At 67.3% G+C, this 57,671-nt stretch carries 46 protein-coding genes (2 of these 46 cut by a window edge); 22 read left to right on the top strand and 24 right to left on the bottom strand.

Going from position 1 to position 57,671, the window contains the following annotated elements; all coding sequences use genetic code 11:
- The 5 genes in view from brxC to AB6732_RS08455 are tightly spaced (at most 51 nt apart) and all read left to right on the top strand, a layout consistent with a single transcriptional unit that may run on beyond the window.
- On the top strand, window positions 1–2,070 hold the 3' portion of the coding sequence (gene brxC / locus AB6732_RS08475) for a BREX system P-loop protein BrxC (RefSeq protein ID WP_370959510.1). The gene continues 1,401 nt to the left of window position 1, outside the view; 2,070 of the gene's 3,471 nt are visible here — the last part of the coding sequence; its start codon lies off the left edge, out of view; it ends in the stop codon at window positions 2,068–2,070.
- Complete coding sequence (gene pglX / locus AB6732_RS08470) at window positions 2,070–5,573, top strand: BREX-1 system adenine-specific DNA-methyltransferase PglX (protein ID WP_370959509.1); 3,504 nt, start codon at window positions 2,070–2,072, stop codon at window positions 5,571–5,573. Before brxC ends, pglX begins: the two co-directional genes overlap by 1 nt.
- On the top strand, window positions 5,566–8,061 hold the full coding sequence (gene pglZ / locus AB6732_RS08465) for a BREX-1 system phosphatase PglZ type A (protein WP_370959508.1): 2,496 nt from the start codon (window positions 5,566–5,568) through the stop codon (window positions 8,059–8,061). The genes pglX and pglZ overlap by 8 nt, the downstream gene beginning before the upstream one ends.
- Before the next feature lie 7 nt (window positions 8,062–8,068).
- Complete coding sequence (gene brxL, locus AB6732_RS08460) at window positions 8,069–10,195, top strand: BREX system Lon protease-like protein BrxL (protein ID WP_370959507.1); 2,127 nt, start codon at window positions 8,069–8,071, stop codon at window positions 10,193–10,195.
- A 51-nt stretch (window positions 10,196–10,246) separates the two neighbouring features.
- Window positions 10,247–11,968 (top strand): ATP-dependent endonuclease, encoded by a 1,722-nt coding sequence (locus AB6732_RS08455; protein ID WP_370959506.1) that lies wholly within the window; start codon window positions 10,247–10,249, stop codon window positions 11,966–11,968.
- Between the two features lie 490 nt (window positions 11,969–12,458).
- Here AB6732_RS08455 and AB6732_RS08450 read toward each other — a convergent pair whose 3' ends face one another.
- Window positions 12,459–12,911, bottom strand: coding sequence for an Lrp/AsnC family transcriptional regulator (locus AB6732_RS08450; RefSeq protein ID WP_370959505.1), 453 nt, complete (start codon window positions 12,909–12,911; stop codon window positions 12,459–12,461).
- Window positions 12,912–13,049: 138 nt separating this feature from the next.
- Here AB6732_RS08450 and pdhA point away from each other — a divergent pair, with 138 nt between their 5' ends.
- The 3 genes from pdhA to AB6732_RS08435 are packed head-to-tail and all read left to right on the top strand — an operon-like array spanning window position 13,050 to window position 16,919.
- A complete protein-coding gene (gene pdhA, locus AB6732_RS08445; protein WP_370959504.1) occupies window positions 13,050–14,399 on the top strand; it encodes a pyruvate dehydrogenase (acetyl-transferring) E1 component subunit alpha in 1,350 nt (449 codons plus the stop codon).
- Between the two features lies 1 nt (window position 14,400).
- Window positions 14,401–15,495, top strand: coding sequence for an alpha-ketoacid dehydrogenase subunit beta (locus tag AB6732_RS08440; RefSeq protein ID WP_370959503.1), 1,095 nt, complete (start codon window positions 14,401–14,403; stop codon window positions 15,493–15,495).
- Complete coding sequence (locus AB6732_RS08435; protein WP_370959502.1) at window positions 15,495–16,919, top strand: dihydrolipoamide acetyltransferase family protein; 1,425 nt, start codon at window positions 15,495–15,497, stop codon at window positions 16,917–16,919. The genes AB6732_RS08440 and AB6732_RS08435 overlap by 1 nt, the downstream gene beginning before the upstream one ends.
- A gap of 101 nt (window positions 16,920–17,020) precedes the next feature.
- On the opposite strand, the gene AB6732_RS08430 is transcribed toward AB6732_RS08435, so the two are convergent.
- The gene (locus AB6732_RS08430) at window positions 17,021–17,506 is read right to left on the bottom strand and encodes a peptidoglycan-binding protein (RefSeq protein ID WP_370959501.1); all 486 of its coding nucleotides are present in this window, start codon (window positions 17,504–17,506) and stop codon (window positions 17,021–17,023) included.
- A 214-nt stretch (window positions 17,507–17,720) separates the two neighbouring features.
- Between AB6732_RS08430 and metH the strand changes: the two genes are divergently transcribed.
- On the top strand, window positions 17,721–21,344 hold the full coding sequence (gene metH / locus AB6732_RS08425; protein WP_370959500.1) for a methionine synthase: 3,624 nt from the start codon (window positions 17,721–17,723) through the stop codon (window positions 21,342–21,344).
- Here metH and AB6732_RS08420 read toward each other — a convergent pair.
- The 3 genes from AB6732_RS08420 to AB6732_RS08410 form a co-directional block, all read right to left on the bottom strand.
- Window positions 21,334–24,261: an ATP-binding cassette domain-containing protein gene (locus AB6732_RS08420; protein ID WP_370959499.1), complete on the bottom strand. Its 2,928-nt coding sequence runs from the start codon at window positions 24,259–24,261 to the stop codon at window positions 21,334–21,336. The genes metH and AB6732_RS08420 overlap by 11 nt on opposite strands.
- Window positions 24,258–24,827, bottom strand: a complete 570-nt coding sequence (locus AB6732_RS08415; protein ID WP_370959498.1) for a hypothetical protein — start codon at window positions 24,825–24,827, stop codon at window positions 24,258–24,260. Before AB6732_RS08415 ends, AB6732_RS08420 begins: the two co-directional genes overlap by 4 nt.
- Window positions 24,828–25,081: 254 nt before the next feature.
- On the bottom strand, window positions 25,082–25,969 hold the full coding sequence (locus AB6732_RS08410) for a LysR family transcriptional regulator (RefSeq protein WP_370959497.1): 888 nt from the start codon (window positions 25,967–25,969) through the stop codon (window positions 25,082–25,084).
- Window positions 25,970–26,033: 64 nt separating this feature from the next.
- Here AB6732_RS08410 and AB6732_RS08405 point away from each other — a divergent pair, with 64 nt between their 5' ends.
- Complete coding sequence (locus tag AB6732_RS08405; protein WP_370959496.1) at window positions 26,034–27,362, top strand: MFS transporter; 1,329 nt, start codon at window positions 26,034–26,036, stop codon at window positions 27,360–27,362.
- Here the strand turns inward: AB6732_RS08405 and AB6732_RS08400 are convergent.
- A complete protein-coding gene (locus AB6732_RS08400) occupies window positions 27,322–27,906 on the bottom strand; it encodes a hypothetical protein (protein ID WP_370959495.1) in 585 nt (194 codons plus the stop codon). The genes AB6732_RS08405 and AB6732_RS08400 overlap by 41 nt on opposite strands.
- Window positions 27,907–27,976: 70 nt before the next feature.
- Between AB6732_RS08400 and AB6732_RS08395 the strand changes: the two genes are divergently transcribed.
- On the top strand, window positions 27,977–28,387 hold the full coding sequence (locus AB6732_RS08395) for a type II toxin-antitoxin system VapC family toxin (protein WP_370959494.1): 411 nt from the start codon (window positions 27,977–27,979) through the stop codon (window positions 28,385–28,387).
- A gap of 21 nt (window positions 28,388–28,408) precedes the next feature.
- Here AB6732_RS08395 and AB6732_RS08390 read toward each other — a convergent pair whose 3' ends face one another.
- Together AB6732_RS08390 and AB6732_RS08385 are read right to left on the bottom strand one after the other, a co-directional pair.
- The gene (locus AB6732_RS08390; protein WP_370959493.1) at window positions 28,409–30,010 is read right to left on the bottom strand and encodes an ABC-F family ATP-binding cassette domain-containing protein; all 1,602 of its coding nucleotides are present in this window, start codon (window positions 30,008–30,010) and stop codon (window positions 28,409–28,411) included.
- 333 nt (window positions 30,011–30,343) lie between these two features.
- Window positions 30,344–30,775: a pyrimidine dimer DNA glycosylase/endonuclease V gene (locus AB6732_RS08385; RefSeq protein WP_370959492.1), complete on the bottom strand. Its 432-nt coding sequence runs from the start codon at window positions 30,773–30,775 to the stop codon at window positions 30,344–30,346.
- A gap of 212 nt (window positions 30,776–30,987) precedes the next feature.
- On the opposite strand from AB6732_RS08385, the gene AB6732_RS08380 reads away from it, so the two are divergent.
- Window positions 30,988–31,440: a hypothetical protein gene (locus AB6732_RS08380; RefSeq protein ID WP_370959491.1), complete on the top strand. Its 453-nt coding sequence runs from the start codon at window positions 30,988–30,990 to the stop codon at window positions 31,438–31,440.
- 82 nt (window positions 31,441–31,522) lie between these two features.
- Here AB6732_RS08380 and AB6732_RS08375 read toward each other — a convergent pair whose 3' ends face one another.
- Both AB6732_RS08375 and AB6732_RS08370 read right to left on the bottom strand, forming a co-directional pair.
- Window positions 31,523–32,803: an RNA polymerase sigma factor gene (locus AB6732_RS08375; protein WP_370959490.1), complete on the bottom strand. Its 1,281-nt coding sequence runs from the start codon at window positions 32,801–32,803 to the stop codon at window positions 31,523–31,525.
- Window positions 32,804–32,814: 11 nt separating this feature from the next.
- A complete protein-coding gene (locus AB6732_RS08370) occupies window positions 32,815–33,192 on the bottom strand; it encodes a YciI family protein (RefSeq protein ID WP_370959489.1) in 378 nt (125 codons plus the stop codon).
- Window positions 33,193–33,484: 292 nt separating this feature from the next.
- On the opposite strand from AB6732_RS08370, the gene AB6732_RS08365 reads away from it, so the two are divergent.
- Window positions 33,485–33,724: a hypothetical protein gene (locus AB6732_RS08365; protein WP_370959488.1), complete on the top strand. Its 240-nt coding sequence runs from the start codon at window positions 33,485–33,487 to the stop codon at window positions 33,722–33,724.
- 59 nt (window positions 33,725–33,783) lie between these two features.
- On the opposite strand, the gene AB6732_RS08360 is transcribed toward AB6732_RS08365, so the two are convergent.
- Complete coding sequence (locus tag AB6732_RS08360) at window positions 33,784–34,896, bottom strand: mandelate racemase/muconate lactonizing enzyme family protein (protein WP_370959487.1); 1,113 nt, start codon at window positions 34,894–34,896, stop codon at window positions 33,784–33,786.
- Entirely contained in the window at window positions 34,893–35,792 is a 900-nt protein-coding gene (locus AB6732_RS08355; RefSeq protein ID WP_370959486.1) for a hypothetical protein, read from the bottom strand. Before AB6732_RS08355 ends, AB6732_RS08360 begins: the two co-directional genes overlap by 4 nt.
- 144 nt (window positions 35,793–35,936) lie before the next feature.
- On the opposite strand from AB6732_RS08355, the gene AB6732_RS08350 reads away from it, so the two are divergent.
- Entirely contained in the window at window positions 35,937–37,559 is a 1,623-nt protein-coding gene (locus AB6732_RS08350; RefSeq protein ID WP_370959485.1) for a PucR family transcriptional regulator, read from the top strand.
- Between the two features lie 138 nt (window positions 37,560–37,697).
- On the top strand, window positions 37,698–37,901 hold the full coding sequence (locus tag AB6732_RS08345) for a cold-shock protein (RefSeq protein WP_278268797.1): 204 nt from the start codon (window positions 37,698–37,700) through the stop codon (window positions 37,899–37,901).
- A gap of 49 nt (window positions 37,902–37,950) precedes the next feature.
- Here AB6732_RS08345 and AB6732_RS08340 read toward each other — a convergent pair whose 3' ends face one another.
- From AB6732_RS08340 to AB6732_RS08315, 6 genes are all read right to left on the bottom strand, one after another.
- Complete coding sequence (locus AB6732_RS08340; RefSeq protein ID WP_370959484.1) at window positions 37,951–38,943, bottom strand: NADP-dependent oxidoreductase; 993 nt, start codon at window positions 38,941–38,943, stop codon at window positions 37,951–37,953.
- 221 nt (window positions 38,944–39,164) lie between these two features.
- A complete protein-coding gene (locus tag AB6732_RS08335) occupies window positions 39,165–39,614 on the bottom strand; it encodes an iron chaperone (protein WP_370959483.1) in 450 nt (149 codons plus the stop codon).
- A gap of 104 nt (window positions 39,615–39,718) precedes the next feature.
- Window positions 39,719–40,285, bottom strand: a complete 567-nt coding sequence (locus tag AB6732_RS08330) for a GNAT family N-acetyltransferase (protein WP_370959482.1) — start codon at window positions 40,283–40,285, stop codon at window positions 39,719–39,721.
- Window positions 40,286–40,338: 53 nt separating this feature from the next.
- Window positions 40,339–41,031 (bottom strand): response regulator, encoded by a 693-nt coding sequence (locus tag AB6732_RS08325; RefSeq protein WP_370959481.1) that lies wholly within the window; start codon window positions 41,029–41,031, stop codon window positions 40,339–40,341.
- Complete coding sequence (locus AB6732_RS08320; protein ID WP_370959480.1) at window positions 41,028–42,176, bottom strand: sensor histidine kinase; 1,149 nt, start codon at window positions 42,174–42,176, stop codon at window positions 41,028–41,030. The genes AB6732_RS08325 and AB6732_RS08320 overlap by 4 nt, the downstream gene beginning before the upstream one ends.
- Before the next feature lie 7 nt (window positions 42,177–42,183).
- The gene (locus AB6732_RS08315; RefSeq protein WP_370959479.1) at window positions 42,184–42,729 is read right to left on the bottom strand and encodes a hypothetical protein; all 546 of its coding nucleotides are present in this window, start codon (window positions 42,727–42,729) and stop codon (window positions 42,184–42,186) included.
- Between the two features lie 171 nt (window positions 42,730–42,900).
- On the opposite strand from AB6732_RS08315, the gene AB6732_RS08310 reads away from it, so the two are divergent.
- From AB6732_RS08310 to AB6732_RS08300, 3 genes are read left to right on the top strand one after another with little or no spacing between them, the layout of a single operon-like run.
- Window positions 42,901–43,656, top strand: a complete 756-nt coding sequence (locus AB6732_RS08310; RefSeq protein ID WP_370959478.1) for a class I SAM-dependent methyltransferase — start codon at window positions 42,901–42,903, stop codon at window positions 43,654–43,656.
- Between the two features lie 52 nt (window positions 43,657–43,708).
- Window positions 43,709–44,317 carry a DUF1349 domain-containing protein gene (locus AB6732_RS08305; protein ID WP_370959477.1) on the top strand — a complete coding sequence of 203 codons (609 nt, stop codon included), beginning with the start codon at window positions 43,709–43,711 and terminating at the stop codon, window positions 44,315–44,317.
- A 22-nt stretch (window positions 44,318–44,339) separates the two neighbouring features.
- The gene (locus AB6732_RS08300; protein WP_370959476.1) at window positions 44,340–45,950 is read left to right on the top strand and encodes an FAD-dependent monooxygenase; all 1,611 of its coding nucleotides are present in this window, start codon (window positions 44,340–44,342) and stop codon (window positions 45,948–45,950) included.
- Here the strand turns inward: AB6732_RS08300 and AB6732_RS08295 are convergent.
- The 4 genes from AB6732_RS08295 to glp form a co-directional block, all read right to left on the bottom strand.
- Complete coding sequence (locus AB6732_RS08295; RefSeq protein WP_370959475.1) at window positions 45,922–46,752, bottom strand: class I SAM-dependent methyltransferase; 831 nt, start codon at window positions 46,750–46,752, stop codon at window positions 45,922–45,924. The genes AB6732_RS08300 and AB6732_RS08295 overlap by 29 nt on opposite strands.
- A gap of 67 nt (window positions 46,753–46,819) precedes the next feature.
- Window positions 46,820–47,062, bottom strand: coding sequence for a DUF6457 domain-containing protein (locus AB6732_RS08290; protein ID WP_370959474.1), 243 nt, complete (start codon window positions 47,060–47,062; stop codon window positions 46,820–46,822).
- 1 nt (window position 47,063) lies between these two features.
- Window positions 47,064–47,684 carry a molybdenum cofactor guanylyltransferase gene (locus AB6732_RS08285; protein WP_370959473.1) on the bottom strand — a complete coding sequence of 207 codons (621 nt, stop codon included), beginning with the start codon at window positions 47,682–47,684 and terminating at the stop codon, window positions 47,064–47,066.
- A complete protein-coding gene (gene glp, locus AB6732_RS08280) occupies window positions 47,681–48,895 on the bottom strand; it encodes a gephyrin-like molybdotransferase Glp (RefSeq protein ID WP_370959472.1) in 1,215 nt (404 codons plus the stop codon). Before glp ends, AB6732_RS08285 begins: the two co-directional genes overlap by 4 nt.
- 169 nt (window positions 48,896–49,064) lie before the next feature.
- Here glp and fdhD point away from each other — a divergent pair, with 169 nt between their 5' ends.
- The 4 genes from fdhD to AB6732_RS08260 all read left to right on the top strand — a co-directional run bounded on the left by fdhD (window position 49,065) and on the right by AB6732_RS08260 (window position 56,557).
- Window positions 49,065–49,934: a formate dehydrogenase accessory sulfurtransferase FdhD gene (gene fdhD / locus AB6732_RS08275; RefSeq protein ID WP_370959471.1), complete on the top strand. Its 870-nt coding sequence runs from the start codon at window positions 49,065–49,067 to the stop codon at window positions 49,932–49,934.
- A 121-nt stretch (window positions 49,935–50,055) separates the two neighbouring features.
- Complete coding sequence (locus AB6732_RS08270; RefSeq protein WP_370959470.1) at window positions 50,056–51,558, top strand: OFA family MFS transporter; 1,503 nt, start codon at window positions 50,056–50,058, stop codon at window positions 51,556–51,558.
- 81 nt (window positions 51,559–51,639) lie between these two features.
- Window positions 51,640–54,069, top strand: a complete 2,430-nt coding sequence (locus tag AB6732_RS08265) for an FdhF/YdeP family oxidoreductase (RefSeq protein WP_370959469.1) — start codon at window positions 51,640–51,642, stop codon at window positions 54,067–54,069.
- A gap of 136 nt (window positions 54,070–54,205) precedes the next feature.
- A complete protein-coding gene (locus AB6732_RS08260; protein ID WP_370959468.1) occupies window positions 54,206–56,557 on the top strand; it encodes an FdhF/YdeP family oxidoreductase in 2,352 nt (783 codons plus the stop codon).
- Window positions 56,558–56,648: 91 nt separating this feature from the next.
- On the opposite strand, the gene AB6732_RS08255 is transcribed toward AB6732_RS08260, so the two are convergent.
- Together AB6732_RS08255 and AB6732_RS08250 are read right to left on the bottom strand one after the other, a co-directional pair.
- Window positions 56,649–57,263 (bottom strand): GNAT family N-acetyltransferase, encoded by a 615-nt coding sequence (locus tag AB6732_RS08255; RefSeq protein ID WP_370959467.1) that lies wholly within the window; start codon window positions 57,261–57,263, stop codon window positions 56,649–56,651.
- Window positions 57,263–57,671, bottom strand: partial view of a penicillin acylase family protein gene (locus AB6732_RS08250; RefSeq protein WP_370959466.1) — the 3' portion only. The gene runs 1,724 nt beyond the window's last position; only the last 409 of its 2,133 coding nucleotides appear in the window; the start codon falls outside the window, past its right edge; it ends in the stop codon at window positions 57,263–57,265. Before AB6732_RS08250 ends, AB6732_RS08255 begins: the two co-directional genes overlap by 1 nt.

The following is a 57,671-nucleotide window of genomic DNA, read 5'->3' as shown; positions in this document are numbered from 1 at the left end:
CACCTTCCCGACCCGGGATCCGATGTCACAATCCTGGCCAACCGACTGCTGAAGGCACTTTTCCTGGTCAAATACGTCGACACCTTCAAGGCCACACCCCGAAACCTGACCGTGCTCGTCTACGACCGCTTCGGTCTCGACCTCAATTTGCTGGGCAAGCAGGTGCAGGAGGCGCTCAACCTGCTGGAGGCGCAGTCGTACGTGCAGCGCAACGGCAACGTATACGAATACCTGACCAACGAGGAGCAGGAGATCGAGAAGGAGATCAAGTCAGTAGACGTTGACTCCTCTGAAGTCTCCAGCAAGTTGTTCAAGTACCTCTCATCCGACATCCTCAAGACGAACAAGCTCAAGTACGCCAGGAACGGCCAGGACTTCCACTTCGGCTACAAGCTCGACGACATCGTCCACGGCAACCAGCGCGAGCTGACGGTTCACTTCATCACGCCAGAGACGAACTACACCGACACAGAGATCGCCGCCCAGAGCATGGGCAAGGATGAACTGCGCGTCTTTCTCGGCCGCGACAAGCGGCTGTTGGCGGACCTGCGTCTGCTTCTCAAGACCGAGAAGTACACCAAACAGCACACCAATTCGGGCGCTACACCCTCGATGCAGGCGATCCTGCAGTCGAAGCAGATGCTCAACACTGACCGCGAAAAGGAGCTCATCGAGCGCCTCCGCCAAGCTGTCGGCAAGGCGCAACTGATCATCAACGCTGCAGAGATCACGTCCAGCGCCCAGGACGCAGTAACTCGGGTGTCCGAAGGGTTCCAAGAACTCGTCAACCGGACCTATACGAGCCTCGGCGTGCTGGACGGGAAAGTCTACGCAGAGCAGCAGGTCGCTGCCGCGGTCCAGAACGACCAGGGCCTCTTCAACGCGGGCGAACTGAGCGCTCTCAGTTCGCCCGGCCAAGAGATGGAGTCCTGGATTCTCACTCAGGCGAAGCTCGGCGAGCACGTGACGATCAAGAAGATCGTCGACCGTTTCGAGTCCAAACCTTATGGCTGGGGTCTTGGCTCGATTGAGGTTGTGCTGGGCTGGCTGGTCGGCAACGGCAAGATCGCCCTCACCGTCGATGCCAATCAGGTAACGCGCACCGAAGCGGCGGCCCTCATCCGCAACACGGCTAAGCACCAGTACACCGTCGTCGCGCCGCAGAAGGCATACGACGCCACGAAGGTTGCAGCATTCAAGAAGTTCTGTAGGGACTTCTTCGACGACGGCGCCGTACCGAGCGACTCAACCGAGCTGGCCCAATTCGGCAAGGAGAAGCTCGCCGCCAAGCGCGATGAGCTTAACGTGCTCGTCAGCAGCAGCCGATATCCGTTCGTGAGCCAGCTCTCAGGCGTCGTCACCCTGCTTGAGCAAGTCGTCGGCAAGCCTATCGACTGGTACCTCAGCGACTTCGATAGTGCTGATGAACTGATTGAGGCCAAGGAGGACCTGGTCGATCCGATCAAGTCCTTCCTCAATGGGCAGCAGGCCAAGATCTTCAATGAGGCGGATGCCCTCCTGAAGGCCAACAGCGGAAACCTCAACTATCTCCCGGCCGGAAGCACCGGCACAGTGGAGGCGCTCCTTGCGGACCCGAATGCGTTCCGCGGCAACAAGATGAACCAGCTCAAGATCGCGGTGGACACGCTCCGAGGCCTGATCGAGAGCAAAGTCAGCGAGAGCCGTTCCGCGGTGCGAAGCGGGATTGAGAACAAGCTGGCGAGCCTGCTGGAGGACTCGATCTACACCAAAGCAACGGCACAGGCACAGAAGTCGGTGACCGGCCGGGTGGACATGGTGTACGCGAGCCTTGACGGTGAGCGGCTCATCGCGGTGATCGATCAGACCGGTGCCCATTTTGCTTCGACGATCTATCCGGAGCTTGTCGACGAGCTCGCAGAGTCGGCGAACCCCTCGGAACCGGTGAAGCCTTCGGTAGCGCTCAGCACCATTGAGGTTCCTGGCGGGCCCGCATTCATCGAAGACGAGACCGACATGAATCACTATCTGGACGCGCTGCGCGCCGCACTCGTCGGCACCCTCAACGACGGAAAGCGAATCACACTCTGATGGAGACTGCACCGCTCAAGTCGTTCGCCACCTCGGCGCGTACTGAACTGATCCGCGAAGTGTCAGCACGGATCACCGCCGTCCTCGCTCAAGGCTCTCCCGAGCGCGTGGAGCAGCCCAAAGCCGTGTCAGCACTGGAACGGACCATCGCCGACTCCGGCGGTGGTGACAAGGGGAAGGCGCACGTCGCCGATAAGGTCGCCTACACGTGGTTCAACCGCATCATCGCGCTGCGGTTCATGGACGCCAACAGGTACACGGGGATCGGTGTCGTCTCGCCGGCGGCCGATCAAGTCGGCCAGCCTGAGGTGCTTGCGGCCGCCAAGCGTGGGCAGATCGACCAACAGGTGGTCAAGGAGAAGGATGCCGCGACCGTCATCGGGTTGCTCAATGGCACCCGTCAGCCGCGCCCCGGAGTCGATGCCCAGGCCGAGGCGTATGCGTTGCTCCTGGCGGACTACTGCCGTTTCTGGAATGCCGCAATGCCTTTCATGTTCGAGCGCGAGGGCGACTACACCGAGCTGCTCATTCCGGCCAATCTGCTCGCCTACGACTCTGTGCTCAATCGCTCCGTCGCGGTGCTCACTGAGGACGTCTGCCAGGACGTCGAGGTCATCGGCTGGCTGTACCAGTTCTACATCTCGGAGCGGAAGGACGAGGTTTTCGCCGGGTTCAAGAAGAACAAGAAGGCCGGTGCCGAGGAGATCCCGGCCGCCACTCAGTTGTTCACCCCGGACTGGATCGTCCGATACCTCGTGGAGAACTCTCTCGGGCGCCTCTGGATGCTGAACCGTCCGTCGTCCAGTCTGGTGAGCCATATGGAGTACTACATCGCACCGGTGGACGAAGAGACCGACTTCCTCAAGATCGGCGGGCCCGAGGAACTCAAGGTGATTGACCCGGCCTGCGGTTCCGGCCACATGCTGACCTATGCGTTCGACCTGCTCTATGCGATCTACGAAGAGGAAGGGTACGCGTCCTCCGAGATCCCTGCTTTGATTCTGAAGCACAATCTCTTCGCTACGGAGATCGATCCGCGTGCGGGAGCCCTGGCCTCCTTCGCGCTCACAATGAAGGCGGCAGCCAGGCGCAAGCTCTTCTTGAGGAGCCCGGTAGAACCGAACATCTGCGTGCTCGAACCGATCAGGTTCAGTGCTGATGAGCTGGACTACCTCGTGACGAAGGACGGCGATCGTCAAGCTGAGGAAGCGTTCTGGAACCAGTTCGCCGGGGCCGACGCGCTTGGTTCGCTGATCGCTCCCGATCCGGCATTGTTCTCGCGACTCGCGAGCCACCTGCCATCAATTGACGATGGCGGCGACATTTCCATGGCTGATGCCCTCGATTGGGCTCGACAGGTCCTGAACCAGGCCATCTACCTGCTTCCACATTACTCAGTGGCAGTCGCGAACCCGCCTTACATGGGGGGCAAGAATCTGGGACCCGTGTTGTCGGACTTCGCCAGAGTACGGTTCCCCGACGCGAAGGCGGATCTGTTCGCGATGTTCATCGAACGTTGCGTCTCGCTGGTCGTGCCGAGCGGCTTCGTCGGAATGATCACCATGCAGTCTTGGATGTTCCTCTCCTCCTTCGAGGCGCTTCGCGAGCGACTCTTGTCGCGCTCCAGCCTGGAAGTTCTTGCGCACCTCGGGAGCGGGGCTTTCGACTCGATCGGCGGGGACGTTGTCTCGACGGTTTCCTTTGTGCTTTCTACCCGTCCATCGCCTAACCGTTCGGGAATCTACTTCAACCTCACCGCGAACCGGTCGGAGTTAGGAAAGGCGCAGGAGGCTTTGAAACTCGTCCAGAATCCGCAGGGTCGCCACGTGCTGAAGACCCACAGACTCCTGGAGGTTCCAGGGACTCCCATTGCCTATTGGCTCTCCGAAAGGGAACTCAACGCCCTCGTTGGGAGCAACACCGTGGCCGACGAGGCAGTGCCCCGCAAGGGCTTGGTGACTCTGAACGACGCTCGCTTCACGCGGCGCTGGTATGAGGTCTCTGGGGAGCGCACCTGCCTGCCTGCACACTTTTCCGCACTTGGTTTGTCGCGGAAGTGGTATCCACTCAACAAGGGCGGCGGCTACCGACGTTGGTATGGGTTAAACGAGACACTCATCAATTGGGAGAACAACGGGCAAGAGCTCAAGGACTTTATCGTCGAGCGGTACGGCGGAGGCTCATACACGAAGGAGATTCGTAGCGAGGATTTCTACTTCCGTGAGTCGGCAACCTGGGCGGCGGTGTCCAGTGGTCCGCCGAGCTTCAGATACACGCCTCCAGGATTCATATTTAGCTCTGGTGGATCGTCATTGTTCTCTGACACGTCTCTCTTGAGTGTGATGGGAAGCCTGAACTCCGCGCCGATAACTAGCCTGCTTCAGACGATCACGCCGACGATGAACTTCGTGCCGGGAGACGTTGCTCGGATGCCGGTGTACACGTCCACACGCTTGGATGAGGTGGTTCGTGCAGCGATTGACATTGCGCAAAAGGATTGGGACGACCGCGAAACCTCGTGGGATTTTGTCAGTAACCAGTTGGTCCGCGCTGAAGGTGGAATGCTGCTTCGCGACCGTGTCGACGCAGTGTTTCGCAGCGATCGTGCACGCGTCGAACAGTTGCGCGACGTTCAGGTCGAGATCGATGAGATCGTTTCGCGCGGTCTTCGGCTCCTGGCGGAGGCCGAGCCTGTTCCTGATGTCGACGTACGTGCGCTGACAATCGATGCGAATGACGACTTCGTTTTCGCGGACGAATCTGAGACCAACAAGCTGCAGTTGAAGTCGAACCGTTTGGTTCGCGATTTTGTGTCGTACGTTGTCGGATGCATATTCGGGCGCTACAGCCTCGACGTGCCGGGACTGATCTTGGCGGATCAGGGCGCAACTTTGCAGGAATACCTTTTGAAGGTGCCGACCCCGACGTTCACGCCGGATGTGGATAACGTCATCCCGATCGTCGACGGCGACTGGTTCGAGGACGACGTTGTCGGGCTTTTCCGAGGTTTTCTTCGGACAGCATTCGGTGAACTGCACTTTGAGGAGAACCTGAGCTTCGTAACTGAGTCGCTCGGCGTGAGGACTTTGAGGGACTACTTCGTTACGAAGACCGGGAAGTCGAAGTTCTACGATGACCACGTGCAGCGGTACAAGAAGCGGCCGATTTACTGGCTCTTCTCCAGCCCTAAGGGGTCATTCAACGCCCTGATCTACATGCACCGCTACACGCCGTCCACCGTCTCGACCGTACTTACGTATCTGCGGGAGTACGTGACCAAGCTGGAGTCGGCGCTCCAGCAGGCGGAGCGCGCTGCGAACACGAAGGAGGCCGATCGGCTCCGCAAGATCCTTGTTGAACTGAACGAGTACGAGCACGACATCCTTTACCCGAAGGCTTCTGAGAACATCGTCATCGATCTCGACGACGGGGTGAAGTCCAACTATCCGAAGTTCGGGGCTGCACTGAGGAAGATCGCCGGTCTGGAGGCATCTGGTGACTGACCTGACCTCCGTTGTAGACGCCCTCCGGAAGCGATTTGCCGCCAACAGGGTCGTGTTCTGGCATGACCCCGCAGGCGAGTATGCGGCTCAGCTCGACGCACTCGACTTAGAGGGCGTCAATGTCATTCAGGTGCAGGACAACGAGTTCGGTGTGAAGAGCGCTCTGCTCGCCGACAACGTTGCCCAGCACTTGGTCTACAGAACGGGCGAGCTGCCGCGCGGCACCGCGAACTGGCTGCTCGATCTGGAGCTTGCCTACGGAGGGGTGTTCACCGCCGACAAGACGTCCATGCTCCAGCAGGAGCTCGGTCTCAACGACCCCGCCTTCGCACCGGTCATCGAGCAGCATCAGAAGTTCTTCGCCGCGAACAGCCGGAAGCAGGCCCTGGAAAAGCTCCTGGCGGAAGGCGATGACGCCATCCGCCTCCGGGCCAAGATGTGCCAGGTCCTCGTCAAGGCTTCCGGAAACAAGCTGACCGACATCACGCGGGAGCTGCTCGCCGAGAATGCCGCGGGCAGGTCGGCCAAGTGGGAGGATCTGGTCACGTTTGGCCTCGACGCGTTCTTCTGGGACGGGCTTGCGAGCATCTACAGATACCCGAGCAAAACCCCGACGATGGATGACTTCATCCTGTGGATGTTCAACCGGGCCATCGAGGACTTCGATTCCGCCACTCCGGACGAGTTCCGCAACATCCGCAGTGACTTCAACAGCCTGCGGTACGACGTCCGCAGCCAGGCCATGATGACGGAGCTCGCCTCGCGCGCAGCCGAGGCACTCGACGTCAAGTCCAAGATCGAACATCGCGACTATCGCGACCTGGCCAAGGTCACGATCTTCGCGGAGATCGACCGCAAGGTGATCGTCGACCTCGCCGCCGCCGTCGCTTCGCAGTCGGTGACGCCGCGCGAGGTCGCCGACGTCGTGCGCCAGCGGCAGGAGAGCCTCTGGAAGGCGAAGTACGCCAAGCTCTACGAAGCCATCCAGAGCGCATCGGACTTGCTGACTTCCATCGCAGAGCTGCCGAACGCGATCGCCTCGGCAGATCTTGCACTTGAGAAGTACCAGTCTGACTGGTTCCGCATCGACCAGCAGTACCGCTGGTTCACCTACGCCTACCAGACAGCTGACTTCCAGAAACCCTTCGAAGCCCTCAAGGCCGAGGTCGACAAGCAGTACTCCAACAAATACCTCTATGACTTCGGCGGGCGCTGGCAGCAGGCGCTTGAGCCGACAGGCGAGTGGAAGTCCGCGACTCTCGCCCCGCAGGCCAGATTCTTCGACCGGCACGTCGCTCCCGTGGTCAAGGACGGACGCACCAAGGTTGTCGTCATCATCTCTGACGGCATGCGCTATGAGGTCGCTGACGAACTGACATCGATGATTCGCAGTGAGGACCGCTTCGAGGCTTCGCTGTCTGCGGTTCTCGGATCTCTGCCGAGTTACACCCAGCTCGGGATGGCGTCGCTGCTTCCACAGTCGACCTTGGAACTCGATCCGGACGCGCTGCCCGTGCTCGCGGACGGGAAGCCGACGAACGGCACGGCGAACCGCGACAAGATCCTGCAGGCGGTCAACGGTCACGCGATCGCCGCCGCCGACGTGCTCGCCATGCCGGGCGACGAGTTGCGAGGGCTCTATAAGCAGCACCAGATCTTCTACGTCTACCACGACCGCATTGACGCCGCTGGCGACAAGGCAGCGACGGAGAGAACTGTGTTCGAGGCGGCAGGAGAGACCCTCCGCGAGCTGCTCCTGCTCGTCAAGAAGTGGACGAACGCCAATGCAACGAACATCCTGATCACTGCCGATCACGGCTTCGTCTACCAGGACATTCCACTGGAGAAGTCCTACTACGTCTCGGAATCGCCGCAGGGTGACGCGGTCACCAAGACGAACCGCCGTTTTGTGCTGGGTAGGGGGCTGAAGCCGTCTCCGTCGTTCATGACTTTCACATCGGCTCAGGCGGGTCTCGTCGGTGACATCGACATCCAGATCCCGAAGTCGATCCATCGCATCCCGCAATCCGGTGCCGGGACACGCTACGTCCACGGCGGAGCCTCCCTCCAGGAGATCGTGGTCCCCGTGGTGACAGTGAACAAGAAGCGCAAGAGCGACACTCGCCCGGTCAACGTCGACCTGATGCCGGAGACGGACAAGATCACCACCGGCCAGCTCGCCGTCAAGCTGCTCCAGCGCGAGGCCGTAACGGACAAGATCCAGTCGCGTCGAGTCCGCCTCGGCTTGTACGTGGGTGACACGCTGATCTCTGACCAGCCGATCCTCACCTTCGACAGCCCATCTGAGGACCAGCGCCAGCGCTACCAGTCGGCGACCCTCTATCTTTCGCAGGATGCCGACGACTTTAATGACCGTCCGGTCGAACTCAGGCTCGAAGAGCCCATCCCGAACACCACGCAGTGGAAGTCGTTCTCGAAGGGCAACTACACCATCAAGCGCTCGTTCACCACGGATTTCGACTTCTAGGAGAGGCATGACGAATCTCGAAGACGCTCTCGGCATGATGGACGCCCTGACCGGTGACGAGGGGGCCGGTACGGTCCCGGTGAAATCCGTTCTGGACGAGAAGATCAATGAGCACTTCGCCGGTGCGGTCGTTCGCAAGGACTTGGTCAAAGCGGTCCGTGGGAATGCAGTGGTGCCGTCATACGTGCTGGAGTATCTTCTGGGCCAATATGCCGCGTCCGACGACGAGGCGACGATCCAGGCCGGCATCGACAGCGTGCGGAAGATCCTGGCGACCCACTACGTCAACCGCAACGAGCACAAGTTCGTGAAATCGGAGATCCGCCGCAAGGGACGCCATCGCGTGATCGACAAGGTCACGGTGACGCTCAATGAGAAGGACGACGTCCACGAGGCGGACTTCGAGAATCTCCAGATCAAAGGCGTCGTCATCGACGATGCCACGGTCAACCGGAACCCTAAGCTTCTTGTCGGCGGCGTGTGGTGCATCTGTGACATCGAGTACTTCCATACTGACGACCCGCGCGCCGTGCCGTGGATTCTCGGAAGTTTGAAGCCCATCCAGGTAGCCGGCGTCGACATCGAGCACTTTTACGAAGCCCGCAAGTCGTTCACCACTGAGGAATGGATCGACCTGCTCGTGCAGTCGATCGGTCTCAACCCGGAGCAGTTCAACGACCGCGGCAAGCTCATCGCTCTGACCCGTCTGATCCCCTTCGTTGAGCGCAACTTCAACGTCGTCGAACTGGGGCCGAAAGGCACCGGCAAGTCGCACACGTTCAGTGAGTTCTCCCCGAATGGCATCCTGATCTCCGGCGGTGAGGTGACGGTCGCGAAGCTGTTCGTCAACAACGCGAGTGGCCGCATCGGCCTGGTCGGCTACTGGGACTGCGTTGCCTTTGACGAGTTCGCCGCTAACCGGCGCGCTGACCAGAATCTCGTCAACGTGATGAAGAACTACTTGGCGAACAAGTCGTTTTCGCGCGGCACGAGCATCTATGGGGCTGAGGCCTCGATGGCCTTCATCGGCAACACCACCCATACCGTGCCGTACATGCTCAAGAACTCTGACCTTTTTGATGAGCTGCCGGATGCTTATCGCGACCCCGCCTGGCTCGACCGCATCCACCATTACATTCCGGGCTGGGAAGTGGCACCGATCCGCGCGGAGATGTTCTCCTCCGGCTACGGTTTCGTGGTCGACTATCTCGCCGAGATCCTGCGCGCGAAGCGGACCGAGGATTTCTCGGACAAATACAAGGGCTACTTCACGCTGGACAGCTCGATCTCAACCCGCGACCAGGACGGCATTCACAAGACGTTCTCCGGACTGATGAAGCTGGTGCACCCGACGGGTGAGGCGGACGAAGAAGAGATCCGAGCACTGCTGGAGTTCGCGATCGAAGGACGCAAGCGTGTGAAGGACTCGCTCCTGCGAATCGACGCCACCATGCGCGACACTGCGGTGCGCTTCCGTTACGCGGACAAGACAGGCGTTTGGCACGACGTCGCGACTCTTGAAGAGAGTCAGTACCCGCAGCTGTACCGGCGAGACTGGAGCGCGGTGCCAGACTCGCACTACGACGCAGGTGAGCCGTCTCTTCCGGCTCCGACGGTCATTGAGAGCGCGGCGCCTGCGGAACTGTTCCAGGGGCACCGCGACTTCGTCGACAACCAGCAGGGGATTTCCTTTGAGACGCTGCTGTTGCCTTACCTTGCGGGGGCGACACAGATTGAACTTCACGACCCGTACATCCGCATGGCTCATCAGGGCCGCAATCTGGTGGAACTGCTCGCCCTGATCGCGGCAACGAAGGACCCTGCCGACGAGATCAATTTCAAGCTGTTCACGGTGCTGGATGAGAATCCTGACTTCCAGAAGAAACAACTGCAGATGCTGAACGCGATCGTCCAGGGTGCCGCGCAGCAAGGCATCAAGCTGGACGTTGCGAAGGATCCAGGCGGACACGACCGATGGATCCGCACCGATACCGGCTGGCGCATCAACCTGGGCCGCGGTCTGGACATCTTCCAGAAGTCCGACGGCGGCTGGCTCGACTTCGGCAGCAGCCGTCAAGAGTTCCGCCAGGTCCGGGCGTTCGGGGTGACGTACATTCGAAATCGGGAAGAATAGCGATCCGTTGGAATTTGTCACCCCCAGGCTTTATGCGAAAGTTGTTTCCCAGTGAAGATTACATCAGTTGAGATCGCCAACTTCAAGGCAATACGGCGGGCAAAGCTAAACTTGCACCCAACTTTTAACGTGCTCGTAGGATCAAATGGTTCAGGTAAGAGTAGTGTGTTGCAGGCGCTTCACTGGATTCTTCAGTCTGGCAGAAACCGGGTAGTCGCCACCAATTCAGCGGGCAGGGCATCTACTCTCTCTGAGAAAGATGCCATATTCATGCCATCACCAGAGTACAAGAGCGCCGGCCACGGAACAGACTACGGAAATAACCAAAGAAATCCACAACTCGACGTGAACGTCTCAGCTATTGATGATCGCGGAAATGAAGTTGCTGCTCACCTGTGGCTTAAAGCTGCCAGGAACGAGGGCATTTCGGTCCACGTACCTTCTGGCAATTCCTTTGTTTCGGCGGTTCGCGACCGCCGACGAGAGATAAGCGCATATATTCCCGGACTTGCAGGAATCCCTCTCATTGAGGAAAAGAAGTCGAAACTAGTCGTTCACCGTTCTGCGGCAGCTGGTGATGCGAATATGGTTTTGCGAAACATGCTTGATCTTCTACGCAGGGAGAAAGTTGAAGGGAAGAACGGCCTTGACGTTGTGTCTGAACTAGTCTCTCGAGTGATGGGTGATTTCTCGCTACGGGTCGAATTTGACGAAGAGACTCATTCCAGGGTGATCGCTTCGTTCCGAACTGGCGAAATGGGAAATCATAGGGAGAAATCGTTTCGACCCCTCGAACTCGCTGGAATTGGGTACTTGCAAGTTCTCCAGATCTTCTGCTATCTCGTCTATTTTCGACCGTTGCTTCTCCTTGTTGATGAACCCGATGCCCACCTTTACCCGATTGCACAGGAACGGCTCGTCGAGGTGCTCTGCGAAGTCGCAGAGCGTTTTGGGTCGCAAGTCATTTTGACGACCCATAGTCCGTCTATCGTCCGAGCTCTTCCGCAGGACTCGAAGGTAATTTGGATGAAGGATGGGCGGGTGGAGGAGACCCGTGAGGGGCAGGCTCGCCAATTGATGGGCTGGGGCCTGCTCGACAGGAAGATCATTCTGCTTACCGAGGATTCGAAGACGGAAATGTTGCGTTCTCTGGTATCTCAGTGGCCCGATCTTGAACGTGTGACGGCGATCTGGCCATTCGCCGGAACGGGAAAGCTGCCGACGCCCGAGACTTTAGAAGGATTCCGGGCCCTGGTTGGGAATGATGTGCGTCTAGTTGTACATCGTGATCGCGATTTTCTAATGCCGGATGAGGTTGACCGATTCAAGGCTCCATATAATTCGAAGGGGTGCCAAGTCTGGGTGACAAAATATTCCGATATTGAAGCATACTGGACATCTATCTCGGCAGTTTCCTTGGGTTTCGGAGTTTCGGAAGATGGTGCGTCCGCGCTAATAGAGGAGGCCGTGAAGCGAGCCTCGGTCGATGATCAAGCAATGAGAAAGTTGAGGACCAAGAGAAATGAAATTTCCCGTCTTTTCAACGGTGATGGAAAATTCCAGCAGTTTGGTGAAATGGAGGTAGTCGAAGAGGCGGCGCGGGCTGGTAGCCAATTTGCGGTCCTCGGGAAACTGCTTCTAAAGAAGGTGCGTGAGATTGCAACTGAAAGTGGCTGGGCTGCGGCAAATTCATATGGAAAGAGCGTCCCTGAAGGAATCGGGTCTGAGTTTGCAGGTGACCTCGAGCGTGTTCTGCGCGGATCGATTTCATGAGTGGCTGAGAATCGGGTAACTACTTTAGCCTGACCGTGTACGCTGTGACGAATAATCGTCGGTTTCGTTGATTCCAGGTCCTGCGAGCCCCACGCCTAGTGTGACCTCTTCAGATAGTTCCTGCGCAATCGCCTGCGTCGCGGTGGAATGGTGATTGCGTATGCCCTAGAGTGCGTGGTGAATGTCGGATTCGCTGTCTACTACCTTCATTGATTGGCTGCGCCCGCGCACGAAAGGAAGGCTTAGGCCGAGTCCTGCCCGCTCAGGATTGGGATGCCCGCGGCTTGTACGCTACGGATGATTTAGCCCCGAGACAGTCCGGCACGGTTTCCATTACAGAGATCGACAAGCACGGTGCGGGGCCTTGATGAAATGCGTGACGGCGTCTAAACGAGTCACCGATGAAGCTTCGAATCTCCCCAACTCGCCGGGAGCGCAACGATTCATAAGCAATCAGGGCCCTCCGGGATGGATTTCCGGTCAGGTGCCCTCACCGCACCTCCACATCCTCAAAAACCAGGAACGTCTGCGTATCCAGCACTTCCGGCATGTTCTGCAACTGGTCGAACACCACGCGCCTCAGATCCGCGTTATCAACGGCTCGCACCAGAAGGATCACGTCGAAGTCGCCGCCCACCAGCGCCACGTGGTGGACCTCGGGGATGTCGCTGAGCTTCGCCCGTAGCTCGCGCCACGAGTGCTGGCGAACCTTGAGGGTCACGTAGGCGCTCGAGCGGAGGCCGGCCTTGAGCGGGTCGATCTTGGTGGTGAAGCCCGTGATGATGCCCTGGTCCTGAAGTTTCGCGATGCGGTTGTAGGCGTGTGCCCGGGAGATGTGCACCTTCTCCGCGATCGTTGTCACCGATTGGCGGGCATCCTCCGTGAGCAGCGCGAGAATGGCGCGGTCCACTTCGTCCACGAGACCTCCTGTGATCCAGCTCATATTCGACGTTCCGTCTACAAGATACTCACTTTCGAATCCACATTTCCAGGATTCCGCCGATTCGTGGATACGAAACGATCCTCCGGACCATACTGATCCCAACACATCGCTGTCAGGACCATGCTGCAAGGAGGCATCATGACCATTTCCGTCAGCCCGCCCGGAGGCGGCCGGTCCGCCGAGGACACAGGCGCCGCAGACGGCGCGACGGCCACCGGCGTGGCCGCGCCCCAAGCCTCGCCGCACGGCGTGCCACAAACCACCGCGCCACAGGCTGGCCCACCACACACCACCAGCCTCCAAGAAGCTGTCCAGAACTTCGGCATCAGCATCGAGGACTACCTGCTCCCTGTCCACGGCCAGATCCAGATCCTGGCCGAGGACGGCACCATGCTGCCCGAGGACCGGCGCGGCTCCAGCCCCGGCCACCAGTACCCCGTCCCCGCGGACGAGGAACTCCTCGAGGCATACCGCCGTCTCGTCGTCGGGCGCCGGATCAACGACCAGAACTCGGCGCTCGTCCGCCAGGGCCGCCTCGCCGTCTATCCGTCGAGCCACGGCCAGGAAGCCTGCCAGGTCGCGGCGGCGTTGTGCCTGGCCAGTCAGGACTGGATGTTCCCCACCTACCGCGACGCCGTCGCCGTCATGACGCGCGGCGTCGACCCGGTGGAGGTCATGACCATCTTTCGCGGCGACTGGCACGGCGGCTACGACCCGCACGCCCACCACGTCGGCATCCAGAGCACCCCGCTCACCACGCAGCTCCTGCACGCGGTCGGCGTCGCGCATGCCGCGAAGCTCCGCGGCGAGGAGACGGTCGTCCTCGCGATGTGCGGCGACGGCGCCACGAGTGAGGGCGACTTCCACGAGGCCCTCAACTTCGCCGCCGTCTTCCGCCTGCCGGTCGTGTTCTTCGTGCAGAACAACCAGTACGCCATCTCGGTGCCGCTCGCGCACCAGACCGCGGCGCCATCGCTCGCCCACAAGGCCGTCGGCTACGGCATGGCGGGGGAGCGGGTGGACGGCAACGACCTGGTCGCACTCCTGGCCGTCCTCGACCGTGCCGTCACCCTGGCGCGCTCGGGTTCCGGCCCCCTCCTGGTCGAGGCGAACACCTACCGCATGCAGGCCCACACCAACGCCGATGACGCCACGCGTTATCGCAATCAGGCCGAGGTCGAGGCGTGGGCGGCCAAGGACCCGCTCAACCGCATGCGCCACTACCTCCGCGCCGCCGGGCAGCTCACCGACGACGTCGAAGCCGCCTTCGCGGACGACGCCGAGCAGGTGGCGCAGCGGCTCCGCGAGGGGCTGAGCGCGGAGCCGGACATCGACCCACAGGACCTGTTCCGCTACGTCTTCACCGAGCCCACTCCGCAACTGCGCGAGCAGGCCGCCTTCCTGGCCGACGAGCTCGCGCGCGACGCTGAGGGCGCCGCCGCCAGCGCAGACACCGCCGCCACCGCCGACACTCGAAAGGAGCGCTGAGATGAGCACCGTCGCAGAAGCGGCAGCAGCCCGGGCGGCCGCCACCGCCGGGCCGTCTGTTGAGGGACACAGCCCCTTGACCTTCGCCAAGGCCCTCACCACCGCCATGGCGGACGCGATGCGCGCCGACCCCGCCGTCGTCGTGTTCGGAGAGGACGTGGCCACGCTGGGTGGCGTCTTCCGCATCACCGACGGGCTCCAAAAAGAGTTCGGCGAGCAGCGCTGCTTCGACACGCCGCTGGCGGAATCCGGGATCGTCGGCATGGCGCTCGGCATGGCCATGAACGGCCTCCGCCCGGTGATCGAGATGCAGTTCGACGCCTTCGCGTACCCGGCGTTCGAGCAGATCGCCAGCCACGTCGCCAAGATGCACAACCGCACCCGTGGCCGCATCACGTTGCCCCTCGTCATCCGGGTGCCGTACGCCGGCGGGATCGGCGGCGTCGAACACCATTGCGACTCCTCCGAGGCCTACTACGCCCACACGCCGGGGCTCAAGGTCTTCACGCCGTCGAGCGTCGCGGACGCGTACCTCCTCCTGCGCGAGGCCATCGCGAGCGAGGATCCCGTGGTGTTCATGGAGCCCAAGAAGCTGTACTGGTCCAAGGAATCGGTGGACCTGGACGCGTTGCGGGAGGCATTCGAGGGCGCTGGGTCAGAGGGCGCCGACGGCTCGGCCGGCGTCCGTGAGGAGGGCCGGGCCGCCGTCGTGCGTCCGGGAACCGACGCGACGATCATCGCCTACGGCCCCGCCGTGCCGCCCGCACTCGCCGCGGCCGAAGCGGCGGCCGCCGAGGGGCGGAGCGTGGAGGTCGTGGATGTGCGGACCATCGTCCCCTTCGACGACGAGACCATCAGCGCCTCGGTCCGCAAGACCGGGCGGGTGGTAGTGGTCGCGGAGGCGCAGGAGTTCGCGTCCGTCGCTTCGGAGATCACCGCGCGCGTCCAGGAACGCTGCTTCCACTCGCTCGCCGCGCCGATCCGCCGCGTCACCGGCTTCGACATCCCGTACCCGGCGCCCAAATTCGAGCACTGGTACCTGCCCGGCGTCGACCGCATCCTCGACGCCCTCGACGAACTGCAGTGGGAGGACTGATGAGCCGCGAGTTTCTGCTGCCTGACCTGGGGGAGGGCCTGACCGAGGCGGAGCTGGTCCGCTGGCTGGTCGCCGTCGGGGACAGCGTCACGATCGACCAGCCCGTGGCCGAGGTCGAGACCGCGAAGGCCGTGGTGGAGGTGCCGTCACCGTTCGCGGGGACGGTCGCCGTGCTGCACGGCGCGGAGGGTGAGACGCTCGACGTCGGCAAGCCGCTCATCAGCATCGACGAGGGCGGGGCGTCGGCCGCGCCGGTCGTGGAGACGGCCTCCGACTATCGCACCGAGGAGCGTGCCGGCTCCGGCAACGTCCTCATCGGCTACGGCACCTCGGGATCGACCGACGGCGGCCGGTCCCGCAGGCGGAAAACCGCGGCTCCCGCACGACTCGCCTCGGCCCGGGAGACCCCGCGGCTCTCGCCGGCTCCGGCGGCGCGGGACTCCGTGGACGCCGTCCGCGTCGTGTCCCCGCTGGTCCGCAAGCTCGCCCGGGACCTCGGCGTCGCATTGCACGCCCTCGCCGGTTCCGGTCCCGACGGGCTGATCCTGCGGAGGGACGTCGAGCAGGCGTCGGCCGGTACGCCCGCGGCCAGTGCCGCGGCCACAGCCACGGCAGCCTCGGCAGTGAGCCCCGTGGGCCAGGGTGCCGCCGAGGGCATCGGCGGCGCCGCCGGCGCCGACAAGCGGACCGACCACTCAACCGACCCCTCGACCGGCCTGCCGATCGCGGCCCGCACCCCGCTGCGGGGAATGCGGCGCACGATCGCCCAGGCGATGGTCCGCAGCCGCACCGAGATCCCCGAGGCGACGGTCTGGGTGGATGTCGACGCGACCGAACTCGTGGAGCTCCGTGCCGGTCTCAAGCGGCGCGACCCGGAGAACGCGCCGAGTCTGCTGGCGTTCATCGCGCGGTTCGTGCTGGCCGGGCTGGCGAAGTATCCCGAGCTGAACACCCGGATCGAGACAGCGGAGGACGGTGGCCAGGAGATCGTCTCCTTCGACGGCGTGAACCTCGGGTTCGCGGCCCAGACCGACCGCGGACTCGTGGTGCCCAGCATCCGCGCCGCCCACCGCCTGAGCGCCCGCGCCCTGGACGGCGAGCTGAAGCGGCTGACCGGCGTCGCGCGTGATGGGAAGGCGAGCCCCGCCGACCTCTCCGGCAGCACGTTCACCCTCAACAACTACGGCGTGTTCGGGGTGGACGGCAGCGCAGCGATCATCAACTATCCCGAGGCTGCGATCCTGGGCGTCGGGCGGATCATCGACAGGCCGTGGGTGGTGGACGGCGCGCTCGCGGTGCGGAAGGTCGTGGAGCTCTCCCTCGTCTTCGACCACCGGGTCTGCGACGGCGGCACGGCGGGCGGCTTCCTCCGCTACGTCGCGGACGCGATCGAGAACCCGGGCACGGTGCTCGCGGACCTGTAAGGGCACAGCTAATGGGCACAGCGGCGCGTTGCGTGCTCAGTTGTTGCGGGTCTGGACGCCTAGGACCCGCAACAACTGAGCACGCAACGGGGAAGCGACTCTCAGTATTTGGAGATCGTGGTGTAGTACGGGGGAGTCGACGACTTCTTCTCCACGTAGCAACCGGCGTCGTAGGCGGCCTGCCAGGCGGCATTCTTCGCCGCCCCGACGTCGGAGTAGGAGAAATTGACCTGTCCGGCGTAGCTGCAGAGCTTGTTCCACGTGTTGGCGCCGACGATGCCGTCCGAGGTGAGGTAGGTCCACTGCTGGAAGCGGCGGACGTTGGTCTCCGTATTGGCGCCGAAGCTGTTGTCCACCGTCAGACTGTATCCGCCGTACTGGGAGCCGTACGCGGCCCTGATGCCGTTCAGCATCCGCTGGATGTGGCCGACGCAGGTGGCATACCCGCCGCGAGAGTACTGGTAGGCGGTGCACCCCTTGCCGGTGGTGCCGCTGTAGGCATTGGCCGCCCCGACCGGACTGGCGGACATCAGTCCGGCGAGCGCGAGTGCGGCAGCGCCCGCAGCGAGACCTTTTTTGATCCTCATCATGATCCTCCCTGATCCGAGCGGACGTGCCCGCTCCGTGGGGTCAGACTAGTGCGTGAATCGCCGGCCGTCACGGGTGCGGGCGAGGGAACCGGCACGTTACTGATTGGGTGGACTGGCGGGACTGGGCGGCGTGCGCTGGGCAGGTCTTCGCGCCGCCGTAGCAGTCGGAAACACAAGCAGGCGTGACTCCGCGCGCCCGTAGTCTGGTGCCATGCCTCGTTTCGCGCTCGACATCGACTCCGTCCCCCGCCCCGTCCGAGCCCAGGCGCTCCTGGATGCCGTGAACCAACGGGTGGTCATCGCGGACGGGGCCATGGGCACCATGCTGCAGGGCCGCGAGCTGTCCCTCGACACCGATTTCCAGGGCCTCGAAGGCTGCAACGAGATCCTCAACGACACCCGCCCGGACGTCATCGCGGACATCCACGACGCCTACTTCGCGGTCGGCATCGACGCCGTGGAGACCAACACCTTCGGCGCGAACTGGTCGAACCTCTCGGACTACGGCATCGATGACCGGATCGAGGAACTGGCCCGCAAGGGCGCGGCGATCGCCCGCGAACGCGCGGAGGCGGCGGAGGCCCAGGACGGGCGGATGCGCTGGGTGCTCGGGTCGATGGGTCCCGGCACGAAGCTCCCGAGCCTCGGCCACACCAGCTACGACCACCTCAAGCAGACCTTCGCGCTGCAGGCGGAAGGGCTCATCGACGGCGGCGCGGACGCGTTCCTGATCGAGACGAGCCAGGACCTCCTCCAGACCAAGTCCGCGGTCAACGGCTGCAAGCAGGCGATCGTCGACCGCGGCGTCCGCCTCCCGATCTTCGTGGAGGTGACGGTCGAGACCACGGGCACCATGCTCATGGGATCCGAGATCGGCGCCGCACTCACCGCGCTGGAACCGCTCGGCGTCGACGCGATCGGCCTGAACTGCGCCACCGGCCCGGAAGAGATGAGCGAACACCTCAGGCACCTCTCCAAGCAGTCCACCGTGGCGATCGCCTGCATGCCCAATGCCGGTCTGCCGGTCCTGGGCGCCCACGGGGCACACTATCCGCTCACACCCGCGGAGCTGGCCACCGCCCACGAGCAGTTCGTGCGCGAGTTCGGCCTGGGCCTGGTGGGCGGCTGTTGCGGCACGACGCCGGAGCACCTGGCCGCCGTCGTCGAACGTCTGGCTCCCTTCCGTCAGCCCGGCGCGGGCGGCCGCACGCCGAGCGAGCAGGACGCCGGCATCGCCTCGCTTTACCAGCACGTCTCCTTCGACCAGGACTCCTCCTACCTGGCGATCGGGGAGCGCACCAACGCCAACGGCTCCAAGGCCTTCCGCCAGGCCATGCTGGAGGAGCGCTGGGACGACTGCGTGGACATCGCACGGGAGCAGATCCGTGTGGGCGCGCACCTCCTGGATGTCTGCGTGGACTATGTGGGGCGCGACGGCGTGGCGGACATCCAGCAGGTCGTGTCCCGTTTCGCCTCGGCCTCGACCCTCCCGCTCGTCATCGACTCGACGGAACCGCCCGTGCTGAAGGCGGGGCTGGAACTGATCGGCGGACGTCCCGTCATCAACTCCGTCAACTACGAGGACGGCGACGGGCCGGACAGCCGCTTCGCCCGCATCATGCCGCTCGTGAAGGAGCACGGCACGGCCGTCATCGCGTTGACCATCGACGAGGAGGGCCAGGCCCGCACCACCGAGGGCAAGGTCGCGATCGCGTCCCGCCTGGTGGATTCGCTCGTGGGGGAATGGGGCATGAAGGTCGAGGACATCATCGTCGACGCCCTCACCTTCCCCATCGCCACAGGCCAGGAGGAGACCCGCCGCGACGGCATCGAGACCATCGAGGCGATCCGCCAGATCACGGCCAAATACCCCGGCATCCATACGACCCTCGGTGTCTCCAACGTCTCCTTCGGCCTCAACCCGGCGGCGCGCATGGCCCTGAACTCGGTGTTCCTCCACGAGGCCGTCCAGGCGGGCCTCTCCAGCGGCATCATCGACGCCGCCAAGATCGTCCCGCTCGCGTCCCTCCCGGAGGAACAGCGCAAGGTCGCGCTGGATCTGGTGTGGGACCGCCGTGAATACGACGCCGACGGCAACGTCACGTACGACCCGCTCGCGACGATGCTGGACCTGTTCGCCGGCGTCGACACCGCGGCGCTGCGTGACCAGCGCGCCGCGGAACTCGCCGCACTTCCCACGGGCGAACGTCTCCAGCGCCGCATCATCGACGGCGAGGGCAAGGGCCTCGAGGCGGACCTCGACCTGGCCCGCGCGGAGGGGATGACCCCGCTCGGCATCATCAACGACCACCTCCTGGAAGGCATGAAGGTGGTGGGTGAGCGGTTCGGCGCGGGCGAGATGCAGCTGCCGTTCGTGCTCCAGTCCGCCGAGGTCATGAAGAACGCGGTCGCGCTGCTCGAACCGCACATGGAGAAGTCCGACGCGTCCGGCAAGGGCACCATGGTGATCGCGACCGTGCGCGGCGATGTGCACGACATCGGTAAGAACCTGGTGGACATCATCCTCACCAACAACGGTTACAAGGTCATCAACCTCGGCATCAAGCAGCCCATCGCGGACATCATCGCCGCCGCTGAGGAACACGATGCCGACGTGATCGGCATGTCCGGCCTGCTCGTGAAGTCGACCGTGGTCATGAAGGAGAACCTCGAGGAACTCCAGTCGCGGGGCCTGGCGAAGAAGTGGCCCATCATCCTGGGCGGCGCGGCGCTGACCCGCACCTATGTCGAGGACGATCTGGCCGGGATGTTCGAAGGTCAGGTCCGGTACGCCAAGGACGCGTTCGAGGGGCTGGCCCTCATGGAGCCGCTCGTGCGGGTCGCCCGCGGCGAGGATCCGGAGGCCGTGGGCCTTCCGGCGCTGAAGAAGCGGATCCACCGGGCGGGTGGCGGGCTCACGCTCACCGAGCCGGACGCCATGCCGGGACGCTCCGACGTCGCGACGGACAACGCGGTGCCCGCCCCGCCGTTCTGGGGCACCCGGATCGTGCGCGGCGTCGCGCTCGCGGACTTCGCGGCGTTCCTCGACGAGCGCGCCACCTTCATGGGGCAATGGGGCCTCAAGCCCGGCCGCGGCGAGGGAGGGGCGAGCTACGAGGAACTCGTGGAGCGCGAAGGCCGTCCGCGGCTGCGCTACTGGCTGGACCGGATCCTGGCGGAGGGCATGATCGATCCGTCGATCGCCTACGGGTACTTCCCGGTGGTCGCCGACGGGAACCAGGTGGTCGTGCTGCACCACGGCGAGGACCCCGACGGCGTGCTGGGTGTGCCGGGTCTGCTGGCCCCCGACGGCGGCTCCGGCGGGCCGCTCGGCACCGAGCGCCTGCGCTTCGACTTCCCCCGGCAGCGCCGCGACCGGCACCTGTGCCTCGCGGACTTCGTGCGCTCCCGGGAATCCGGCCAGGTGGACGTGCTGCCCGTGCAGCTCGTCACGGCCGGCGCGAAGATCGACGAGTTCACCGCCAAGATGTTCGCCGCGAACCAGTACCGCGACTACTACGAGGTCCACGGCCTGGTCATGCAGCTCACCGAGGCGCTGGCCGAGTTCTGGCACTCCCGGATCCGGGAGGAGCTGGGCTTCGCCTCCGAGGAGCCGGCCGACAAGGAGGGCCTGTTCAAGCTGGACTACCGCGGCGCCCGCTTCTCGCTCGGCTACCCGGCCTGCCCGGACATGGAGGACCGTCGCAAGGTGATGGAGCTCCTGCACGCCGAACGCATGGGCGTGATCCTGAGTGATGAGCTCATGCTGCACCCCGAGCAGTCCACGGACGCGTTCGTGTTCCACCACCCGGAGGCCAAGTACTTCAAGGTGTGAGGCTCAACCGCCCGGCACGGTCTTCGGACGCCGTGCAGGGATGGGAGCCTGGGCGCGAGGCGGGTGACGTGACGGGTTTCGCGCGCCGGAGCGCGGCGAGCACCGCCCGGCCCACGACCGCGATCCCCACCACCGTTGTGACGGCCCGCAGGGTGTCCCAGCCCGCCGTCGACGTCAGTAGGGAGTAAAGCAGGAAGCTGCGGAGGTTGTCGAGCAGTGGCGCGCCCGGCAGGTAGGAGATGCCCGTCCCGGCGCCCACCGCGAACGGCCAGAACCACAGATTCGTCAGCAAGCCGAAGAGGTAGGACGCCACCACGCCGTACAGGCCGAGCATCCACAGCTCCGCGACCCCTCGGACCCGCCGGGGGAGCAGACCCGCGCCCGCCCCGACCCACGCGCACGCGAAGATCTGGAACGGCGTCCACGGGCCGATGCCGCCCCACACCGCGCTCGACAGGGCGATCGTCGCGGCGCCGAGCAGCAGCCCGAATCGGGCGCCGTAGGCCCGCCCGGCCAGGATCAGCAGGATGAACACGGCCTCAACACCGCCGACCCCCGTGCTCGCCACACGCACCGCCGACCCGACCGCAGCCAGGACCCCGAGCAGGGCCACCGTGTGCGCGGACCGCACCGACCCGTCCAGACAGATCACGACGGCGATCGCGGCCAGCGGCGCGATCGCCAGGGCCGCGTACGGGGTCGCCGCCGCGGCGTCCTCGGGCAGCGCCGTCGCCACCAGGGGCCAGCAGAAGGCGGCGAACGCCAGGAGATTCGCCAGGAGCAGGGTGACGGTTTCGGCGCCGCGGGGAAGGAGGGGGCGCCAGGTGCGCCGGGTGCTCCGGCGGGGTCCGGCAGGCCGTGAGGCGGACGGGAGCGGATGGGCCCAGAGCCGATCAGTCGGCGCAGGCTCCCCGGGCCCTCCGGCGACGGCCCGGTCATCGTTCTCGGCTGCGCCCTCGCCCTCTGCGACGCCACCCGGCACCGGCGTGACGCCGTCGCGCATCGGCAGGATCCTCGCGCCGAGCCCGCGGGCGAAGTCGTGGTCGTGGGTCGCGATGAGGACCGCGGCCCCCGCACCCGCGGCGGCCTCCAGTGCTTTGCCGACAGCGTCCCGGGCTGCAGGGTCCAGGCCGCGGGTCGGTTCGTCGATCAGGAGCACCCCGGGCTCGCCGAGACTCTGCAAGGTGAGGGCGAGGATACGGCGCTCGCCGGCGGAGAGGTCGCGGGGGTGCTCGCCGGCGTCGGGGATCCGGCCGCCCGCGCGCAGCAGCCGGAACCGTTCCCACGCGTTGCTCTCGGTGACGTCGCCGAGTGCACGCCGCGCCGCGGCCCGGAGTTCGGCGCCGACGGTGTCGCGGGTGAACAGATCGTCGGAGGCGTCGGGCACGAGAGCGATCCGGGCGCCGCTGCCGGCCACCGTGCCGCGGAGCTCCTTGTCGCGGTGTTTCCCGGAGAGCGCCAGTGCCACGAGAAGGGACGACTTCCCGGCGCCGTTGGGCCCGACGAGCGCCGTGATGCGGCCACGGTGCAGGTGCAGCGAGGCGTCGCGGAGCAGGGTTCTCCTGCCGCGCGTGAGGGACAGTCCGGTGGCGGTGAGGACGGGCTCGCCGTCGAGCTCGGGGACCGAACCGGCCACATCCATGAGTGGAGCGGCCTCCGCCGTCCGAGCCGCGACCGGTGCGGCACCCGGCGCCAGCACGCCGCCGTCGAGTGTCCACCAGGCGTCGGCCACGGACGCGAGCGCCCCGGCGCGATGTTCCGCGACCACCACGCACACCCCGTGCCGGTGGGCGAGCTCGTCGAGCACGATGACGACGTGGCGCCGCGCGGACGTGTCCAGGTCGGCGAGCGGTTCGTCCACGAGCAGCAGCGCCGGGTCCTGCACGGCGGCGGCCGCGATGGCCACGAGGGTCGCCTCACCCGCGGACAAGGTCGCCAGATCGCGGTCCAGGAGCGCTTCCACTCCGATGGCCGCCGCGACGTCCAGAACCCGGGTACGGGCGGCCGGGCCGCGCACGCCGCGCAGTTCCAGCGCGAGGGCGATCTCGTCACTGACCCGCGTGGTTGCGAACGCGGCGCGCGGATTCTGGAGCACCACGCCCACGAAGCCTGCGGTGTCGCGGGGCGGGACGTTCGCACGGTCGATGCCTGCGACGCGCACGGTGCCGCTGACGGTGCCGCCGTCGACGTGGGACAGCAGACCGGCCAGGCCGCGCAGCACCGTGGATTTTCCGGAGCCGGTGGGGCCCGTGAGCACGGTCAGGGTCCCGGGCGCCGGCGCGAAAGCGGGTGCATGGATCACCGTTCCGCCGACGCCGAAGCTGGCGTTCTCGACGAATACAGGCTGGGCCGGGCGGGCGTCCGCCGTGCGGCCTCCCGCCGCCGGCGAGGCCAACGGCTGCCCGCCGGCCCCGGCGAAGCCGCGCAGTTCCAGCGCGGCGGCCACGCGGCTCGCGTGCTCGAGGGTGCGTTCCAGGACGGGGACCAGGGCCCGCGCCCCGAAGCGTTCCCCGCGCAGGCGGCAGGCGAGCCGCACGGACCGGACTGCGTCCGCCAGCGCGGGCAGGGCGGCCCACGCCACCACGAGCATCCGGGCGGCCCCGCGCAGGGGGCCGCGGCGCGCGAGCACCGTGAACCCCCGGGCCACGTCGACGAGCGAGTTGAGCAACGCGAACGCCAGGATGCCCGCCGCGATCGGAAGGGCCGACAGGACCGCTTCACAGAGCCCGGAGCCGGTGACGGGCCCCAGTAAGGTGACCGAGGAGTACGGCGCCGGGAGCGGGAAGGCCGGGAGGTCGAGGAGGACGGTCCCGCCGTCGTCGGCCCCGTTGAAGAGGACGCGGTAGAGGACCCGCGCCACCACGAAGAAGGCGGCGAGGGCCGCCCCGGCGCGTAGCGGCGCGGGCCGGAAGGTCACGCCGCGGGCGCGGCCGGTGCGCCGTCGACGGTGAAGAGCAGTTCCAGGCTCTGGCCCGGGCTGACCTTCAGCGTGGCGAGGCCCTCTTGCGCGTAGGCCCAGGCCCCGGTGGCCGGCTTGATCCAGAGTGACCAGTAGGCGAACGCTGCGGGCATCTTCTGGCATGGCTCACGGTAGGCGCCACCCTTGTGGGCGATGTCGAAGTCGGCGGCGGGGACGCCGTTGACGCGGCAGACCAGTTCCTTCGGGTAGGCGGTGGTGCCGACCGTCGTCACCTTGGCGTCCGCGAGGACCTTCGAGGCGGCAGTGGGGCCGCTGACCGGCACGCAGACGGGCCCGACGTCGGCGGCGGACTGCTTCAGCGCGCCGGAGGAGACGATCACCTTCACGCCGTCGCAGGGGCCGGCCGCCGCCGCGGAGGCGGACGGAGCACCCGAGGCGGTGGACGTCGCGGAAGCCGAACCCGACGAGGACGGCGCCGGGCTGGAACAGGCGCCCAGCGTGAGGACGAGGGCCGCGGCGGCGACAGCGCTCGCGGCGGCGGTGCGGAATGTAGTGGGAGTCACGTCACCAGGGTAGGGGGAGCGGGCCCGGGAAACGGAGGCCGTGGCGTTGTGTGACGAGGTCAGCGGGTGTCTGCGCCGTTGCGGTGCGGAAGTTGTCCACATAGCCGAGGTCCGGTCTGCCGACGGTGGGCGCCGAGGTTCTACGGTCGGTTCATGAGCCTGCCGGCCTGGGAGTCGCCGCTTTGGTGGTCAGAAGCGTCGGCAACCGACGGTGACTGATTTCGACAAGATGCGGTGGCGCCCCCCGCGCGCCCTCAACCGCGGAAGACGCTGACGAACTCCTCCACCAGGGCGGTGCTCCTGGGCGGCGTCACGACGCCGATCACGCGGTGCGCGGCGGGATGGTCGATGGGGACTTCCGCGACCTCAAGGCCCGAACCGAGACCCGGCGGGAGGACGGAGACGCCGAGTCCGGACGCCGCGAGTCCGCGTGCGTCGCGTGTGTCATCCACTTCGAAGGTCACGTTCGGCAGTTCACCGCGAGTACCGAGGATCCGGTGCACTGAGTCATACAGGCCGTAGCCGCGGCGCAGAATGATGAGGTCCTGGGTCTTCAGATCGTCCACCGTCACGGGTCTGCCGCGGTGGGCGAACGGATGCTGAGGACTCATGGCGGCCACGAGAGGCTCGGTGAAGAACTCGACGGTGCGCAGGTCATCGACGTGCGGCGGATCCGCGACGACGGCGAGGTCCACCTCCCCGCCGCGCACCCGACCGATGCAGGCGGCCCGCGAGCCGTGGCTGAGCTCGAAGCGCACCTTGGGATGGCGCGTGGTCAGCCGCGCGACGGCCCGCGGGACGTAGGTCTCTCCGAGGACGTTCTGGTACGCCACGGAGATCACGGCGTCCTCCTGCAGGCCTTGCGCCCGTGCTGCGGCGACGCCATCCTCTACTCGCGCGAGGGCGCTCGCCGCCGCTTCGGCCAGGAGCGCTCCGGCTTCCGTCAATCGCACCCCTCGTCCCACGCGGTGCAGCAGTGGCACCCCGAGCAGATCGCCCAGGCGCGCCAGCGACCGGCTCGCGGAGGGCTGAGGCACTCCGAGTTCTTCTGCCGCAGCCGTCACGGAGCCGGTGCGGGACAGCTCGACCAGCAGCGGCAGATGAGGGAGCAATTGGCGCACGAGCAGAGGATTCATATCCATAATGCATGATTCTAGGGTCAGAGGACATTAGTCATAACCCCATGGCGTGGGTACCGTCGACAGAGTGAGTCTTCCAACCTCTCCAACACCCGTCGTGGAGACGTCCTCCACTGGTCTCGCGGGCACCGGTGTGCCCGCAACCAATACGCCCGCCGTCGGCGACCGTGACGAGGATCGCCGGGCTCCGCTCGTGGAGCAGCGCAGAGACCGCCGGATGATGGCGGCACTCGTGGCGGCCGGCGTCGCGAGTTTCGCTCAGTTGTATGCGATTCAAGGGGTGCTGCCGGGGATCGCCCGGGAGCTGTCGCTGAGCGCGTCGACGGCGGCGCTGAGTGTCTCGGCCGCGACCACGGGACTCGCCGTGGGCGTGCTGCTCTGGGCCGCGGTCGCCGACCGGATCGGGAGGCTGCCGTGCATGCGGATCGCAGTGGCCGGTACCGTGGTGCTCGGGCTGGCGACGGCCCTCGCCCCTGGCCTGGAAGTCCTTCTCGGACTGCGGTTCCTCACGGGGCTCGTGGTCGGCGGCGTCCCAGTGCTCGCCGTCGCGTATGTGTACGAACAACTGGCCGGTGCACGTGCGGCGGTCGCCGCGACCGTGTACATCTCGGGGACCACGGTCGGGGGAGCGCTAGGGCGGCTCGTGGCCGGGCCGCTCGGGGCGTGGTTCGGGTGGCGTAGCGCGCTGCTCGGCGTCGGACTCGTGAGTATGGTGGCCGCAGCGCTGTTCCTTTGGCTCGCTCCCCGGGAACGAGGGCCGCGGCCAGTCCGTGCCGGCCGGAGCCCGGGCCGCGTCACCGAATCCACACGTGAGCCGGGCCGTATCCGCCAGGCACTCACCTCCGCACCGCTCTTCGTGCTGTATGTGCAGGCGTTCCTGGTGACCGGCAGTTTCGTGGCCGTCTTCAACTTCCTGACGTTCCGGCTCGAAGCGGCGCCCTTCTTCGTGCCGGCCGCGCTCGCGTCCTTGGTGTTCCTGGCCTACTTCGCGGGGACGGCCTCCTCGCGGCTGGCCGGCCGGTGGCTCAGCCGCCGGGGCTTCGCGTGGACCAGTCTGCACGGGGTGCTCGCGATGATCGCGGGCCTCGCGATCCTGCTGGCCGACCGGCTGCCCGCGATCATCGTGGGCCTGCTGCTCTTCACCGCGGGGAACTTCATGTCCCACGCCGCGGCCGTCGCCACGGTCGGCGCCCGGGCGGGGGAAGCGTTTCGGGGACAGGCCAGCGCGCTGTACAACATCGCCTTCTATATGGGTTCTTCCGTGCTCGGCTGGCTGCTGGGCCTCGCGTTCGACGCCGCCGGCTGGCTCGGGATGAGCTGCGGCATCGCCGTGGCGCTGCTCTTCGTCGTGGTCCTCAACGTGGTGGGGCTGCGGAGGGCGGCGGGCCGGGCCTGACCCACCTCGCCAGCTCACCGCGCCCGGGCCATCGGCCGTTCGCCTCGCGGAACCGGATCGCCAGGAGCAACGGTGCGACGTCGAAGGTCCGAATGTTGAGGCTGAGCCGGGCGCCGTCGATTGAGGTGACGGTCAGGATCGGCTGCCCTTTCCGTTCCACCACGCGGTACGAGGCCACATCGCCGTACGGCACCACGTGCTCCGTGCCGAGGAAGGTCCGGAAGGCGACCTCGTCCGTGCCGGCTGCGACGTACCAATTGCGGTACAACACCAGGAACAGCACGCAGCCGATGAAGATCGCGAGCGAAGAGATCTGGAACCCGAGGGGGTTCTCGGCGTCGTCCGACGTGAAGGCCACCAGCCCCATCAGCAGGCCCACCGCCGCGAAGAGCCAGCCGACGACGGCGACGAGTTTCGGCATCCGGACGCGCTCGGGGAAGTCCTTGGCACGGTTGGGGTGCCGCCGGGCCCGCCACACGATCGCCGCGACGAACACGGCAGCCGCGAGGAGGATCAGCGTTTTCAGCAGAATCGCCGGGGTCATGGGTCGATGGTACTCAGGCCTGGGCGACTCAGGTCTGGATTCGGCGCGCGGGATCCCGTGTACTGGACGTATGGACTCACGGCACACCCGGTTCGCTCTCGACGCCATCACCGCCCGCCGCATCGTCGGCGAGGACCCCACTCTCGGAGCACGGCGGGCCCTGGTCGGACCGGCCGTGCTCCGCAGCGAGGTGCTCTCGATGCTCTATCGCGAAGCCCACGCGGGACTCCTGGACGAGAAGGCGGCCCGAGCGCAACTCACCGGTCTGGCGACCCTCAGGATCCGGTTACTGGGGGACCGGGTCAGCCGCGCCACGGCGTGGAGGATCGCCCGGCAGCTCGGCTGGGACGACGTCGGACCGGCGGAGTACCTCGCCGTGGCGTCCCTGCAGGCCGACGTCCTCGTGACGGCCGATGCACAGCTGATCGCTTCCGCGGAGGGGATCATCCCGGTGGTGTCGTATGAGGAGCTTCTCGCCTGACGTCCGTGTTCGAGAGCAGATTCAACCGTCCAGACCTCCGCGTCGCGTCAGGGTTCCGCCAGGCTCCACCGCGAGGACGGCATCCAGCCCGAGCCGGTCGAGGAACGCGTGGTCGTGGCTGACGATGAGAATCGCGCCGCGATAGGCCTCCAAGGCCTCGGCGAGGTGCCCGACGGTGGAGACGTCCAGATTGTTACTCGGCTCGTCCAGGATGAGCAGCTGAGCGGGAGGATCGGCGAGGAGGAGCATGGCCAGGCTCGCCCGGAAGCGCTCGCCGCCCGAAAGCGTGCTGACTGGCCTGTCCGCGGCCGAACCTCGCAGCAGGAGCCGTGCGAGCTGATTGCGGATCGTCCCCGGCGGCGTTGCCGTGGCTACGCGCTGGATGTTTTCCAGAGGGCTTGCTGCGTCGTCGAGTCCATCCAGGCGTTGCGGCAGGTAGCCGACTCGATCGGTCAGCAGCCTGCCGCCCGGCAGCCCGGGCTCCACGGCTGCGCCGGCGAGAAGGCGCTGCAGCAGGCTGGATTTCCCCGCTCCATTCGGACCGACCAGCGCGATTCGTTCGGGGCCTTGAATGACATGGTGGTGTTCACCATCGGACAGCTCAGCGATGCGGCGCCCTCGCGGAACGTCAGGATCCGGCAAGACGAGGCTGACGTGCAGCTCCTCGCGGACCCGCGCATCTGCGGCGTCGACGGCAGCCTGCGCCGCGATGACCTTCTGATCCAGAGTGCCCCGCAGATTCCCTGCCGACACCTGCGCCTTGCTGGCGCGGTTACCGGCCAGGATCTTCGGGATCCCGCCGTCCCGCTGCGTCTTTTTCGCGGTGCGATCCCTCCGCGCGAGCTTCGACTCCGCTTCCTGACGCTGCCGTTTCTCCGTTTTCAAGAGCTGCTGCGCCGACTGGGCTGCTTGCACGGCGGCAGCCTGCGCCTGCTCCCGGTGCTCGCGCCACGCGCTGTAGGGTCCTCCGAAGGTGTCGAGTACGCCTGCGTGCAGTTCCGTGGTCTGGTCCATGACTTCCAGGAGCTCCAGGTCGTGGCTCACGACCACCAGAGAGCCGGGCCACTCCTGGACCATTTCCCTGAGCCGGGCACGGGTGGGCCGATCCAGATTATTGGTCGGTTCATCCAGCAGCGTGACACCGGAGCGGCGCAACCGCAGCCCGGTGACGGCGATGAGCATCGCCTCTCCTCCAGACAGCTGCGTGACCTGCCGGTGCAGCACCCCTGCGGGAAACCCGATGCCGTCAAGAGCCTCGGTGGCGCGCGATTCGATGTCCCAATCGTCGCCCACGGTATCGAAGTGCTCTTGAGCGACGTCTCCGCCTTCAATGGCCCGCAGGGCATCCAGGACGTGCTCGATGCCGAGCAGCTGAGCCACGGTCGTGGTGCGGCGCAAGGTGAGATTCTGTGGCAGATAGCCCACCTCGGATCCGCAGTCGATCCGCCCGCTGGCGGGGGTCAGGATCCCCGCCATCAACTTCAGTAGGGTGGATTTGCCGGCTCCGTTGCGTCCCACCAAGCCGGTCCGGACGGTGGGGAATGAACCGTTGACGCTGTCGAGCACGATGGTGCCGTCCGGCCAGGCGAAGGACAGGTCGTGGAGGGTGATCGCTGATTTCATGAAGACTCTTCTCGTCCGGGCACCAGCTCGACACAACGCACGCTCGGGGCGGGTCGGGGGTGCCTCTGGGAAAGGGGACGGGCCGGGCGCTTTGATGAGAGGGCACCGGCCGGAAACGTGAAGCTCCGTCAGCTGGACACGCGGCATCAGAGTGATGCCGAGGTGGCAGGGGATAGGGCGCAGGCCACGACAAGAACCGCTCAGACCAGGAAGACTCCTGGGAGCATGCTCTCAACTGGGGCGCTGGCCACCGGAACTCCGGCGGCTAGCTTCTGTCGACCTCGATCTCCATGCGGACGAGGCTATCACGGCCCACGGCGCTGGATGCATGCCCTATGAGACTCGCTCCCACGATTCCACCGGCCCTTCGACCACGGTGAACAGCGGATGCGGCACAGGGCTGCTCGCCGCCCATCGTTCGGCGTCGGCGGGGCTGCGGCGCTCCAGCTTGGCGCCCAGGTGGGCCCACTCGTAGGCCAGCTGGCCGCTCGTGACCGGGATGTCGCCGTCGGGCAGCCCGGGGCGCAGGATGCGGTCAGCGTCGAAGCGGTACCCGCGCGCGGTCGCCTCGGCCTGGACAGCGCTCAGATAGGCGCCGACGGCGGCCAGCGGCTCCGCCGTCGCGCGGAACCGTTCCAGTTGCGGGTGGTTCTGATAGCCGCGGGTCCGGCCGGACAGCACGGCCTGGGCGAGCAGCGTCTCCCGCCAGCAGGCGACGAGCCCGGCTCGGTCCAGTTGGCTTGGATGCACGGACCAGATCCTCACGGTTCACGCACCTCCCCGCGGCGGCGCGCGTCGTTCGAGAGGGGAGCTGAGTCGCCGGGGAACATGCTGAGAGCCTATCGGGCAAATTCGGCAGTCTCGTCCGGTCCAGCCGTACAACACGTCGGTCGAGACGCCTCTTGTCAGGGCGGTGACTTCGGCGCAGAGTAGTGTCGCTGACAAGTGACGACATCGCACAGGAAGCAGGTTCACGCATGGATACGGCCGCCAAGGAACGCGTCAAGGAAGCCCTCAAGGCGCAGGCACTCTCGGAGAACACGGCAGTCGCGGACGACGCGGCAGCGGAACACTCCGCGGCCGAGGTCGACACCAGTTCGCCCATCGAGCCGGACGACCTCTCCCATTCGGACGAGGAAGGCGAGTTCGTTGAACTGTTCGAGGGCGTGGAAGCTCATCAGAGAGCACTCCTGGCGGCCATCGATGCCCTCGATGTGAGCGTCACGGACACCGTGCGTCCGGGTGCCATCGTCGCGTACGGCGGCGACCACTATGTGGTGGGAGTCGCCTCCAGCTCCTTCGACTGCGACGGTGTCAGCTACGAGGGCATCGCCCCCGGTTCGCCCGTGTTCGACGCGATCCAGGGTCTGCGCGAGGGTGACAGCTTCAACTTCCGTGGAACGGATCACCGTCTCGACCTGGTGGTCTGAGGCCCCGGCGTTCCAAGAGACCTCAGCGCTCCCAGCCGGCCGCCGACCGGTGGTGCACGCTCTGACCTCCTCGTGCACGGCTTCAGGCACTCCCTGACTGCTTCCAGCGGACTGATTCCAGTTGAGCGCGGAGGTGAACCCGGACCGGTTCGTCCACCGTCAGCTGAAGGGCCCGCTCAAAACATTCAGCGGCGGCTTCGAAGTTCCCTGCACTTCTGAAAGCATCCGCGCGTGCGACGGCGTACGGCTGGAACCGCTCGCATTCCTGCGGATGCTGCTCGGCCAGGTCATCGAGCTGACGCAGTGCAGCCCGGGGCCCGTCCGTGCGCCTGATGACCGCGGCCTCCGCCACCCTGGAGCCCAGCGTCGGCGCCACGAGGTTCAGCGCGGCGTACAACGTGGCCAACGCGGTCCACTCCGTCCGGCCTGTCCGGGCGCGGTCGGCATGCACCGCCTGGATCGCGGCTTCCAGCTGAAACCGCCCCGGGGTGCCGTGAATTCCGGACTCGGAGGTCAGGTCCGAGGCCTTCCGCAGGTGGGTCTCGGCGCGGTGTAGGAGCGCGGTGTTCCAGGAACCGGGGTCCTGGTCTTCGAGCGGCACATAGGCGCCCCCGACAGGTCGCGACACAAGAAACGCGGCCAGCGCGGCCAGGGACCAGGCCTCGGCGTCGTTGCCGAGGCTGTCGGCGACGACTTCGGCGAGAAACAGCCCCTCGGCCATCATCGGACGGGGGACGGGGCCGCCCTGAGCCGAGCCCTCGGCGCCGGCCGGCGCAGCGATGGACAGACAGCCGTACACCGCCTCCAGGACCGGGGGCAGCCTGGACGAGAGGGCCTCAGGGCCCGGCAGCTCGAACGGGATCCCCGCGTCCCTGATCCGGCGCTTCGCCCGCACCAGCCGTTGCGCCATGGTGGCGGTCGGGATCGCGAAGGCGGCCCCGATCTGCGCCGCATCGAACCCGAGCACAGTCTGGAGCATCAAGGGAGTGCGGATGTCCTCCGCGATCGCCGGATGAGCGCAGGTCAGCAACAATGACAACCGTCGGACCGGAAAGGTCTTTCCCTCTAGGGAGCCCATGACCGGCACCTCGATTCCTTCCAGGGTGGCCGCCAGCCGGTGGCGGGCGGACTTCCACTCGTCCCGCTGCCGGTTGCGCGCCACGGTGAGCAGCCAGCCTTCCGGGCTGGCCGGGACTCCGTCGTCGGGCCAGCGCCGCAGGGCCTGTTCGAACGCGTCGGCCAAGGCGTCCTCCGCGAGGAGCACGTCTCCAGTGGCGGCGGCCAGGGTGGCGATCAGCCGGCCGTACGACGCGCGGGCGGCCAGTTCGGCGGCGGCCCGCGCGTCGGCGTCGTGTTCGGACATCGACCGCAGGGTCAGCCGTTCGGCACCCACACGCCGTCCACGGTATGGGTGGCGCCCGGTCGGATTTCGACGGCGCCCCACTGGGCCCCGGGGGCCCGGCCGGCCCACTCGAGGGCGGCGTCCAGGTCCGGCACGTCCAGCACGAAGTACCCGCCGAGCTGTTCCTTCGTGTCGGCGAAAGGTCCGTCCTGAACCCGCAACTTCCCGTCCCGGACGGTCACCGTGGTGCTTGCGTGGGACGGCTGCAGCACCTCCGCGCCGAGCAGCACGCCGGCCTGCTGAAGGGTCGCGGCGTAGGAACGCATCGCCTCCTGACCTTGAGCCAGGACTTCCGGGCCGAGCTCCTCGGGGCTCATCTCCGGGTAATGCAGCAACAGGGTGTATCGCATGACTTTTCCTCCTTCACTCGATGGTGGCCCTTGGCGGGCTCAGCTACAAGACGATCGAGAAGGCCGTGGATCGACAGGCCGGAAGAATATCCACAGAAGTTTCCGGAAATCAGTGCCCGGATGCGACTCGGGATACTGTCGAAGGCAGAGAGATGTGCAGGAGCAGCTGGCTCAGTTCACGAGACAGTGGGCGGCAGATGGAGAGGGGAACCGTGGGCCATCCCAGAGCAGGCAGGAACCGGAGAAGCGGGACAGCGCGGTCAAGGGTCCGCGTCGAGGCGGTGAGGGCGGCATGACCAGGACCTTCCGCATTCTGTACTTCGTGATCCTGGCGGCCGCCGTCGTGTTCGCGGTGGTTCGGGACGACATGTCCTTCTGGGGCCGATTCCTCACGGTGCTCTTCCCGCTGTTCGTCGTGGTCGTCAACGAGATCCAGCTCTGGCGGGACCGGAGGCGTGAAGCCGAGGTCAAGGCCCACGAGCAGTCCGGTCTCACGAACGACCTGCATCACGCCTACCGCGAAGAGCGCTGACCGGTCAGAGTGTTCGGCCGGGGCCGAGGGTTGAACCCCGCGGCCGCCGGCCCGACCTCTCAGGCGGAGACCTCCCAGTGGTCCACTGTCAGGTCCTCCATCACGTCCGGATCGACGTCCACGCCGAGACCCGGCCGGTCGGACACCAGGACCTCAGGGATGCGGAACTCGAGATTCCCCGGCTCGCGGGTGAACTTGACCGGACCCGAGAGCTCCGTGGACACGATCGCCGGGTGGGCCAGGGCCAGGTGGTATCCGGCCGCGGAGGCGATGCTCGTCTCCAGCATCGACCCCACCTGGACCGAGAAACCGGCGAGTTCGGCCTGGGTGGCCAGACGGTGGCACGGGGTGATGCCGCCGCTCTTCTGGAGCTTGAGATTCACCATGTCCACGCTACGGGCCTTGACGAAGCGGGCGAGGTCGGCCTGGGACACCACCGCCTCGTCCGCCATCAGCCGGGCTCCGACCTGGGCTCTGATCAGTTCGAACCCGTCCACGTCATCCGCCCGGATGGGCTGCTCCACCCAGTCGATCCCGAACGGCTCGAGTTCCCGGATCATCTCGATCGCGGTGGCGGGGTCGCCCCAGCCCTGGTTGGCGTCCACCCGGATGGCGAGGTCGTGCCCGATCGCGGCGCGCACCGCCCGGACCCGCTCGACGTCGAGCCCGTCCCGGCCGCCGAGCTTCATCTTGAGGTGACGGAATCCCTCGTCCCGTGCCTCCACGGCCTGAGCGGCCAGGGTGTCGGGGGAGAGGATGCTCATGACGCGAGCGATCGTGGGGTTCTCCGGCTTCCGTCCCCCAAGCAGTGCGTAGACCGGGCGGTCCGAGGCCTTGCCCGCGAGGTCCCAGCAGGCGATGTCGACGGCCGCCTTGGCCGATCCGTTGCCCTTCAGCGCCGCGTCCATCCGCTGGTGGATCGCGGTGATGTCCCGCGGGTCCAGACCGAGGACGGCCGGCAGCAGCAGGGTGCGCAAGGCCTCCACCGCGCCTCCGGGAGTCTCGCCCGTGACGTGCGCGTCCGGCACGCTCTCGCCGAAACCGACCAGGCCGTCGTCGGTCTCCAGGGTCAGCACGATGCTGGGCATGGTGGCGTACGTGTCGTAGGACACCACGAACGGTTCCTTCAGCGGAACCTCCAGCAGGGAGACGGAGGCCTTGGTGATCTTCATCGTGCGTTCTCCAGATCGTCGAGTGTGGTGGACACGGCCGCCGGGGCGGGGGAGAGGCGGTACCAGCCGTCGCGCGTCACACCGTCGGCGATCCGTCCCGCAGCAAACGCGGGTTCGAAGACGTCCCTCAGCTCCCGGCGCCAGGCCGCTGCCAGGTCAGGGGCCTGCCCACGCAAGGCGACGATGTCCCGGGGTGCCCGAGCCCACAGCGTGTCCTCCGCCTGGAGCAGGTGCGCCTCGCCGTCCGGGCCGGTGCCGAGGACGGTGGCGTCGAGGCTGGAGGGGAGCTCGACGTCGCGGGGGTGGCCTTCGCTGCAGGCCACGGCGTCGTCGCTCGCGAGCGGCCACACGGCCACCAGGCGGTCGCTCTCGTCCTGGGCGTTGATCTCGTCGTCCATGATCCCGTAGAAATTCCGGGTGTACTCGGTGACGTGCGCGCCCAGCTTGGCCAGATTGAATCGGGCGTTCCGGCTCACGAGCGGATCGAAAGTCCAGCTCATGGTCTCGATGCCGCGCTCCAGGCACCAGGCCCTCTGGTGCTGCTTGAGGGCGAAGCCCACCCCCTTGTCGCCGATGTCCTGAGCCACCCCGGCGATGAGCGAGTAGCCGCCGTGTTCCGGGGTGACGAGCGCGACCGCTGCGCCGCAGACGCGTCCATCGGGCAGATAAGCAGTGGAGATGTTGCAGCCCGCGTGCGAGATGCCCCGCAGCACGTCGAACGGGATGGGAGCGCCTTGCGGGGACATGCCCCAGATGGACACCAGGAGCGCTTCGATCTCGCGATGACGTTCGAGGTCGTGCTCATCACGGACAGTCACACCGGCGGCGTCGGCGGCGCTGTGCGCGGCGCGCTGCGCCTGAGCCGTCAACGGATGGGGGGAGGAGAAGGAAGACATGCTTCCACTCTGGCGGACGGGTGTGCGTCCAGGCTTCGGTGAAGAGCACTAAGATCGTGTCAATTCATCGTGCTGCACCACCAAATGCGGACCGTCGCGCCGGTGCGTCCGGACACCTGACGGCAGCCAGACCCGGGAGAGCCCATGGAATCGATCGATCACAGCCCTGCCGCGCGCTCCGTGCGCGACCTCGCCGCGGTGCTGGACTCGTCCGGCCTCGCCGTGGACCATGTGGGTCCGGACAGGGTGCTCACCTTGTCGAGCCCGGTGATCCTGGACCCTCTGGAATCGCTCCGGGCCTCGCCCGGCGGTCTGCTCCTCGGCGTCGGAGTCACGGAGGTCGAGGCCGCGTCCACCCTGCGGGGCGCGGCGGAAGCCGGCTATGCCGCCGTCGTGCTCAAAAGGATGGCGAGACCGGCGGCGGAGCCCGACGTGACCCGGCGTCTGAGCGCTGAGGCGGAATCGGCCGGCGTCGCCGTGCTCGTGGTGGAGGGGGAACTGTCGTGGCGGCAGCTCGACACGCTGCTGGAATCGGCCCTGGGCGCGGTCGCCGAGGCCGGCGGCGCCCCTGCCGCTCTGGGCGCGGGAGACCTGTTCGCCCTCGCCAACGCCATCGCCGCCATGGTGGGCGGCGCCACGACGATCGAGAATCTTCAGGAGGAGGTTCTCGCCTATTCCACGCTGCCTGATCAGCCGATCGACCCGGACCGCCAGCAAGGCATCCTGGGGCGTCAGGTCCCGCATCTCCCGGAGAACGCCGCGCAGTACGCCTCGGTCTTCCGCGCACGCGGGGCCGTGCGGATTCCGGGTTCGGGCGATGCGATGGGCCGACTGGCGGTCGCGGTCCGCGCCGGGAACGAGCCGCTCGGCTCAGTGTGGGTGGTGGACCCCGGCGATGACCTCCCGGACGACGCCGCAGCCGCCCTCGAACGCGCCGCCGACATTGCGGCGCTCCACTTGCTCCGGGCCCGCAGCGGCCGCGACCTGGCCCGCCTGCGCCGTTCAGAAGGCTTGCGCCGGCTGATCCACGGCGACGACGACGCCCCACTGGTCGCGCGCCACCTCAATCTCGGGCTGCGGCCACCCTTCGCCGTGCTCGCGTTCGAGGCCGACCCCACCCCGGGCGCGGATGCGGTCACCCTGACCCGCCTGACCGACCTGGTGAGCACGCTGGCGGAATCGCAGCGCCGGGGGACGTGGTGCGTGGAGGAGGACGGGGTGGTCTACGCCGTGCTCGGCGAGGTCGGCGCGAAGGAACAGGCGGCGCTCCGCACTCTGTCCCTTCGTGTCATGGACCGGACCTCCGGAGCTCTCGGTGTGACGCTCCGGGCCGCCCTGGGCACGTCCGTGGAATCGGTGACCGCCATCGCCACCTCACGGCATGCCGCCGAGCAGGCGCTGCTGCTCCTCGACCCGGACGGAGAGGGCTTCGTGGCCGCGTCCGATCTGCACAGCAGGCTGGCCCTTCTGGAGCTCGGAGCGTTCCTCCAGACGAAGGAGCAACTTTTCTCCCCTGTGGCTCTGGAGATGGTCCGTCATGACGACGGGCACGGGAGCGAGTATGCCCGGACGCTTCTCACGTACCTCGAAGCGGGCCGTGATTCAGCGCTCACGGCGGCCGAGCTCTCCCTCCACCAGAACACGCTCCGGTACCGGTTGAAGCGGATCCAGGAGTTGTTCGGTGTGGATCTCCGTCACGCTGACGACGGGCTCATGCTCTGGATCAGTCTCAGAGTGGTGCAATTGAGTCGGACTCCTGTAGACTGAACGTGTTGTTGTGTTTGGCATTTCGTATTTCAGTAATTGCGGTCTTCGGACCGTTCCTTTCTGAAGCATCGGTGGAGAACACCCCACACCGGAGGCCCGAACGTCGGGATCAACCTCCCCTTCAGTGAGGACTGAATTATGGCTACAGGTACAGTGAAGTGGTTTAACGCGGAAAAGGGCTTCGGCTTCATTTCCCCCGATGACGGCAGCCAGGACGTGTTCGCGCACTTCTCCGCGATCAACTCCTCGGGCTACCGCTCCCTCGAAGAGAACCAGAAGGTCTCCTTCGAGGTTCAGCAGGGCCCCAAGGGCCCGCAGGCTGCAGACATTCAGCCTCTCTGAGACTCTCAGTTTCCATCGCAGGGCCGGTTTTCACCGGCCCTGCGGTGTTTTAAGGGGCTGTCGGCCAGGAAGGCCCCGTGGTGATGACGATCTTCCCGTGGACGTGGCCCTGGATCGATGCCCGGTAGGCACATCGGACGTCCTCGAGGCCGAAGGTTGCTGAGATCGGCAGGGTGAGCTCTCCAGCCGCGATGCGTTGCCCGATCTCCTCAAGTTCGGCCACACCGGCGGCGGCCCCACCGACGCCGGCGACTCCATACTTCTCGCGGGCGTCGTAGTCCGCGATCGTGTTGATGCGGCGGTCGTCGACGCCGAGTGCGAGCGCAGTCTCGACCGTGCCATGTCCGACGGTATCGAGTGCGGCATCGATACCCTGGGGTGCGAGCGTGCGCAGCCGGGTGATCAGATCGGGGCCGTACTCCACTGGATGAATTCCCGCTGCGGCCAGCTGATCGTGCCAGGTCCGGCTCGCCGTTCCGATCACCCGGGCGCCGGCTGCGACGCAGAGCTGTGCCGTGAGAAAGCCAACACCTCCTGCGGCGCCACTGACCAGCACTGTCTCGCCGTACTGGATCTGTTGGGAAACGACTGCGGCGTGTGCCGTGCGGCCGACCACATTGAGGGCCCCGGCCTCGATGAGGTCCAGCCCGGCGGGCACTCGCGCGAGTTGGGCGGGATCGACGATCAGGTGATCGGCCTGGGCCTCGTATCGGAGACCTCCGAATACGGCATCGCCGGGAGCCCAGCCGGTGACCCCGACTCCTACGGAATCGATGATGCCGGAAAAGTCGTAGCCATTTCCCGAGGGGAGATGGCGCTCGTAGGGGTCACGCATCGGCTTCCCGCTGAACAGCTTCCAGTCAACCGGATTCACTCCGGCCGCGAGGACCCGCACGCGCACCTGGCCGTCATCCGGCACAGGGATCGGGCGCGTCTCGAGTTCGAGAACCTCGGGCCCTCCGAAGCGGCGGAACACGACGCGTCGCGATTCTCCGAACGGGACATCGGCGGGCAGGATGGTGTCGGGGCGTGACGTCTGCATACCGGCGGCAACGTAAACGACGTGCCCATGATTCCGGACCACTCGACTCAGTTACCGGGGACGGGGTCACGGCCAACCGTCGCCGACCGCACCGATTCTCCAAACACCCGGACAGCACGCGGCTGGATCAAAAACCCCTCCACTCCTTGTGGCCTACGACCCGTCTACAGCGGTGCAGTGTTCCAAGGCGTCGCGTCGCCCCCGGGGGATGCTCGCCGGACCTAGCCCTCCGCCGTCGCGCGTTTGACCAGCTCCACGATCTTCGCCTCGACCGCCGGCGTGAGTTTCGTGAGGGCGTACGACGTGGGCCACAGGTCACCGTCGTCCAGGGTCGCGCTCTCCTGGAAGCCCAGCGTGGCGTAGCGGGCCTTGAATTTCTTCGCGTCCTGGAAGAACAGGACCGACTTCCCGGCCTTATTCGCGTAGCTCTGCATGCCGTACCAGAGCTTGGGGCTGAGCTGAGGCGCGTGCTCCAGGACGATCTGGTGGACCTTCTCCGCCAGAACCCGGTCCGGTTCGTCCATGGAGGCGATCTTCTCCTCGACTTCGGCCGCCAGTTCCTCCGGCGTGGCCTTGTTCTTGCCGCGCGAGGCTTTGACCTCCCGCGAGCGTTCCTTCATCGCGGCGCGTTCCTCGTCGCTGAAGGCGGGGCCGCTGTCCTTCTCTGCCATGCTTCGTCCTCTCTCTCGGGTGGGGCGTTTTCAGCCTAGGCGACGGAGGTCCGGTGAGGAACAGGTTCCGGCCGGGACACCGGACAGCGCCTCAGCGATGACCTTCAGCGCAGCGGCGAGGCCCGCCACTCGTCCTCGAGCATCGCGAACACGAGCTCCGTGGACCATTCGCCCTTGAACCATTCGTTCTGGACGAGCCGGGCCTCGTGCCGCATCCCGAGCCGCTCGGCCACCCGCGCGGAGGCGGTGTTGCGCTCGTCGAGCCGGGCGACCATGCGGTGCAGACCCAGGCCGTCGAATCCCAGACGCAGGATCGCGGTCGCGGCCTCGGTGGCGTAGCCGAGCCCCGTGGCTTCGGGGGAGAGGATGTAGCCGACCTCGCCGGAGCGGTGTTCCGCGCTGTGCCAGAAGAGGACGGCGTCGCCCACCAGCCGTCCGGTCTCGCGTTGCTCGAGGGCGAGCGTGAGGGACTGGCCCGGTTCGGTCAGCTCGGTCCGGCCCCAGCGTCCGGAGATCCGCTCGGCGATGTCCTCCCGGGTCAGGGGGCCGTAGGGGACGAAGCGGACCACCTCGGGCCGGGACTTGTACCGCAGCATGGGGTCGATGTCCTGGACGGTCATGGGCCGCAGCAGGAGCCGGTCGGTGTGGACGGGATATTCGGGGCTCAGCACAGCTCCATGCTAGGCCCGGGCGGGCCCGCGACGCGCCCGGGGACCCCGGCCGATCACGACCTCACCAGGGTGATCGCCTGGGCGCGGTCCCGCACGGCGAGCTTGGCGAAGAGCGAATTGATATGGGTCTTGACCGTCGAGATCCCCAGGAAGAGCGTCGCGGCGATCTCACCATTGCTGAGTCCTTCCGCGACGAGCGCCAGAACTTCGGCCTCCCGGCGCGTGAGGTGCGGGAACCGCGTTTGGAGGGCGTCGGCGTCGTCGGCTGTGCGGGGAGGGTCAGCGGGTGCGGCGGCGCCCTGGGTGAGAGCGGTGACCAGGACGGCGCTCACCTCCGGAGCGAAGGTCGACTGACCGCGGGCGACGGCGCGCACGGCCGCGGCCAGTTCGGCTCGCCCGGCGTCCTTGGTCAGATAGCCTCGTGCGCCGGCGGTCAGGGCGCGGAGGATCGACTCGTCATCGGCGAAGGTGGTGAGGACCAGGACCGCCGTGCCAGGGAAGCTCGCGGTGATCTTCGCCGTCGCGCCGACGCCGTCGAGACCCGGCATCCGCAGATCCATCAGGACCACATCCGGATGCAGCTCCGCGGTCCGGGCGACAGCCTCCTCTCCGTCCGCCGCCTCCGCCACCACCTCCAGCCCGGGCACGAGACGCAGCACCGTCACCAGCCCATCGCGGACGATGGCCTGGTCATCCGCCACCACGATGCGGATCACGGGTTCCGCCGGTGCGGCATCCTTCGTCACAGCGCAGCCTCCGCGATCACGACGAAGCGGTCGCCCCGCACCCCGGTCCACACGGACGATCCGGGCCCCAGCGCTTCGAACCGTTCCCGCATGCCGGTCAGCCCATAGCCGCGGCCCGGGGATTCCCCCGCGAGCCGTTCCGTGTCAGGGAGGGGGTTGGAGACGGTCAGGGTCACGGTGTCTTCCTTCCAGGTGAGCCCGGCCCGCACGGGCTCTCCGGGGGCGTGTCTGCGCGCATTGCTGAGAGCCTCCTGCACCGCGCGCAGGAGGGCGTCGGCCGCGCGATCGCTCAGCGGATGCGCCGTCCCGGTCTCGGCGAAGTCCGCGACTCCGCCGAGGGAACGGTGCGCCTGCAGGAGCTGCTCGACGCCGGGAGTCACCGCGTCCGACCCGGCGGGCCGGGTGACCGCGGCTCCTTGCGGGTCCCGCAGCGTTGCGACGGCGCGGCGGGCTTCGCTCAGCCCGTCGGACGCCAGCCGCCTTGCGGCCGCGACCCGCTCGGCCGCCGCGGCCTGGTCGCCGGCTTCGAGCAGGGCCTCGGCGGCGTCGAGCTGCAGAACCAGCCCTCCGAGGCTGTGTGCCAGCACGTCATGCAGGTCGCGGGCGATCGCGACGCGTTCCGCCTCCTGCCGCATCGCCAGTTCACGCTCCCGCAGAAGAGTGGCCTGAGCCTCCGCCTCGCGGAACTGCCGACGGCTGAACCCGCCGACCGCTGCGAGGATCAGACCGCCCATCATGGTGACGACGGCGGGAACCGAAGCGTGCGCAGGCACCCCGCTCACCGCCACGAGCGCGCAGCTCACGAGAGCGGCCGCGACGCCCCGGACCAGCGGGACGGCTGGAGCCGAGATCACGATGAGGATGCCGACCGCGGCCGGGACGACCGTCAGGCCGTCGGTGGGGCCGGCCGACGCGGCTCCGGTGAGCGCTGCCACGAGTCCCAGCGGGACATCCGCACGCCGGTCCCGCCGGACGAGACCGGACACGCCGCGGACGGCCCACGCGGTCAGGGACAGCCCCGCGAGGATCGTCGCCCAGAGGGGCCGGCCGCCGTCGTCCATCCGGAAGACGGCGTAGCCCACCACGGCGCTGCCGATCACATTCAGCAGCGGGGCGGACCAGCCTCTCGGTTCGTCGGTGTTCATAGGACCATCATGCGGCAGGTGTGCGGTTCGGCAGAGCCGACGCCTCCGCGGACTGCCGTGCCACGCGTCCCGCGAAGACGAAGGTGCGGGCGGCGCGGTTGGCGGCCAGCATCAGCAGGATCACCCCGGTCGAGGCGGCCAGATGAGAGCCCGCCATCCCGGCCAGCACGTCCACGCCGACTCGCACCACGATCACCAGGAACCACAGAGCCAGCCCCAAGCCACCGGTGCGCGATTCATAGGTGGCCAGTGAGTCACCTTTGCGTCCGCTGCGGACGGGAGTCGCCAGACGCCGGAAGGATGCGATGCGCCCCATGGCGGCGCCGATCCCGAGGGAGATGACCAGCTCGACGACCAATACCGCCAGATCCAGGGGACTCAGCGAGGACGGCGGGGCGGTGTTGAGCAGGAAGGCCACCCCGACGACCCCCATCACCAGCGGAGTGCGCCACAGGCGGCTGATGTCGACCGGCCGCCACGTCATCTGGCGGTAGGCGATCCAGCCGATCAGCGCGAGAGCGAGAAGTGCGTTGCCGAGCATCTGCAGGGACATGGCCGTGCCTTTCAGGATCCGTGCCGGCAGGTTTTGCCGGTGATTCCAGCCTCCCGTTTCCGCGTCCCGCCCGGGACCACCCCGGGGTGGAACGGCGGGTGGAGATCCGGGGTGGAGCATGACCGTCCGCCCCGTGCCACACGGTCCGGCACGGGCTGGCAGGATGGTGGCATGGCTGAGACTTTCGATGAGCTGATCGCCCTGGGGGAGAACGCGGATATCACGGGCTGGGATTTCCGCTGGCTGGAGGGCCGGGCGACGGAGGAACGGCCTGTCTGGGGCTACGCCGCCCGCCTGGCCGAGCGGCTGGTGTCGGCCACGGCGTCCCTCGACATCCAGACCGGCGGGGGAGAGGTGCTCGCGGAGGCGCGCACTTTCCCGCCCGTCGCCGTGGCGACGGAGTCCTGGCCGCCGAACGTCGCGAAGGCGACGGCTCTGCTGCATCCGCGAGGTGTCGCGGTGGTGGCGGACCCGGACGAACCACCCCTGCCCTTCGCCGACGGCGCCTTCGACCTCGTCACGAGCCGTCACCCCGCCACCATCCACTGGGATGAGATCGCCCGGGTGCTGCGGCCCGGTGGCGTCTACTTCGCCCAGCACGTCGGACCCGCCAGCGTCTTCGAGCTGATCGAGTTCTTCCTCGGGCCGCAGCCGGAGGCACGTCGCGGACGCCATCACGACGACGAGGCGGCCGCCGCGCGGGCCGCCGGACTCGAGGTGACGGGGCTGAGCACCGCCCGGCTGCGCATCGAGATCCACGATGTGGCCGCCGTCGTCTACCTGCTCCGCAAGGTCATCTGGTGGGTGCCCGGCTTCACCGTGGAGAAGCACCGTGAGCGTCTACGGGACCTGCACGAGCTGATCCAGGCGGAGGGGCCGTTCATCGCGCACTCGACACGGCGCCTGATCGAGGCGCGCAAACCCTGACGTCGCCGGACGAGGGGTGCAGTCCGAGTCCGAGGCGGGCAGAATGCTGTGCATGACGTCTTTCCGCCTCCCGGGTGTGCCCGATGAGTTCCGTTCCCTGCGTCCCGGGGAAGGTGAAGCAACCGTCGACGGCGGGACGGTCACGCTCCGCGCGGGCGCCAGAAACGATCTCTTCAACCGGCCCGGCACCGACTCCGTGGTGCACAGCGCCACGGTCTTCGCCTTCCCCGTGGAAGGCGATTTCACCCTGGAAGCCGAGGTCGAGGTGGACTTCCAGGACTGTTTCGATTCCGCGGTCCTCGTCGGCCATCTCGACGGCCTGCAATGGTTCAAGCTCTGCGCCGAACTCGACGAGGTCGGCCGGCCCCGGATCATGTCGGTCGTCACCCGCGACCGTTCCGACGACGCCACCGGCATCCACCTCCCCGCCGGACCCGTGCGGCTGCGGATGTCGCGGGCAGGCACCATGATCAGCCTGCACTACCACTCGGAGGGCCGCTGGGAACTGGCCCGGTACTTCGGATTCCCCCTCACCGGGTCCGAAGGCGGGCTCAAGGCGGGCATCGCCGTCCAGTCACCGCGAGGCGACGGCACGACGGCGACCTTCCGCCACATCATGTTCCGCCCCACCGGGATCACGGACGTCCGTTCGGGCGAGTAGCAGGCAGTCGGCAGGAGGGGCGATGACAGCAGAGATGACGCCGCGGCCGGAGCAAAGGCCGGCCGACGCGCTGCCCGCCGAAACTCTGACCACCGACGTCCTGACCACCGATGTCCTGATCATCGGCGCCGGCCCCACCGGTCTCATGCTGGCGGCCTGCCTTCAGCGACTCGGGGTGCGGTTCCTCATCGCCGATGGCAAACACGGCCCGACCCGCGAATCCCGCGCCCTCGCGTTGCAGGCTCGCAGCCTTGAGATCTACGACCAGCTCGGGCTCGTGCAGCGCGTGCTGGAACAGGCGGCGGTGGCCCCGGCGATCGCCCCCGGTTACCGCGACAGCCCCTTCGCGACGGTCAGCTTCGGCGAGCTGGGCAAGGGCGTCACACCGTTTCCGGGCATTCACATCCTGGAACAGAGCCGCAACGAACGGCTCCTGGTGGCCGCTCTGGAGGAGCGCGGGGAATCCGTTCTCTGGGGTCACGGGCTGCTCAGCCTGGAGCAGGGCGAGGACGGCGTCACCGCACGGTTCGGCACCGACGACGGAGACGTCCTCCGGGTCGAGGCCCGCTATCTGGTGGGCGCGGACGGCGCCTCCTCGACCGTGAGGGAGCTCAGCGGAACACCTTTCGACGGGGTGACGAACCCGGACACGTTCTACGTGGCCGACGCCCGCGGCGTGACGGGCCTCGTGGAGGACGCGGTGAATCTCCGCTTCAGCGTCGGAGACTTCCTGTTGACCTTCCCCCAGGGGGCGGTGGGGCACCACCGGCTGATCGGCGTCGTCCGCACGCCCGATGGGGAACAGGTCACCGAGGACGAGACCCGGCGGACGGTGACGCGCGAGTTCGGTGTCGGGTACCGGGATTCCAGCTGGTTCTCCACCTACCGGGTGCACCACCGCGTGGCGGCCCGGTTCCGTTCAGGGCGGGTTTTCCTCGCAGGGGACGCCGCCCACGTGCACTCACCGGTCGGCGCCCAGGGGATGAACACGGGGCTGCAGGACGCACACGGTCTGGCGTGCGCGCTCGCGGACGTGCTCCTGGGAGGCGCCGGGGACGAGCGGCTGGACCGGTACGAGGCTGAACGGCGGCCCGTCGCGCTGCGCCTCGTGAGGACCACGGACCGGCTGTTCAGCACCATCACGGCGGATTCGCCGCTCGCCCGCGTGATCCGCGCAGGAGTCGTGCCCCGCCTGGCGCCGCTGCTCGGCCGGGTTCTGCCGCGCTTGGCGCGTGGCGCGAAGCTGTATGAGTACGTCTCGCAGATCCGGATCCATTACTGGATGAGCGACGACGCCCGGCGCCGTGCCGGGAGCCGCCGGGGCCGGCTCGTCGGACGGCGACTGGCCTGGAACGAGGACAATTTCGCCGTGCTCCGGAGCCTGGACTGGCAGGTCCACATCTACGGCGCCGCGGACGAGCAGTCTCTCGACCGCATGGGTGAGGAGAGTGGCCTGCCCGTCCATCATTTCGAGACCGTGCGGAACCCGCGGCTCGTCGGAGGACAGGCCGTTCTGGTGCGGCCCGACGGGTTCGTTCAGGACGCGCGGAAGCTGCCCGCCGCCGTCGCGGACTGGGCCGCGCACTCGACCCGAGGCCGGGGCGTCAGGACTCGTGCTCCGGGGACGGGCTGACCGCAGTCACCAGGAGCGCGCTCACCGGCAGCCGGAACTCGCCGTCGCCGAAGCGTTCGGTCAGGAGCGTGGTGACGGACGCGAGGAGCAGCTCGGCGCCGTCGGGCTCGTCGAGCACGAGGTAATTGTTCGTCGGCGTCCCGAACAGATGGGATCGCGCGATGCCCGCCGCCGTCGTCGGCCCGCTCAGGTGTTCGATGGCCCGTACCTGGACTGTCGAGAAGCCTGCGGTTTCCAGCTCGCCGGTCAGCAGGGGTGGGTCCGCGAGGGAGAAAGGCACGCGTTCCAGGAACGACGCCGCCTCATCCTGCCCCAGCTCGTGCAGTGACTCGACGATCGACCGCGGCACCGGATTGTGCTCCAGGCTGTCCCAGACCGTGAACGCGAACAGCCCGCTGGGCTTGAGGACCCTCACCGCCTCCCGGAATGCCCGGTGTCGGTCGGGGAAGAACATCACGCCGAAGGCGCAGGCCAGCGCGTCGAAGGAGCCGTCTTCGAAGGGGAGGTTGAGGGCATCGGCCTGACGCCATTCGAGCGTCGCGGAGGCCGGCTGGACGGACTCGGCACGGGCGAGCATCGCCGGGTTGAGGTCGGTGGCGGTCAGCTGCGCCTGGGGGAGAGCGGACGCCAGCTCACGCGTGACGACGCCGGTCCCCGCCGCGGTCTCCAGCACTCGGGCGGGTGCCGCGGTGACCACGGCCGTGGCGAGATCGCGGGCATAGTCCTGGAACATCAGCGGCACCAGGACCTCGTCGTAGACGGTGGGGATCGAACCCACGAATTCCTTGTCCTTGGCATTCATGATCCATTGTCCCGCCGCCGGGGCGACGGGACCAGACCTCCGCGGGGCCGATCGGGAAGTGCAGGCGTCAGCCCTGATGCCGCTGGATGAGCTCCCGCACGGTCGCGGCGGCCTCCTCAGCCGATGCTCCCCGTGCGACGGCGATCCCCACCAGGTACGTGGTGAGGGGGCCGGCGGGGCGGGTCACGCCGTGGGCGGCGTCGCGGGTCAGATCGAGCAGGAGCCCGGTGGGGACGTCGAGGTCCCCGAGATTCAGGGCTGTGCTCAGATCGGTGACCCAGGCGTCCAGTTCGGCGGGGGTGGAGCTCATGTCAGGATTCCTCTCGAAGGGTGGTTCTCTGCTGTTCGCGATACTGCTCCACCGCGGACCAGGTGTCCAGATCCAGGGACGCGTCCGCGGTGTCCGGAACGGTGTGAAGGGTCAGGGGCGCCAGAAGCTGTCGCAGGGCTGCGCCATCCACGTGCCCGAGCGCGGCGACCGCCTGGAGAAGAGCCTCGAGGCGGTACCGTCCGGCAAGCCACTGAGACCGGCCGTCCGCGTCGGCGAGGACGATCGCGTCCGCGCCCTCCGGGATGGGGATGTCGTTCAGGGCCGCCACGATCCAGTCCGCCCGCGGCAGATCGCAGGCCAGGACCCAGGCTTCGGCGCCCGCTGCGCGCGCGGGCGCGTCCTCCGGGAGACCGGATACGGCCTTCAGGGCTGCGGCGAGTGCTGCCACGGGCCCGCCGAAGGGTGGCTCCTCGCGCACCACGGTCACGCCTGGGCGCGCGATCGAGTCCGGACCCACGGCGATGACCGGAGCACAGTCGGCGACCGCGGCGTAGACGTGATCGACGAGGCGTCGCCCCGCCACCTCGACGGAGGCCTTGTCGGCGCCGCCCAGCCGCGAGGCCCGTCCGCCGGCCAGGACGATCGCCGCTCGCGCCGTCATGCCCACTCCGGCCCGAAGGGCATGACCGACACCGGGTCTCCCTCGTGGACCTCTTCGACGCCCTCGGGGATGATCACGAACGCGTTCACGGAAGCGGGGGAGATCTTCGGGTCGTCGGGTCCGCCGTGCCGCAGCGAGGGCCGGACCCGTTCGCCGTCGAGGACGGCGGGGAGGATCTGAGTCCTGTGCCGGGAACTGTGCCAGCTCGTGGCGGCCGCCCGGACCAGGCGTGGCCTGTCGAGTTCCTGGTGCCCGGCCAGCGCGCGAAGGGCGGGCCGCACGAACAGTTCGAAGGAGACGGCGACGCCCACCGGGGTGCCGGGCAGGCAGAAGACGAGGGTGCCGTCGTCGAGCGTTCCGAAGCCCTGCGGCTTGCCGGGCTGCATCGCCACCGGGCCGAAGGTGATGGAGCCGTGCCCGTTCAGGAGGGCCTTGACGACGTCGAACGCGCCGACGCTCGCCCCGCCGGACAGGATGATCACGTCACTGTCCACGGAGTCGAGCGCTTCGCGGAGGGCGTCCTCGTCGTCGTGCACGGTGAGGACGGAGGCGAGGTCCGCGCCGGCGTCCTGCACAGCCGCAGAGAGGTGGACGGAGTTGGATTCGGGGATCTGACCCCGGCGCGGAGTGCCGCCGGGGGCGATGAGTTCCGAGCCCGTGGCGATGATCGAGACCCGCGGCCGCGGATGCGCGAGCACGGTCGCGGCACCTGCCGAGGCGAGGGCCGCGAGCTGCCACGGCCCCAGGACCGTGCCGGCCTGCACCGCGACGCTGCCGGCCTCGGACTCTTCTCCGGCCCTCCGGATGTGGGCGCCGGGGGCCGGCTGCTGGAGCACCGTGATCCACGCGGGCGGCGTGGGTCCCGCCTCGGTGCCGAGATCGGTGCGTTCCAGGGGCACGACGGCATCCGCGGCACTCGGCACGGGAGCGCCGGTCATGATGCGCGCGGCTTCCCCTGGGCCGAGGGGCGGATCCAGCTCGGTCCCGGCCGGCAGGTCCCCGACCACGCGGAGCCGCGATCCTTCGGCGGCATCGAACAGCCGTACGGCATAACCGTCCATCGCGGAGTTGTCGAACAGGGGGATCGGCCAGCGATTGAGCACGTCCTCGGCGAGCACCATGCCCCGTGCCGCGGCCAGTGACACACGCACCGGAGGCAGCGCCTGCGCACTGGCGAAAACCCTGCTGCGCTGCTGTTCCACGGTGATCACAGGCGGGCCGCCGAGGGTGCGGAGCAGGTCCGCGAAGCGTGGGTGCGAAGGCGCCGGGCAGGCCGGGATCCGGAGGGGTGGGGGCGTGGCATGCGACCATGCTAGCGCGCGCCGGAAGGTGCTCCGCCGCCCCGGCGAGGGAGTGGCCAGGGAGTGTAGCCTTGGCACCGTGGGTCAGATCACGAGACGCCGTCCGCTATTGAAAATCGTCCTGGGCGAGGAGCCCCGCCGCAGGATCGACACCCTCGCGGTGGAGGAACCGCTGGAGATCAGGGTCGCCTCGTCGCCCCTGGCGGTCACCATGCGCACTCCCGGCCACGACGTCGAACTCGCCACCGGCTTCCTCGTCTCCGAGGGCATCATCGCCGACGGCGGGGACATCCGCACCGCCATCCACTGCGGTGGTCCCGGGACCGGCGGCGAGGAGAACACGTACAACGTCCTGGACATCGCGCTGGCACCTCATGTGGCCCCGCCCAGCCCGGACGCGGCACGGAACTTCTACACCACCAGCTCCTGCGGCGTTTGCGGCAAGGCCAGCATCGAGGCGGTGGAGACCGTCTCCCGGCACGACGTCTCAGTGGATCCGGTCACGGTGGACGCCGCCCTGCTGGCCACCTTCCCGGACCGGCTCCGCGAACGCCAGGCGGCGTTCGAGAAGACCGGCGGGCTTCACGCGGCCGCCCTGTTCGACGCCGCCACGGGCGAGCTGCTCGTGGTGCGGGAGGACGTGGGCCGCCACAACGCCGTGGACAAGGTGGTGGGCTGGGCCGCCCAGAACGGCCGCCTCCCGCTGACCGGCACGGTCCTCCAGGTTTCCGGGCGCGCCAGCTTCGAACTGGTCCAGAAGGCGGTCATGGCCGGCATTCCGGTCCTGGCCGCGGTATCCGCGCCGTCGTCGCTGGCCGCGGAGCTCGCCGACGACCAAGGCCTCACACTGGTGGGCTTCCTGCGGGGGAACTCGATGAACGTGTACGCAGGAGCTCAGCGGATCCGCACCGAGTCGGTGGAACCTGCCGCTGTGCACATCGGATCCTGAACGGTCCCGCCGAACACCTCCATTGACAATCGCTGACATCTGAATTGTTATTTTCGTCAGAGAAACTGACCGCTGACGGAACGTATCCCCGGGCCGGACGTTCCGGGTGGCAGGAGTTCAGATGAGCGTGCTCGACCGTGAAGCCACGATCGCACCCCCCACTTTCAACCGCTGGCTGATGCCGGCCGCCGCCCTGGCGATCCACCTGTGCATCGGCCAGGTCTATGCGCTCAGCGTCTTCAAGACGCCGTTCATGCAGCGCTTCGGCGCGGGAGACCTCGCGGTCGGGTGGGTGTTCTCCCTTGCGATCGTGGTGCTGGGCCTCTCGGCCGCGGTGGGCGGCACCTGGGTGGAGAAGGCCGGCCCGCGCAAGGCCATGGTGGTGGCGGGGACTTTCTGGGTCTCCGGCTTCTGTGTGGCCAGCCTCGGCATCGCGACCGGCCAGCTCTGGCTCCTGTACCTCGGGTACGGCGTCATCGGCGGCATCGGACTGGGGCTCGGGTACATCTCGCCCGTGTCCACCCTCATGAAGTGGTTCCCGGACCGCCCCGGCCTGGCGACCGGCCTGGCCATCATGGGCTTCGGCGGCGGAGCGCTGATCGCCAGCCCGGTCTCGGCCGCACTGCTCAGTGCCTACGGCGGCGGGTCGGCCCCCGCGAATCTCGTCCAGGGTCTCGCTCCGACGTTCCTGACGCTGGCAGCCGTCTACGCCGTGGTCATCGCGATGGGCGCGTTCGTCATCCGGCTGCCGCACCCCGGCTGGAAGCCCGGCGGCAGCGCCGGTGGTCCGGGCCGCACCGTGGCCGCGGCCCCGGCCGGTGTCTCCGCCGCGAACGCCGTGAAGACCCCGCAGTTCTGGCTCCTGTGGACCGTGCTGTTCTGCAATGTGACCGCCGGGATCGGCATCCTGGAGAACGCCTCGCCGATGATCCGCGACTACTTCTCCCAGATCGACGTCGCCTCGGCTGCCGGCTTCGTCGGCCTGCTGTCCTTGGCGAACATGGCCGGTCGGTTCGTCTGGTCCAGCGTGTCGGATTACCTCGGGCGCAAGCGGATGTACATGGCGTACCTCGGGATCGGCCTCCTCATGTACGCGGTGATCGCGGCCTTCGGCGGCGGCAGCCTCGTCGTCTTCGTCCTGGCGACCCTCGTCATCCTGTCCTTCTACGGCGGTGGCTTCGCGACCGCGCCGGCCTATCTGCGGGACCTGTTCGGCGTCTATCAGGTGGGCGCCATCCACGGCCGCCTGCTGACGGCATGGTCCGCGGCGGGCGTCGCCGGTCCGGTGATCGTCAACGCGGTCGTGGAGCACCGCACGGCGGAAGGAGCCCGGGGCCCGGAGGTCTACACGACGTCGCTGCTCATCATGGTGGGCGTCCTGGCCGTCGGCTTCGTCGCCAACCTCCTCATCAAGCCGGTCGCCGCGCGGTACGCGGTGACGGCCTCCGCGGCGTCCGCGCAGGCGGCAACAGCGGGCGGTGCGACGACGACGGTCGCCCCGGCGGGGGCGCAGTCCAGTGCGGTGCACACGGTCGTCGCCACGGTGCTGAGCGCCGTCGTCGTCATCGCCCTCGGGTATGGGCTGACGCAGGTGACCCTGAAAGCACTCGCGCTGTTCTCCTGAGCGGGTTCCCTCGACAGCCTTCATCGCGAACATGACGCGTCCCTCATGGAACCGGTCCGCCCGGAGGGGTAGCCTCGGAGCATGCCGGACAGATTCAACGATGTGAAGTCCCTGGCGAGTGCCCTTCTCCCGGGCGCCGCCGCACGACATGAGGCTAACGACATCGACGAGGCGTCGCTCGTCGTCGAGCCGCGGGAGCGGTCCGCCGTCGGCGTTCCCGCCATCACGCACGCCATGGAGCACAGCCTCAGCCAGATGGGTCCCGTGCGCACGGTGCAGACGCTCCTGGGGATCAACCAGCCCGAGGGCTTCGACTGCATGAGCTGTGCGTGGGCGGACCCGGCGCCGGGGGAGCGCAGCCACTTCGAGTTCTGCGAGAACGGCGCCAAAGCCGTCGCCGCCGAAGCCACGCGCAAGCGGGTGCGCCCGGAGATCTTCCAGCAGCACACCGTCGCAGAACTGGCCCGGCACGACGACCACTGGCTCAGCGGCCAGGGACGGCTGACGCGGCCGCACTTCAAAGACCTCGACTCCGAGCACTATGCGCCGATCGGCTGGAACGAGGCCTTCTCGATCATCGCCGAGCAGCTCGCGGCGCTGGACAGCCCGGATCAGGCCACGTTCTACACGTCCGGCCGCACGAGCAATGAGGCCGCCTTCCTCTATCAGCTCTTCGTCCGCGGCTTCGGCACCAACAATCTGCCGGACTGTTCCAACATGTGCCACGAATCGTCCGGCACGGCGCTCACCGAGACGATCGGCATCGGCAAGGGCTCCGTCGCGCTGGAAGACCTGGAGCGGGCCTCGCTGGTGTTCGTGGTGGGCCAGAACCCCGGAACCAACCACCCCCGTATGCTGACCGCCCTCGAAAAGGTGAAGCGGTCCGGCGGCACCATCGTGGCCGTCAACCCGCTGCCGGAAGCAGGCCTCATCCGGTACCGCAATCCTCAGAAGGTGCGGGGTGTGCTCGGCTCGGGCACCGCGCTCGCGGATCATCACCTCCAGATCCGGCTCGGCGGGGACCAGGCCCTGTTCCGCGGCTTCGGCAAGGTCCTCCTCGAGGCGGAACGCGCCGGGGAACGGTCGCCGGGGCTGAGCACCGTGTTCGACCACGATTTCATCGCCTCCCACACCACGGGATTCGACGACTGGCTCGCCCTGCTTGAGGGCACGCCGTGGGCCGACATCGAGGAGGCCACCGGGATCCCCGAGGAACGGATCCGGGAGATCGGCAGGCTCCTGCTGTCCTCGGACCGCACCGTCGTCTCCTGGGCCATGGGCCTCACCCAGCACCGGCACTCGGTGCAGACCATCCAGGAGGTGGTCAACGTCATCCTGGCCCAGGGGAACATCGGGCGGCCGGGCGCCGGCCTGCTTCCGGTCCGCGGCCATTCCAACGTCCAGGGTGACCGCACCATGGGCATCTTCGAACGCATGCCGGAGTGGTTCCACGACTCCCTGGACGAACGTTTCGCGTTCCAGAGTCCCCGCCGTCACGGCCATGACGTGGTCGACTCGATCCGCGGCATGCGGGATGGCCGGATCCGGGTCTTCGTCGGCATGGGCGGCAACTTCGTCAAGGCGGCGCCGGACAGTGCCGTGACCGAGGCCGCGCTCGCGTCCTGCGACCTCACGGTGCAGGTGTCGACCAAGCTCAACCACTCCCACTTCCTTACGGGCAAGCGGGCTCTGATCCTGCCGACGCTCGGCCGGACCGACCGCGATCTGCAGGCGAGCGGCCCGCAGAGGGTGACCGTGGAGGACTCCATGAGCATGGTGCACGCTTCGCACGGGCGCCTCGAGCCGCCGTCGCCTGAGCTGCTGTCCGAGGTGGCGATCGTCGCCCGGCTCGCGCTCGCGGTCCTCTGCGACGCTGCCGGACAGCCGAAGCCCGGCACGCCGCAGATCGACTGGCGGGCAGCGGCGGACGACTACCGTCTCATTCGCGGACACATCGAGGCCGTCATCCCCGGATTCGACGGATTCGAAGAGCGCATCGACGTCCCGGGCGGCTTCAAGCTGCCGCACGGTCCGCAGGATTCGCGGACGTTCACCACCACGGATGCCAAGGCCCATTTCACGGCCTCGGAGCTCGACTGGATCCCGGTCCCGGAGGGCTGCCTGATCCTGCAGACCCTCCGTTCGCACGATCAGTACAACACCACGGTTTACAGCCAGGACGACCGTTACCGGGGCATCCATGGAGGGCGCCGCGTGGTCTTCCTCAACGAGTCCGACTGCCGCGAGCTCGGGGTGACGGACGGCCAGTTCGTGGACCTGGTGTCGGTGTGGGACGACGGCGTGGAACGCCGGGCGCCCCGCTTCCGTGTGGTCGAATACGACACAGTCAAAGGTTCCGCCGCGGCGTACTACCCGGAGACGAACGTGCTCGTGCCGCTCGACTCCCAGGCGATCGGTTCCGGGACGCCTGCGTCGAAATCGGTGGTGATCAGGCTGGAGCTCAGCCCGGTGCAGAAACCGCTGGAACCGCTGGTGGAGGGCGGTTTCTGAACGGCGCGGCCTCATGACACAGGCCCCGTGTCGGCCCTTGCCGGTGAAGGTGGCCCGCCGCCGCGCCGGACGTTGAAACGGGCTGTGCCAGGTGAGAAGGTGAGGTGACCGGATCACGGGATTGAAGGAGCCTGCAGTGGGAAGTCTTGATGAATCGACGGCGGGACGCGCCGCGTCCGATGGCCTGATGCCGGAGGAGCCGCGGCAGGGTGGTTACGGCCCCGTCGCCAAGGGCGAACCCTCCCAGCATCCGTACCATCACCCGGCCGCGGCCTGGGGCGCGGCGACGTCGGTGATGAAGGTCCTCATCCGTGAAAAGGAACTGCTGGCCGGCTCCAAGGCCATGTTCAGCATGAACCACCCGATCAAGGGCTTCGACTGCCCCGGGTGCGCGTGGCCGGATGACAACAAGGGCCTCAAGCTGGACATCTGTGAGAACGGCATCAAGCACGTCACGTGGGAGATGACCCACAAGCGGGTGGGCCGCGAGTTCTTCGCCGCGCACACGGTGTCCGAGCTCGCCGACTGGACGGACTTCGATCTGGAGAACCAGGGCCGTCTCACGGAACCCATGGTCTACGACCCGGAGACGGACCACTACGTGCCGATCACGTGGCAGGAAGCCTTCGCCCTGGTGGGCGACGAGCTGCGGGGCCTGGACAGCCCGGACGAGGCCACCTATTACACCTCGGGCCGCCTCAGCAATGAGGCCACGTTCCTGTACCAGCTGATGGCGCGCGAACTCGGCACGAACAACCTGCCGGACTGCTCCAACATGTGCCACGAGGCCTCCGGCCGGGCGCTCAAGGCCTCGATCGGGACGGGCAAGGGGACGGCGGACCTGGAGGACTGGGAGACGTGTGACGCCCTCTTCATCCTCGGCGTCAACGCCGCCTCCAACGCTCCGCGCATGCTGACCGCCCTCTCCGAGGCCGTCAAGCGCGGCGCCGAGGTCGTGCACATCAACCCGCTCATCGAGGCGGGCGCGACCCGGACGATCGTGCCCCACGACATCGTGGACATGGCCACGTTCAAGACGCGCCCCACGAGCACCCTGAACCTCCAGGTGCGTCCGGGCGGCGACCTGGCCCTGATCCGCGCGATGGCGAAGGCCACCCTCGAGGCGGCGGAGCAGGATCCGTCGGTCCTGGACGCCGGATTCCTCGAGAGCCTCACCGAAGGCTTCGACGAGTACCGTGAGCTGCTCGCCCGGACCAGTTGGGCCGAGCTCGCCCTGCAGGCCGGCCTCAGCGAAGCCGATCTGCGCAAGGCCGCGGACATCTACCTCAAGTCCGAGCGGAGCATCATCAGCTGGTGCCTCGGCGTGACCCAGCACGAGCACGGCGTGGACACGGCTCGCGAGATCGTGAATCTGCTGCTGCTCAAGGGCAACATCGGCCGCGAGGGCACCGGCCCGTCGCCCGTCCGCGGTCACAGCAACGTGCAGGGCAACAGAACCTGCGGCATCGACCACCGCCCGTCGGACGAGTTCCTCGACCGGCTCGCGGAGGTCTGCGGCATCACTCCTCCGCGTCATCACGGCCTGGACACGGTGCGCACCATCCAGGGGATGCTGGACGGCACCGTCAAGGTGTTCGTGGGCATGGGCGGCAACTTCGTGCTGGCCGCCCCGGACACCGCCCGCACGGCGGAAGGTCTGCGTCAGTGTGAGCTGACGGTCCAGGTCAGCACCAAGCTCAACCGCAGCCACCTGGTGCACGGCCGCAAGGCCCTCATCCTGCCGTGCCTGGGCCGGACCGAACGCGACCAGCAGGCCACCGGCCTCCAGGGGGTCACCGTGGAGGACGCCATGAGCATGGTGCACCTCTCCATCGGCCGTAAGCAGCCGGCGTCGACCCATCTGCTGTCCGAGCCGGCGATCATCGCCGGGATGGCCCGTGCCGCCCTGCCGGACAGTGCCACTCCCTGGGAGTGGTACGTGGAGGACTACGACCGCATCCGCGATGTCATGGCCAAGGCCCTGCCCGGCTTTGAAGGCTTCAACGAGCTGATCCAGCAGTCGCTCGGCTTCCGCATTCCGCAGCCTGCCCGGGAACGCGTGTTCCTGACGCCGTCGGGCCGCGCCGAGTTCTCCTTGGCGCCCCTGCCGGACGTGATTCCGGAAGCGGAGGACATGCTGGTCCTGCAGACCATGCGGTCCCACGACCAGTGGAACACCACGATCTACTCGAACGATGACCGCTACCGTGGCGTCAAGAACCTCCGGGAACTCGTGTTCCTGAACGAGGAGGACATGCGGGCACGCGGCATCGAGGAGGGCTCCCTGGTGGACATCGTCGCCACGTCGAAGGATGGGTCCGAGCGGTCCGTGCGTCAGTACCGAGCTCTGCGCTACGACCTGCCGCGCGGCAGCGCCGCCGGGTACATGCCGGAGATGAACGTCCTGATCGGTCTGGCCGACTACAGCACGCAGAGCGACCAGCCCCTGATGAAGAACGTCAAGGTGCGCGTCGCGCCGTCGGCCTGACGGAAGCGCTGCGGCCGATCCACCGCCGAAACCACGGTGCCGGCGTCCTCCCGTGGAGGGCGCCGGCACCGTCGTTTCCCGGGGCGTGCTGTCAGGACAGCGAGTCCCCGACGGCGGGCAGCCGCTCGAAGACCTCACGGCGGAGGAAGAACAACTGAGCCTGCTTGTCCGGCAGCTCGATGACGGGGCCGGGCTCGAAACCGCTCCCGGTCAGCCGCGCGAGCGCCTTGTCGTTGCGGACATCGGGCTCGACGACGATCCGGCGCCCACCCGTCGTCGCGAACAAGTGTCCGATGAAGTGCAGGACCAGCGACGGGGTGAGTCCCGGCCGTGGCTCCCGGGCCGGCGCCATGAACAGGTGGATCCCGAGGTCGCCCTCCTGCGGCTCATAGGCCTCGCCGACCGGGTCGTGGAAGGGGTCGTAGCTCTGGAACAGCGCCACCGGTTCCTCGCCGAGCGTGAGGAGGAAGGCATGGTGGGTCGGCAGCGAGTCCAGGAAGCGGTACACCTCCACTACCTCGTCCCGCGTGTACTCGGTCATGCCCCAGAACCGGGCGCGGTCCTGGGTGACCCAGGAATGGATCAGATCGCCGTCCTCCTCGGGCCGGACCGGCAGGATGCGGACCCGGTCGGGTGACCCACCACCGACGGAAGCGGCCGTCTGTGCCGACGGTTCGGGCATCTGCTGAGTCGTGGTCTCGGGCATCAGGTCTCCAAGGTGAGTCGGTCCCAGTCGGTGATGACGGGGAGGAGTTCTCCAGCGGCCCAGAGCGGCAGCTGGTCGAGGAAGTGAGGGCCTGCGGGGCTTCCGTCGGCGCCGAACGGGACGATCCAGCGGCTCTTCTGCCGGTCCGAGAGATCCCAGACGTAGCGGGCCGCGGAACCCCGGAAGCACAGATGGCCTCCGCCCGGCACGCTCTCGTTCGCCATCACGCACGCGGCGTCGCCGGCCAGGGGAGTCGAAGGCAGCGAGGCGGCCGCGGACGTGGGGAGCCGGTGCAGGGGGTGGAGCCGGTGCAGTTCACCCCAGGCCGGGGTGCCCGCGCCATCGGCCAGCTGCACGGGGAGCGCCGCTTCGAGGGCGGCGGCCGCTTCCTGAGGCAGATCGAGGCCG

The sequence above is a fragment of the Arthrobacter sp. RCC_34 genome (assembly GCF_041360795.1).
In the GTDB taxonomy this organism is placed as follows: domain Bacteria; phylum Actinomycetota; class Actinomycetes; order Actinomycetales; family Micrococcaceae; genus Arthrobacter_E.
This window is presented reverse-complemented; position numbering and strand designations above follow the sequence as displayed.

Coding starts and splice junctions, on each gene's coding strand:
- AB6732_RS08440 (WP_370959503.1), top strand. CDS start 14,401: ATGAGCACCGTCGCAGAAGCGGCAGCAGCCCGGGCGGCCGCCACCGCC.
- AB6732_RS08345 (WP_278268797.1), top strand. CDS start 37,698: ATGGCTACAGGTACAGTGAAGTGGTTTAACGCGGAAAAGGGCTTCGGC.
- AB6732_RS08390 (WP_370959493.1), bottom strand. CDS start 30,010: ATGAAATCAGCGATCACCCTCCACGACCTGTCCTTCGCCTGGCCGGAC.
- AB6732_RS08395 (WP_370959494.1), top strand. CDS start 27,977: ATGGACTCACGGCACACCCGGTTCGCTCTCGACGCCATCACCGCCCGC.
- AB6732_RS08380 (WP_370959491.1), top strand. CDS start 30,988: ATGGATACGGCCGCCAAGGAACGCGTCAAGGAAGCCCTCAAGGCGCAG.
- AB6732_RS08370 (WP_370959489.1), bottom strand. CDS start 33,192: ATGCGATACACCCTGTTGCTGCATTACCCGGAGATGAGCCCCGAGGAG.
- AB6732_RS08285 (WP_370959473.1), bottom strand. CDS start 47,684: ATGACGGCGCGAGCGGCGATCGTCCTGGCCGGCGGACGGGCCTCGCGG.
- pdhA (WP_370959504.1), top strand. CDS start 13,050: ATGACCATTTCCGTCAGCCCGCCCGGAGGCGGCCGGTCCGCCGAGGAC.
- pglX (WP_370959509.1), top strand. CDS start 2,070: ATGGAGACTGCACCGCTCAAGTCGTTCGCCACCTCGGCGCGTACTGAA.
- AB6732_RS08360 (WP_370959487.1), bottom strand. CDS start 34,896: ATGAAGATCACCAAGGCCTCCGTCTCCCTGCTGGAGGTTCCGCTGAAG.
- AB6732_RS08255 (WP_370959467.1), bottom strand. CDS start 57,263: ATGCCCGAGACCACGACTCAGCAGATGCCCGAACCGTCGGCACAGACG.
- AB6732_RS08450 (WP_370959505.1), bottom strand. CDS start 12,911: ATGAGCTGGATCACAGGAGGTCTCGTGGACGAAGTGGACCGCGCCATT.
- AB6732_RS08305 (WP_370959477.1), top strand. CDS start 43,709: ATGACGTCTTTCCGCCTCCCGGGTGTGCCCGATGAGTTCCGTTCCCTG.
- AB6732_RS08400 (WP_370959495.1), bottom strand. CDS start 27,906: ATGACCCCGGCGATTCTGCTGAAAACGCTGATCCTCCTCGCGGCTGCC.
- metH (WP_370959500.1), top strand. CDS start 17,721: ATGCCTCGTTTCGCGCTCGACATCGACTCCGTCCCCCGCCCCGTCCGA.
- AB6732_RS08335 (WP_370959483.1), bottom strand. CDS start 39,614: ATGGCAGAGAAGGACAGCGGCCCCGCCTTCAGCGACGAGGAACGCGCC.
- AB6732_RS08365 (WP_370959488.1), top strand. CDS start 33,485: ATGACCAGGACCTTCCGCATTCTGTACTTCGTGATCCTGGCGGCCGCC.
- AB6732_RS08270 (WP_370959470.1), top strand. CDS start 50,056: ATGAGCGTGCTCGACCGTGAAGCCACGATCGCACCCCCCACTTTCAAC.
- AB6732_RS08430 (WP_370959501.1), bottom strand. CDS start 17,506: ATGAGGATCAAAAAAGGTCTCGCTGCGGGCGCTGCCGCACTCGCGCTC.
- AB6732_RS08300 (WP_370959476.1), top strand. CDS start 44,340: ATGACAGCAGAGATGACGCCGCGGCCGGAGCAAAGGCCGGCCGACGCG.
- AB6732_RS08295 (WP_370959475.1), bottom strand. CDS start 46,752: ATGAATGCCAAGGACAAGGAATTCGTGGGTTCGATCCCCACCGTCTAC.
- AB6732_RS08375 (WP_370959490.1), bottom strand. CDS start 32,803: ATGTCCGAACACGACGCCGACGCGCGGGCCGCCGCCGAACTGGCCGCC.
- AB6732_RS08410 (WP_370959497.1), bottom strand. CDS start 25,969: ATGGATATGAATCCTCTGCTCGTGCGCCAATTGCTCCCTCATCTGCCG.
- AB6732_RS08290 (WP_370959474.1), bottom strand. CDS start 47,062: ATGAGCTCCACCCCCGCCGAACTGGACGCCTGGGTCACCGATCTGAGC.
- AB6732_RS08310 (WP_370959478.1), top strand. CDS start 42,901: ATGGCTGAGACTTTCGATGAGCTGATCGCCCTGGGGGAGAACGCGGAT.
- AB6732_RS08435 (WP_370959502.1), top strand. CDS start 15,495: ATGAGCCGCGAGTTTCTGCTGCCTGACCTGGGGGAGGGCCTGACCGAG.
- AB6732_RS08265 (WP_370959469.1), top strand. CDS start 51,640: ATGCCGGACAGATTCAACGATGTGAAGTCCCTGGCGAGTGCCCTTCTC.
- brxL (WP_370959507.1), top strand. CDS start 8,069: ATGACGAATCTCGAAGACGCTCTCGGCATGATGGACGCCCTGACCGGT.
- AB6732_RS08320 (WP_370959480.1), bottom strand. CDS start 42,176: ATGAACACCGACGAACCGAGAGGCTGGTCCGCCCCGCTGCTGAATGTG.
- AB6732_RS08315 (WP_370959479.1), bottom strand. CDS start 42,729: ATGTCCCTGCAGATGCTCGGCAACGCACTTCTCGCTCTCGCGCTGATC.
- AB6732_RS08355 (WP_370959486.1), bottom strand. CDS start 35,792: ATGTCTTCCTTCTCCTCCCCCCATCCGTTGACGGCTCAGGCGCAGCGC.
- AB6732_RS08340 (WP_370959484.1), bottom strand. CDS start 38,943: ATGCAGACGTCACGCCCCGACACCATCCTGCCCGCCGATGTCCCGTTC.
- AB6732_RS08350 (WP_370959485.1), top strand. CDS start 35,937: ATGGAATCGATCGATCACAGCCCTGCCGCGCGCTCCGTGCGCGACCTC.